Genomic DNA, 56,935 nt, shown 5'->3' with positions numbered 1-56,935 from the left:
TCCGTCATGATTGGATTCGTAAACGCTCTCGGTATCCTTATCTTCATGTCCCAACTGGAACACTTTCAAAATGAGTCGGCCATGATCTATGTGTTGGTCGGTCTGACGCTAGCTATCATTTATATCTTCCCCTTACTTACAAAAGTCGTCCCTTCGACATTGGTGGCCATTGTTGTTGTGTCAGTCATCGCCATTGCACTGAATATTGATGTACGGAATGTCGGCAATATGGGAGAACTAACAAGAACCCTCCCTATGTTCGCCATACCTGATCTTCCTTTCAATATAGAAACCCTTATGATTATCTTTCCCTATGCCCTGGCATTGACGATTGTCGGACTATTAGAGTCTCTCCTTACGGCATCGATTGTGGATGATATGACAGATACCGATAGTGATAAAAACAAAGAAAGCAGAGGGCAAGGGATTGCGAATATCGCAACCGGCTTTTTTGGTGGAATGGCAGGATGCGCGATGATCGGCCAATCCGTAATTAACGTTAAATCAGGTGGATCGAAGAGACTCTCTTCCCTCGTTGCAGGGGTTGTTCTCATGTTTTTGATTATTGTACTAGGTGGAGTGGTCGTTCAAATTCCCATGGCCGCCTTAGCTGGTGTGATGATTATGGTGTCGATCGGCACGTTCAACTGGCATTCCGTATGGAACATACACAAAGTACCATTCACCGATGCAGCGATCATGATTGTTACTGTACTAACCGTCGTCATCAGCCATAACCTGGCGTACGGCGTATTGACCGGTGTTCTTTTAAGCATGATCGTCTTTGCTGTCAAAATATCGAGAGTCCGTGTACTCGGACAGTATATGGATGAAGGCACAAGGAAGATCTATTTCATCCAGGGGCAGCTTTTCTTCGCCTCCGTAACTGAATTTTTGGAGGGGATCAATTTTTCAGACGACCTGGAGGAAGTCATCATCGACTTAACAGAATCGCATTTATGGGACGATTCAGCAATCGGAGCTCTCGATCACATTGAAGCCAAATTCAAATCCAAAGGAACAAAGGTCAGATTTATCGGTTTAAATGGCGAGAGCAGCCGCCTCTTGGAAAGACTGGGCGGCATTACGAAAGAATCTGGGCATTAAAGATCTAAGGAGTGTGAGTGAACGTCATGTTTAAAAAAGTTCTATTAGCCACCGATGGCTCCGAGCATTCTTCCCGCGCCATCGATCAAGCATTAAAAATGGCGGGCCCATATAAGGATCAACTGACTCTTGACTTGATTTATGTTGTCGATGGCAGTTCATCTAAAGAAGACGTACTGAATTATGGAGATCCTCATACAGCGACAATGAAAAGAAAAGAAAAGTTCTTTGATACCCTTGCTTATATCGAAGAAAAAGGGGCAAAAACCGATGTCATCATCCTTCATGGTGAACCGGCAAAAGCAATTACAGCGTATGCCAATGAAAACGACTATGACTGTGTCGTCATGGGAAGCCGTGGGCGCAATCCATTCCAAAAATTCATCTTAGGCAGTGTCAGCCATAAAATAGTTAAGTATGTGCAAGTACCGGTCCTGGTCGTGAAATAAAAAGGGTACATACCACTTATGTTATACTGGTTTGAAGTAAGAAAAATCAGACAAAGCGGTGAATTGGATATGTTAGAAGATACGGGTGAACGGGTCATACCGAAACAAATGGACCCGATGAACAACAGCCTCCTCGAGCACATCGCAAGGTATGTGTTTTCCACCCCTTATGTAAACGGACGGGTACTGGATCTCGCGTGTGGCACCGGTTATGGAAGTCTTAAAATAGCGAAAGACACGAAAGAGAAGATTGATGAAATCATAGGCATGGATATTTGTGAGGAAACATTGCAGTACGCGGTTCACAACTACTATCATCCTTTGCTCACTTTCAAACAAGGAGATGCGATGGATGCTTCCCTGCCTCAGGAGATCGGAACGTTTGATACGATCCTCAGTTTTGAAACGATCGAGCATGTGAAAGATGACCGATTATTCGTGAAGCGTATGTTTGATCTATTGAATCCAGGCGGCACCCTTGTCCTCTCCACTCCTTTTGGTGAAGGAAGGGATTATGAATGCGGGCAGCCTTTCCATTATTTTCAATTGACACCTGAGGAATTTGAGGGTCTGTTCGAGGGCTTTTCTGAAAAAGAAATCTTTTATCAGCGCGGCGTCACGATTGAGCCACCGAGAGAAGGCGTCTATTATCCTTTGGGTGTCGCTGTATGTAAAAAGTAGGGACTCTTTTGAGCGTCCCTACTTTTTTTATGATGTTCCTATTCTTGTGCCATAAACGCTGGCAACGGATCATGCAATCCTTCCCAGCTCCTATCCATTTCTTCGTCGGTCAACAAGCAGCGATCCAGCGTTTGGATGATATCCTTACGGTCCATATCGATTCCAATGAATACGAGCTCTGTTTGACGATCCCCGTAGCGCGCATCCCATGTTTCCTGCAGCTGTGGATCTTCTTGAAAAAGCTCCTGCCTCTCTTTTTCAGGGAAAGTGGCGATCCAATTTCCGGCTCCTTGAATCATCAGGGATGATCCAGCTTGTGATAGGAGACCGGCATCTTCGTTCCTTGAGGCGAGCCAGAAAAAGCCTTTCGACCGGATAATTCCTGGAGGCCAGTTTTCCAACCAGTGCATGAACCGCTCCGGATGGAAGGGTCTTCTTCTACGATAAACGAAGGACCCAATCCCATATTCCTCGGTTTCCGGGACGTGTTCATTGTTCAATTCTTTAATCCAACCTGCACCCTGGCTCGCATTTTCAAAATCAAATAACGACGTGTCCAACACCTCTTGCAGGGGGACCTGACTGAACGATGTTTCAATGATCTTCGCTTCCGGATTGAGTTGCTGAAGGACAGCCTTCAGTTCTTTTCGATCGATTTCCTCCACGAGGTCGGTTTTATTCAATACCAATACGTTGGCGAACTCAATCTGATCGATCAAAAGGTCAATGACTTCCCTTTCGTCGGTGCCGTCCGCTGCTTCCTCCCTGTCCAGCAGCGATTCTCCTGAAGCGTAATCGTCCCAGAAGCGATTCGCATCCACAACGGTCACCATCGTATCCAAGCGGCACGTTTCACTGAGATTGATGCCGAGCTCCTCATCGATATAGGTGAAGCTTTGGGCGACAGGGATCGGTTCAGAGATTCCCGTCGACTCGATGACGATATGGTCGATATCCATACGAGCTAGCTTCTCAACCTCTTTAATCAGGTCTTCCCTCAATGTACAGCAGATGCAACCGTTTTGGAGCTCCACAAGCTTTTCTTCCGTCCTTGCGAATCCTCCTTGTTTGACCATCGATGCATCAATGTTCACTTCACTCATATCATTCACAATCACCGCAATCCTGCGGTCTTCTTTATTATGAAGAAGATGATTCAGTAATGTGGTCTTTCCAGAACCTAAGTACCCACTCAACACGGTGACTGGTATTTTTCTATTCATATGTTCTCCTCCTAAATGGCAGCAATTCTTTCAGCTGCTCTCCTTGCTCCCGCGATATTCCGCGCCGAAGGACCGATCTCAAGTTCAGCAAGCGCTCCTGCGACATACAAACCAGGCCCCCACTCTAATTGGGCGTCCACAACAGGAAACCCACATGGAGCTGTTCGTAACGCACAAGAATCAATCACTGTGCTCAGCCACTCCATTCCTGGCACACCGTTTTCAGCACCTGTAGCGAGCAGCACCGTCTGCGCCTTGAGTCCTTCGTTTTCTTTTAAACGAAGATGGATATGATCCTTGTGATACAAAGCCGCTTCCACCTGATCGGTCATGATCGTTAACCTTCCCTGACGAACATGGCGGTTCAATTTCACAGAAAGCCCGCTCGTAATGGACCCCCGGTGACGCGCCGCTTTGATTATCTCGCGCCGTTTTTCGTAACACGTCACTTGATGAAAATCATTCATATACTTTGGACCCAGCCACCCTGGATCACTATCAAAATCTTTGATTCTGAACGGGTGTCTCTTCAGGAGTGTGACCTTTCCTTCCCACTCCTTTGCATACGTGTTAGCCAAATGAGCGGCAGAAATCCCTCCACCTACAATGACCAACGCTCCCCCTTTCTTAACTTCGGCAGTAGAAAACAGATGCCCCATGCGCTCATGTAACGGATCGGCCCATTCAGGAAAGTGAGGGCGATCATTGACCCCGATCGCGAGGATGACCTTTTCAGCAGCTATCGTTAATCGATCAGTCTTGATTTCCCATCCATCTACGCTCTTCTCCAAGCGTGTCACCGTCGCCGCTACCCAAAAGTCGTTCCATGCATACTGCTTGAAAAGACCTTCATGGTAGTCGTTAAACAAATCAAGCCTTGGGCGGTCATACCGGCCAATGAAGGGTTGAGCGTACGCCTCTTTCCTGCTGAATTTCCTGAGGCAGTGAGGATCAGGATCCAAGTGATGGACTGAAGTGGAACGCAGGTATTTCATTCCTACGCGTTTGGTGAGTGTCTTCCACCTGTGAAGCGGTTCCTCGTGCGGATCGATCACTCTCAAGCTCGTGGTGTCTGCTTTTTTTGAATGTAAAAGGTAGGAGGCAACCGTACAACCTTGGATTCCTCCACCAATGATGACCCATTTATACAACGAGCCACCTCCTCTTTCTTTTTATGTAAGAGACAGCGGAAGATCCGCCGAACCTCTTATGCTTGTCGGGGCTGAACAAGGCCTCTCCGCTTTTGTAGTTATCCGGTTCCGACACCCAGACGCTCGAGACATAAGCAACCTCACTCTGTGGCAAAGAACGCCACGACGTGATTTTGCTTATGCTTGTCGCGTCTACCAGGGTGTCTCCACACTAACCATTACCAACTAGCTTTTTTCACGCCTGGGATTTGGCCTTTGTGGGCGTATTCTCGGAAGGCGATGCGGGACATGTTGAATTTGCGCATGTATCCTCGTGGCCTTCCTGTGACTTCACAGCGTCCGGTCAGCCGTGTGGGTGAGGAATCTCTCGGTAATTTTCTTAATGCCTCGTAGGCGCCTTTTTCCTTCAACTCCTGGCGCAGGGCGGCATATTTCTGGACCATAGCCTGGCGTTTCTTTTCTTTGGCTACCTTTGACTTTTTAGCCATATCATCACACCTTTCAATATTAGTAATGATTACGATTTAAAAACAAGTAAAAAAATAGACGCTCTTTTTTTAAGAGCGAGACCTTAAAATACAAATAGTAACGATTACGAATTAAATCTTATAACAAGACGTTGATTTTGTAAAGGGAGAAGTTTTCATTTTTTATCCCACCCCCCTTGTCCAACGATCATTGTCCTGCGCCACCGGTTAACCTACCATTCTCTACGGAGCAGGGAATAGGTATAATGGTCGTAATAGTGTCCTTGATAGTAATGTTTATCCCTAAATATGCCTTCACAAGTGAAACCTAGTCGTTTTAACAAAGCGGATGATCGCTGATTCTCCACCGCCACATACGCATGGATACGGTTCAAATTCATCTGTTGAAAACCGCTGTTGATACAGGCTACCAAAGCCTCCTTCATCAAACCTTTGCCCCAGTAGTCAGGAAAGAGGTCATAGCCGATCTCGGCCATACGATTCTGACGGTCCCATAAATGGAACCCGCAAGTCCCAATAGGAACGCCTCCCAGATCTTTACTTTCCATCACCCAGCGATTGTATCCTTTTTCTTCGGGCTTAGAGAACCATTCGACTAGTGCTAGGGCCTGGTCATAATTCTCCAAGTCTTCTTCATCATATAAATACTCACAAACTTTGTTGTTACTGAAGTGTTTGAAAATGAAGTTCGTGTGCTTCTGGCTAATGTTCACCAGATGGAGACTTTCGGTTTCTATCGCTGGAAAATACAAGCCTTTCCCCTCCTCTCTAATTTCCAGTTTTTATAGTTAAGCTCTGTTTAAATCTAATCTCCATATTTGAAAGGTTTGGTAATTTCAAATGGCTAAAAATATGATACGGTTATCAAAGTCAATGATACGATTTGAATAATATCTCATGTTCAGCTAACTAAGAAATAAGAATAGATATTAAGTGAAAAATGTTTTGGAGGAAATGTAAATGAGAACGGATGCCATTATTTTTGTATCTTCCTGCTTTGTAATCTTTGGAGTGATCACGTTATTCTCGCTTAAATATAGTAAAAATAAAGATTATGTGGATAAGAAAAGTGTTTTAATCATTCCGAACATAACCTTTGCCGTAGCTATTGGTATTGTGATAAGCATTATGGCGAAGGGTTCATTTTTGGAGTCATTGGTCGTAATAGCAGTATTAGTAGTTATCTCTTTAGGACATTCCTTATCACTTATTAGATGGAGAAAAGCCTTTCTGTCTTACAGTGAAAAGAAATGAGAGAAAACAGGATATTCAGGGTCCTATATTGCGATATAAGGGCTTCTATTTAATGATTTCACATTCTCTATAACTAATAAAATATGATAAACACAAGATGAATAAAGGATTAAAAAGGGATTTTCCATCCCGGCTCTACTCCCTAACTTTCTCTTCACGATTCAAAGGTCCCATCCTTCTACCACCCCGCCATAATAAATGAAGGATGCCTGCCGTAATCGCTCCATAACCGATAAAATAAAAGACGATGAAAAATAAAAAGGAGCCATAATCCTCTAATTGCATGAGGGGATTCGAGACAATGTAGCTTTCGTTTCCAATGGCCATGAGATAAAGAGGAACAAAAATCAACCAGAACCGCTTCCAAAAATAACGCTTGAATTCGCTCTTCATGTCACATCCCTCCATCATTAATACGTTCGCTTTGTCCCTGTGCGTTCACTTGACTCGTCCTCTGACAATTGTTCATTCAATACTTCGACTTCCTGCCTCAGCATCTGAAGTTCCTGTTGGATGCCTTCAAGCTCGTAGGAATAATCCTGCTGTTGGATCGAAGGACCACTACTCCCATTTGATGCAGCACAACCGGCGAATAGGATACAGATGCCTAGGAAATAAATGGGTCCGCGCAGCTTTTCCATCTCCATGCTAATCATCCTCTCCCGCTATGATGGATTGTATATACGATGCATCCCTTTTTGAAATCGTGAAAAAGACAGCATCCTGCCATGTGCCGTTCCGTTCCTCTGCCAGGACAGCCCCATTGTCTGTGAACCATATCCTGTGATCTGTCAATCCGATCGATCTTTGCGGGCTCATCAGTTTAAGGGAGGCATCCGGTTCATTTATGTTCACCGACACGCCTTCCGCCGGTTGTTTATGCAGGAGAATGCCAAGCAGGGAATCCAGCTTTGCCGGGTGGTCGACATCTGTGAGAACCGCTCCGTCGGGTGGTTGACTTTCTCCGCCCTCTTCCTGAATCATGATTTGATAAGAAGGTTCATCCGAGGTGATGACACCGACGATATACCCTCCACCGAAAACGAGCCCAATGCCTAGAACCCAAAAAAGAAACTTCCACATATGTAAAAATCACCTTTCTTTGTGCTTTTGCCTCCAAATGAGAGCAAGGATAAGAATGAGCAAACCTGCCAGTGCGCTCAGCAGATGATCGACAAGGTATTCGCCACTTTGCAGGTAGCGAAGAAAGAAAACGCCTCCAAAAATCAGCATCATCGTCGTTGCGAACATAAGAAGGAAGCGGTTGATTTCCATCAGCGTTCTTCCTTCAGGAACTCTTCTCTCAAGCGGGAAAACATGAGCGCATCATGGTTTTGATCTTCCTGGAAGAGGTACCCTCTCAAAACACCCTCCTCCTTGAATCCCAGCCTTTTCAGCAATCCTGAAGAAGCATCATTTTGAGGAAAAGTCACCGCACCGAGCCTATATAGTCCTAACTCACGAAACGCATAGTCAACGACAGCCGATACAGCTTCTGATGTGATCCCTTTCCTCCAGAAGGACGGGTCGAGTTCATAGCCCACTTCGGCCTTTCTGCTGAAGGGACTCCAATTATTCAGTCCGACGGTTCCGATGAATGCATCCGTCTCTTTCCAAATCATCCCCCAGCGAATGCTCTTTTCCACCGCAAAGTTATCTCTGAAAGAATGGACGATACTTTCCGCTTGATGGCGATTGGTCAGGGAAGGCATGCCATAATATTTGGTGACCTCATCCTGCGACATGATGCTATAGTAGCTGTCAATATATTCATCCGTGATTTCGACCAGCTTCAAGCGATCGGTTTCTAATTCTTGAAAATCCATATTCCCCACACCTCTTAATAAAGTCGTTTTCTGTAACTTTCATTTAAACGCTTGGTCACCGCTTCCTCATCCATGTCAGGGAGCTTCGCATGATCCGCCAGCATTTTTGCAGCGGATGGACGTTCTTCTTTTTCAAGCCATGTGCCGGGGTCCCATAAACCTGAACGTTTGAAGGCTTTGGCACAGTGGAGGAAGCACTCCTCGACTTCTACGGCAATTCCAAGAGTAGGAACTTTTCCCTTATGCGCCATTTTTTCAAGAAGATCCTCATCCGCTATGATGCATGCCCGGCCATTGACCCTCAGCGTCTCCTCCATTCCTGGTATGAAAAAGATCAACGCTGCATGAGGATTTGATAACAGATTCCTCATCGAATCCACACGCTTGTTTCCAGGTCGCTCAGGGATCATGAGGGTGCTCTCATTCAAGATATGAACGAAACCTTTTTCATCCCCGCGTGGAGACACATCGCAATTCCCATCTGCATCAGAAGTCGAGAGCGTCAAGAATGGCGATTGTTTGATGTACTGTTTACAGTTTGCATCCAAGTGATGGATCACCTTATTCTTCACGAGATCACTCGGTTCGCCGATGATTGCTCGAAGCTCCTCTTCATTTTTAATGACATGCTGGAACATCTTCCACTTCCTCTCCATCCCTTTGGAATCTATGAAAGTTTCGCTTACATGAAAAAACTCATTGCATGCCCTCTATTTTTTATGTAAATTAGACAAGTATGTTTTTTAGGAGGGATCATCTATGAATCAATCAACAACGACGCAACGGGTACAAATGACAACGGCAGACCCTTCCGCGATCGGACTTTTTGGACTCGCTATGGTTACACTGGTGGCTTCTTCAGCCAAGCTTGGGTGGACAGATGGGGTATCTTTCGTTCTTCCTTGGGCGATTTTCCTCGGAGGACTTGCCCAGCTGTTCGCAGCCATTCAGGATGCAAAGCATAACAACACATTCGGAACGACGGCGTTTGCCGCATTCGGACTCTTCTGGTTCGGTGTCGGAACGTCCTGGCTCATCGACTTCGGAGTGTTCGGAGAAGCAGCGGCACAAGCGGTCGATCCCCATCAACTGGGCATCGCTTACATCGGTTATCTGATTTTTTCCATATTCATGACGATCGGGGCTATGGAAACACACAAAGTGCTGTTCATCATTTTTGTTTTGATCGACTTCTTGTTCATCGGCCTTTCCTTGTCTACGCTTGGAATTGCCCCGCACGCGACGCATATGCTAGCAGCCGTAGCTGAACTGATGATTGCGATCATGAGCTTTTACGGTTCAGCCGCAAGTGTCTTGAATGTCCATTTCGGAAAAGTCACCCTGCCTGTCGGGAAACCGTTCGGCATTTTCAAATAAAAGTGGGCCGGGAATCTCTCCCGGCTTTTTTTAATTGCTCAATCGGTTGTACCCCTTCTTCAATTCCTTCGAAAACATGAAGAGGGTGCCGAGCACGATGAGCACCCAGCTGAAAATCATCGGAAACAGAAGACCTCCCTGAAGAACGGCACTCCAATATTTCCCCGGAGGATTGCTCCACTCCTCGATAAAGGACAAATAAACAACCGCCCCTACCGATGTGAAACCATAAAGGATCACGCCACTGATAAAAAATAAAATACCGGCCCAATATTTTTTCGCCATTCTACTTTTCTCCTAACTATGGATTGCTTCCTGCGCTCGGTGACGATCGACTTTCCTTACGTGAAATTTGAATTCTACGCTGTAATCATGATTGAAAACGGGTGAACCTACAGATGACGTGTTGCTGACGGTAGCGACACGGTGTGCCACGCCTTCTGCAGACAACTTCGATGCTACCTTATCATATTCAACTTGTATGAATGTTGTATAAATGAGTGTTTTTTTATTGGAAAACAAATAATCAATCACATGGATCAGACCATCCATTTGATTCCTCCTTGACTACTTTACCATAGATTTTTTCCAAGATTAACCTCTAAAAAAGCAATTTATGGTCGATGGCTGAATTTTCGAAAAAAGATTGACGGGATGTACACGCTCGAATATGATACAACTATAAATTCAAATGATAGAGTTCCAGACTTGGCGTTACCAGCAGTCTTGAGCGAAGGAGATAAGGAGGCTTTGACGATGTTAGCGAAGCTATTCAATTGGTTCGGCCCAGGCATGCCCAAGGTCGATTTGGTCCTATCGAAAACAGAATATGCTCCCGGAGAAAAAGTGACCGGATCTTTCCATTTGATCGGCGGATTGAACCAGCAGACCATTCAGCGCCTGGAATGTGACTTGATGAAGAAAAGTCCAGGAAACAAACCGAGCCTCTTACAACCGATCACAACCGTTCTGATGAACCGTGAACTTGAACCAAAGGAAGAAAGTGAATATCCGTTTCATTTCATTCTACCAGAGACGCTGGATTTGGATGATGCAGAGACGACCTATTTCCTTCAAACCAAACTGGTGCTGCACAATGATGCAAAAACATCAGACATGGATGAGATCCACATTGTGATCCGTTAAACATTCGAAAAAGCGGTACTCTAAAAGGAGTACCGCTTTTATTCAGTCACATTGTTTACATAATAAGATTATAGTTTATTATAGTGAGGTCCTATAATCTGCTGGCAGAAATAAAGATAGAGGCCTTCATCCATTCAGCCTCCTCGCCCCTTCATCCCTCCGGAGAAGTCAAATGGAATTCGGTAATTTCAGGTGGATTATTCAACCTTACCGGAATGATACTCAAGCCAATCCCACGATTCACGTACAGGCTGTTTTCCTCATTGCCATATTCCTCTTTCGTCCACCCATCTACACGGGCTTTCCCTTTTGCAATCAGATCTTTCCAAGACCAATGGGGTGTAAACGGAATCCGTATTTGACCGCCGTGCGTGTGTCCGGCCACCGCCGTTGATGCTGCTCCCTCTGGAATTTCATCAAATGATTCCGGATTATGCATCACGACAAAACGCGGATCTTCTTCTTCAATATCCGTAAACGCACGGGATATATCATCATTTTCAGGCCACCTGGCACCGATTCCAGTGAGATAAAGAGGTTCATCTGCGCTCTCGTTCTCTAATGCTACTGAGCGATTGTGCAGAATTTCCACATCGATTTCCTCCAGTTCCCTTCTCACCCGTTCAGCTGTCTCTTCGCTGGGGTCTACCTTGCGGCTGCTCATGTTGTAATCATGATTCCCAAGCACCGCATAGACAGGAATGCCTTCCTCTGTTAAAGGCTCTAAATAAGATTGGACTTTTTCCATTTCGCTCTGGTGGTCATTTACAGAATGGTAGACATAGTCTCCAAGTAGAAACACGGCATCCGGAGACCGATCGATGATCCGGTTTACGACATCTTCAATTTGTCCATCGTTGTCTAACCACATCCCTACTTGAAAATCACCGATCGCTATGATTTTTTTATCTTCCCAACCTTCCGGGAGATTAGGAATGACAGCTTCCTCTTCTTCTACATCCATCGTGTAGGGTTCCACCAATCCCCATGTGATTATAACTACAAGGACGGTTAATGCGACATATAAAATCATCCGTTTCTTTGATTTCACCATTCTCCCCTCTTTCTTCTGGTCCACTTCCCCCACACATTTTGTTCTAACTATTGTTCGTGCTTCCAACAGCTAAAAGCGCCAATGAATAAGAAAAGGGCCGGCACCTTTATGTATGCCACCCTTTCAAAAGGACCTATTGTTTGTATAGAGGGGATACCTTTTCTCAATCCTTTCTAAACGTCACAGTTTCCATTTCTTTTCACAGAATATTCTTCCGCCAAAGCTTTTTTAAAAGAACCATAAAAAGAGCCCTGAGTAGTCAGGGCTCTTCCGTAATGATTGATCAAAAACATCAATGACTAAAATTCCGCGCTCATCTCTTCCAAAGTCCAAGAGTAAATCGATTCCTCCAGACTTTTTCCATCAATCGTAATCGTAATCTCTTCGACTTTTTTGCCGCCCATCCCTTCATAAAACTGACAGGCCGGATTTTCAGACAATACTTTGACCATCAGCCTCTGGCATCCTTTCCCTTTCACATTATTCAGAATGAAAGACACCAAAGCTTTTCCTGCCCCGCGGCGATGAAAGCTTTGGAGTATGTATAAGGAACTCAGCTCCGCATCATAGTTCTCATAAGTAGAAGAATAGTCCCATGTAGCAAACCCGACAACTTCACGCTCATCTTCCACTAAGATGATTTTTAAAGATTGGATATTCTTTTTCCAAAGAGACTCTCTTTTTTCATAGGTGAGGCGATCCAGGTAAGTGTCTGGAACCAGACCTCGATAGGTCTCCAGCCAGGCATCCACGTGCACTCTTGCAATGGCCGGATCATCTTCCGGTTCAGCCTTTCGTATTTTCATGACCCACCTCCATATTTGTCTTAAAGCCTATCAAACATGCTGTCGCCGTCTTTACGGTCTACAAACGAAATTCTGCGCGACAGGGACTGAACCGCTTACTACATGTGGAGAAAAATGTCCCCCTACTCTTCGTCCTTTCTCTCATCAAAATCGTACCCTGATTTTCCCCAGTAAATTAAAAATATGGCGGGAGTCACGATCATCGCTATAGCTATAATCAGATTCAACACGTTCACAGAATCACTCCTTCCTATGTTTGAAAGACTTTTGAGCTTCACCTAACGATCCTAAAAAATAGTTTGTTTTCCTAAACAAACCTATTTTTTATCAGGTATTAATATTGTTCGTTGAGTCGGAACGCGATCAACTGTGACAATTTGCGGGTGCAAGGTGTAAGATTTTCCATCAATTTCAAAATTGTATCTTCCACGGAAAACCGCCTTTTTCCCTTGTTTATTCAATTCATTCTCTATAGCTTTCACATATTGATGATGATCTTTGTACCATTCATCCAAATGCATGACAATATTGCCTTTCTGATAACCGGAAGCTTTGTATGCAAAATATGCAATTAGTAAAAATGGAGTGAAAAGTAAGAGTGAAATAAGGATCTCCACCAGCACATCTCCTTCCCTTTATGGGTTTGAAAAACACCGAACTACTTATCACTAATTAAGATCTAACTGAATCCATGCGACCATTTATAAAATTCCTATTACTATACTAACGAATGAGAGTGGGGTTACGTTTCAGCAATTTTTAGAATCTTAACTTTTGAGATTTACTTCTCCTCTTTGAGGCGGTCTATCTGCCCTTTAGCGCGGTTCGGGACCTCTTTTGCGCGGTTCGAGCCCTCTTTGGCGCGACTCGACCCCTCTTTGGCGTGACTCCAACCCCCTTTGGCGCGACTCCAACCCCCTTTGGCGCGACTCCACCTCTCTTTGGCGCGTTTCCACCCCTCTTTAGCGCGACTCCACTCCTCTTTGGCGCGACTCCACTCCTCTTTGGCGCGACTCGACCCCTTTTGGCGCGACCTACCATTTCTTTGATCAATAGATAACCCACTCAACCACAACAAAAAAACGCCACCTTAGATCGGTGGCGTTTATCGCTTATGCGGCTACTTTTTGTTCTTGGGCTTTTTTAATTTTTGATATGGCATGGATGTTGATGAGCATACCGGCTGAGAACATCATCATAAGCAGCGATGTCCCTCCATAACTGACGAACGGTAGTGGAACACCAGTCAAAGGTAAAAGGCCAGTCAAACCACCAAGGTTGATGATTGCCTGGATGCCGATCAAACCGGACACACCGATGGCAAGCAGACGGCCGAACGTGTCGTGGCTCTCCATACTGACATAGAATCCACGCAGTACGATCAAACCAAGTAACAGCAACACGACACCGACACCAATCACGCCTAGCTCTTCTGCAATGACGGCCATGATGAAGTCGGTATGGGCTTCAGGTAAGTATCCGAGTTTTTGTACGCCAGCACCAAGGCCTGTCCCGAACAACCCTCCATTATGAATCGCGAGGTAAGAATTGATCAGCTGGTACCCGGCATCATCGGCGTATTCAAAGGGTTGATAAGCGCCGTCGAAACGGGAAAGCTGTTCTTCACTGAGACCGAAATTGTACATGAAGACCGCCCCTGCAAGAGCAATCCCGATCATGGAAAAGAGGTGAACCTTCTTTAGCCCGCTCGACATGATGATCAGTCCGGATACCGCGAGGGCAATCAAGGCTGTCCCTAAATCAGGCTGTTTCAAGATCATCGCGACCACAAGCATCATCAAAATGATTGGCGGCAATAAGGCTCGCGTGAAATCTTCAATATACCCACTCTTTTTCGTGAAGATGGTCGCCATGTAAATGATCAAGGACATCTTCGCCAATTCAGCGGGCTGGAATTTTCCAAGCCCTGGGATGGCCAGCCACGATTGGGCATTGTTGGACGTATGTCCGAATACAAAGACCGCGGCAAGAAGGATGACGGTCCCAAGTAAAATCAGCTTGAATAAGCGTCGATAGTTTTTGTAAGGAAAGATGATCCCAAAGAAAAGGGCGACCAAGCCGAGTCCCCATGACATCAACTGCCTGTTGAAAAAGTAATCAGGGGTTACTTCGTAAACCATGACACCACTGACCATACTGGCGCTGTACACCATCACCGTACCGAACGCGGACAAAGCCAATACAGCGAATAAGATGGTAAAATCAATGTTCTTCAATATTCTGCGTATCATGCGTAACCCTCTTTCGTTTGGTACTATTATGTAAATTATAAGGCTTCTTGTCTCGTAAAAAAAGCATTCCTTTCAAATTACTTCGAAAGTCTATATAATAACGATTAGATTTGTAGGAGGTTTGTGGAATGATTTATTTTTATGTCGGAATCGGTGGGATGATCGGCGCATCCCTTAGGTTTCTGATCGGTGAGTGGCTGAAGAACCCTGACCAGTGGTTCCCCTATTCCACGTTGACCGTCAATTTGACCGGGAGCTTCCTCCTCGCGTGGTTCACGATGGGGATCGTTGAGAAGTTTTCCCTTTCTTCTAATTGGAAAGCCGCTCTCGGAACAGGACTTGTCGGGTCGTATACGACATTCTCCACCTTGAGCATGGACGCCGTTTCGCTCTATGAACGGGGAGACATCATTCTGAGCCTCTTTTACATAGCCATCAGCATTTTCGGTGGTTTAGCCTTCTCTATGCTCGGATTCACCCTTGGGAAAAGGAGGGCTGCCTGATGCTTACTAAACTGTTGTTGGTTGGCGCGGGAGGATTCATTGGAGCGATTCTCCGCTACGGAATCAGTCAGTGGATCAACAAACGTACAGCTTCCGCTCTCCCAGTCGCTACCCTTTTTGTCAACATCCTTGGTTCTTTCGTCCTCGGTCTGATCACAGGACTCGATCTCTCTACACTCTGGGTGCTCTTTGCCGGCACAGGCATCCTCGGTGCTTTTACAACCTTTTCTACCTTCAAGTTGGAATCGGTCCAGCTTCACTTTAAAAGGAACTGGAAAACCTTCGTCGTATATACCGTCCTTAGCTACACCCTTGGAATTGCATTAGCCTGGAGCGGCTTCCAACTAGGAGGATTATTCTCGAATTAAAAACCATCAAAAAGGACTTCCATTCAGGGAAGCCTTTTTTTCTTACCTATTCAAAATCGTATGCTTTGATGATGCGCATCGTAAGCTTCTCATAACCTTGTTCGTTCAAATGGACTTCATCACTGAAATAACGGGAGGACTTCTCTTCATACAAATCGTTTGTTGGGATAAACGTGACATTGTCATAAGGCTCTATGAGCGACTGGCTCGTTGCGTTCCAGTCGTTGATGATTTCACCGATTTCTGGTTTATCCGGATAAGGGTTGTATAAACCGAGAAATAAAATCGGTGCCTCCGGATTTTTCTCACGGATCTGATCCAGGATCCTTTGAACGTTCTGCTCATAATCCTTTTTCCCCATGGCAATCTTATCTTCATATAATGGAGAAAGGTCCCCTCCATTACTTTTAATGATATCGTTTATTCCAATGAAAAATAGAATGTAATCCGCATGTTCAATCGACTTCATGACCGCTGCCTCATTCATCTGTCCGAGCATTCCATCACTTTGCTGGCCCGGAATGGCATAATTGTCGACGGTTACGGGATCGTCGTGATTCTTATCCAACCATTGCTCTAGATTCTCAACATATCCATGGCCACTTTCATCCCCGACCCCGTAGGTCAATGAATCACCGAGAGCGACGATTTGTTCTTCTTTTTGATGGGACATAGATGATTGAAACCCGAAAACTCCGAGACCGATGGCGGCCAAAATGAGCAGCGCGATCCACCATTTCCGTTGTATTTTCATAAGCTGCACCTCCGAATACGCCCCATCTTCCCTAAAGGAGGTGAAACAAAACATCAATCTGATGGTACTTCCATGGTATTTCCTTGTCATGATTATTTATAGGTCCAGTTGAGTGCTTTTGAGCTACACCCCCTCTATTCTTTAGTGAACCAAAAATAAGGGAAACCAACAGCAAATGTTAACATCAAAGAATTTCTATAAAAGTTCCACTTTTTTAGAGGGGACTGAGAGGGAAAGAAGGATAGGTCATACTCTTACTACTTACTTGTTCTTAATAGGAAGAATCTATTCTAAGTACAATAGATGGAGATGTATTGAGGTGAAATACTGATATGTTGCAGCGCTTGAGGGGATTGTTTTGGTAGTTTTCTTTCCTAAAGAATACAATGGGTTGAAAAAAAGACTCAATCATTAGATAGTTCAGAATCATTTTCTAATTAAATAGAACCAAAACAGTAGAGTCGATGAAAGGACTTAATTGCAGAAGGAAATGTTACTATATAGATTTAGTATTTATCTTAGACACTTATTGAATAAACCTTTGTTTCATGCGTCGGCAGTTCGAGGCACCTCATGAATCATAACTATTCTAGAATAATACTAACGTTATGATAACAATCAGATATCTGATATACTTGGACCTAGATAATTAGCTTTTATCAGTTGTCGTTCTTTTGTAACAGAATAAGCAACTTCATTAATACATAAGTGAAAGGGAGCTAAACATGGATTCGTTCTCTAGTTTTAGTCAACAAACGATTCGAAGATTTAAAAATTTCGATGAAGCTGCTGGAAGTATCTTGAAATTCATCGGTGAAACATTGAACATTAATACGCTATTTATCGCTAAAAATGATAAAAGCACGAATGAAATTGTCAAGGTGGTCAATAAAAAAGAAACTCTGGTGGAAGAGGGGGCTACGTCCCCTTTTGAAGATACTTATTGTAAGCTTAGCGTGGATTATGGAAAAAATGCCCTCATCATACCCGATATTACTCAGAATGAACAATCTAAGCCTTTAGCAGTTACTAAGAATTTAGGAAACGGAAGTTTTATAGGCGTACCCATATATTATGAAGATGGCAGAAATTACGGGACGATTTGCGGTTTGGATACGAAGACTTTTGACCTTTCAGAACGTCATATTAGACTGTTTGAAACAATGAGCTCATTACTATCTTACGTATTAGAATTAGATGAGGCTAATAAGCAAATAGAAGACTTGTCGGCTCCACTAGTTCCTATTACAGAAGGTGTAGCCATCCTGCCGATTATAGGAAATATTGATATGGACAGAGTTGAAAGAATCATCGAACAAACATTAGCAAAAAGCCAGGGATTATATTTAGATAATATTCTCATTGACTTATCTGGTATTACCAAAATGAATGATGAAGTAGTAACATATCTTATGCGGATTATCAATTTAATGGATTTAGTTGGTATTGAACCAATACTCACGGGAATTCGTCCTGAAATTGCCATGCAAGCCATTCGCTCCAGGATAGACGTAAAAAAATTTAAGGTGGAAAACAATCTTGAAAGTGCCCTTAGCAAGATAGGATTCGAACTTCATAGAAAAAGCTAAGTGAATAGATGTAAGAACATCTTTAAACACTTGTTTTCATTTAGAATAAATGGATGTTTTAAAGGTGTTTTTAGTATATAACCTTTGTATAACCCTAGAGGTAATGACTTAGCCATAGGTCCGTCTAAAATACTATTGATGAATCACTTCTTCTTCAACATTAAAAAGAGGGATGGTAAGTACTGATAAGCCCCCCATAGATGGGAGGGAGACTCTAAGTCTAAAAAGAATCTAATTACCGGGATACATACTTTTCTTTTCCACCTTTTTAGATTTCTTAAAATACATCCCTTTATTTCACGCGCCACACCCCTCATGGACTTTATTCATACAAGTCACGAATCTGATTTAAATCTTCGATAAATTGACTCGACTCTTCCTGACTCAACCGGACAAGCATCTGTTCATTCAACGTAAGGATCTGACCATCTTCTTCATCTTTATGATTCATCAAATAATCATAAATGGAATCCATTTGGTCTTTATTAAGAGTGGATTGAGTCGTAAAGTGCTTCACTTGATTTAATACGAATTCGTCGTTGATCCGATCAAACTCTCCCTGAATGATTTTCCCGTTAACATCCACGCTACCAACTCCTTTATGAAGATAGTTTATTCCAATCGGCAAAATAATATAAACGCTTTGTCAGAAAGGACACACCCCACCTGGAAAGGAACCTGAATGAGCGGCACTCCTGTAGATCCTTAAGATTGATGTAATGAAAATTTTTCTGAAGATTCCATTGATTCTCAAAGCATTTTCCTGTATTGTAAATCGCAAGCGAAACTAAAAATCAAGAATTTATTAATGTTCCATGTGATTTCTATTTAAGCCAGCGTTTTACGTAAGGTGTTCACCTGTTTTTCAAAAACTACATAATAATAGAACTTATCCAGAGAGGTGTAGGGACTGGCCCTTTGATACCTCAGCAACCAGCCAATGGCACGGTGCTAAATCCAGAAGGTATTCGTTATACCTTGAAGATAAGGAGACTCTTTATACGTAAAGGACCCCCTTATCCAGGGAGGTCCTTTTATTTTTGAAGAAAATGATTCTTGGCGCTGAACAGCGTTTAAATCTTTTCAGCCCATGCATGGCAGAAAGTCAGCGTGTCCCTGAAAAAGGACTCGCTTTCTAATAAAAGTCTCATACAAAATGGAAAGGTTGTGGAATGAAATGAAACGATCATTAGAACAGAGATTACAGGATGGACCCGTGATTTGCGGAGAAGGATACTTATTCGAGCTCGAGCGCCGCGGTTATTTACAGGCGGGATCCTTTGTACCGGAAGTAGCCCTTGATAACCCACAGGCACTGAAACAGACCTATCGCGACTTTATGCTCGCAGGCTCCGACGTCGTCTTGGCCTTTACCTATAATGGCCACCGTGAAAAAATGAGAATCATCGGCAAGGAGGATTTATTAGAAGCGCTTAACCGTCAGGCCATCCGCCTGGCCAAAGAAGTCGCTCAAGAGCACCCGCAGGAAGAAGCCCTCGTTGCCGGGAACATTTCCAACACGAACCTGTTCAATCCGGATGATCCTGAAGCTGTTGAAAAAACAAGGAGCATGTTTGCAGAGATGATCGGCTGGTGTAAGGAAGAAGGCGTAGATTTTGTGAACGGTGAAACCTTCTATTATTATGAAGAAGCTTTGATTGCCTTGGAAGAAATTCAAAAACAAGACCTCCCTGCTGTGATCACCTTTGGTCTGATGGGTGAAAATATTCTGCGGGACGGCTATGAAGTTGAAGAAGCCTGCCGCTTGTTACAAGAAAAAGGGGCCCTTGTCGTGGGGATGAACTGCTTCCGTGGACCAGCGACGATGCAGCCGTATGTAGAGAAAATCCGCAATACGGTCGACGGATATGTAGGTGCCCTGCCTATTCCTTACCGCACGACAGAAGAACACCCGACCTTCTTCAACCTGCCAGACGGAGGCTGTGCTTGTACCATCCCAACGGAAACCACGTTCCCAACATCCCTGGATCCGCTATACACCAACCGTTATGAGCTTGCCGAGTGGGCCAAAGAAGCGCAAGGTATCGGGGTGAACTACCTCGGACTCTGCTGTGGAGCTTCTCCGGCTATGCTTCGTGAAGTCGCAGAAACCGTCGGTCGTAAAACTGTGAACTCCAAGTATTCCCCGGATATGGAGAAACACTTCCTGTTCGGCAGTGACGATACGCTGCAGGATCATGTGACCTCTTATAAGACGAAAGCCTAAAACATAGCGCCTGTCCCAAACTACAGACAGGCGCATTTTTCTAAACAACCTTCTCTTCACCACCATTAAAATTTGATTCGACTAAAGGACCGGATCACATAGATCCACTCTATCTTCATTTGCCGTCCATTTTGAATAAATTTCTAATGACCACTGATCAGGAACTCTCTTATACCCATTGTCATTAATCCATTGGTGCAAATGAGTATAGACATGAAAAATCTCTGAAGCATGCCCGTTAAAGTTTAGAATGGCATACTTTTGCGCGGGTACAACTAAACGAACCATACCCTCAGGAATATCTTCAAATTCATGCACCTCGAAACACACCCAGTAACCATCGTCTCCTTCAGAAATCTCTCCAGCTTTAAAAGCCCCGATGAGTTTAACCGGCTCCAACAGTTGTTTGATTTCCGATTTACGTCGTTCCAGTGCCATAGAGGCTTCAGGGATCTCTTTCCCATAACCCTTCATATCATTACAAACGACACGAAAGCCAACTAACTTTTTATTCCCAAACTCTTTGACACCTTCTAGAGTGATCGCATTCATTTTTTTCATTCTTTAATCTCCTATGGGGATTTTTCGCTCTTACCTATCCCATTCTTAAAAGGATATTTTTTCCTCTTTTATTAGTTTTCTATCTACCAATCTATAAAGGTATAAACCATAAGAAACCGATCCCATACATTCAATCTGTTACAAAAAACACCTTCAGTCATCTAGAATCTGATTGACTGAAGGTGGTGAACCGATCATATTGCTACTTAGTGTAAATGGCGTTAGAGAACAGGCGGAATAAGTAATCCGTGTGATCGCGGAAGCCTGCTTCAAGTCCAATAAGCGTTACATCCTGGTCCTTCTCTTTAACGATGACCGGCTGTCCTTGGGCATCCGCGCGGTCTTTCCAGTGTCCAGCCATAAAGAAGTTGCTGCTGTCTTTAAAAGTGGCATGGACATCTGTTCCTTCCACATCCGTATACCAAACAGGGCGATAGACAAAACCATAATCGTTTTCTCCATAACCAGAAGTTAAGGCATCAGAATCATAATTCACTCGCACGATTCCATTACTACTATAGCCACCTTTATGAATGCTGACATCTGTTAGACCCAGCTGCTTCGCGGCATCGGAAGCGCCAGCTCCAACAGCAATATATTTTCCTCCATCCTCAACATAAGAATGGATGTTTTCTTTAAAGTCCTGATACTGGGTCTCATTCTCGAGTCCAAATGCAGCATTACCTTCCCGACTCCAATCCCCATAAGAAATCATTTCTGACGTGCCACTGTAGAAAAAGACATCGGTATCTCCTAATCCTTGTTCTGCCAGTTCTCTTGGTGTGATCTCTTGTACTTCAAATCCTAATCGCTCTAAAGCTAGAAGAGTCCCTGCATGGGATTGGGCTTTGTTCATACCGCCGTCTTTTAGAATCGTTACTTTCTGAGAAGTTAAGGGTTCACCATCAACAGTCGCGGTCGATTTGACGGTAATTCCAGACGCCTCTACAAGTTTTCTCAATTCAGGTGACTTGTCCGCATCCACGTAGAATTGCTCCCCATCCATCGTCACTTTAAAACCGTTCTCCACCAAAGTATTCACTAGATGAACCGCTTTTACAGAAGAGTTAGGAATCACATAAGGACCGTTTCCTGTTAACTCCCCATCCGCTCTTACTTTCTTCACGTCATTCGTCTTCACATCAAGGGAGCTGTCCGCTTCCACTTCTACGGCTTCAAAACCCCATAATTCTGGTAAATTCCAGGCAGAAATATCATACATCGATGGTGTGATGTCAGTAATATCCTCTCCATCCCACAGCATCGTGTTCGCAAGTCCAGCTTTCGCCTGGCTCATGTCCACGATATACGTTCCCGCCGGGTACGAAACACCGTCATATTTAAATGCTTTCTTCGACTCGGAGACATCAATATCATTGAACATCAGATGCTCAACGGCTTTTTCAGTGGCCGTCGGGTCTATTTCATCTACAGGTAAAATGTACGCCTGTGGGAAGAATCCTTCCGTATGGTACGGGTGATCAAATTGGATGCCCCGTTTGAATACTTCGATTTGGTCTTTGATCATTTGTTCTTTATTGTCATTGGAAAATTCAAGGGCTCCCATAACTGCATCATAATGCCATTGGACGCCATCCCAATCATTCGTCGGTGCTTCAAGGGTATAGCCATAAGCCCCGTGGTACATGGCATACATCGGTGTAAAAATCGGTGGATAATCATCCCAGCCGGCATCATCATCCCGCTGTGGAATATATGTACCTTTCATCGATTGATAGTCGACATTTGAAGTATTTGTATTTTCATAGTCTGCCCGGTTGTCTACAATGCTTCCTTCCATGGCTTCCGCCTGATCCAGCGCCCACTTCGAGAACAAATCATATTCGTAATTCGGATTGTGCGGCGGTGTACACGGCTCAATTAAACCAGGATGATTTTCCTCGCCATAATTTTTTACATACCCATGCAAATCAAGGAAGACCATAGGGTTCCACTCTTTAATCAACTCCACAATATGCTTGGTTTCTGCTTGAGACTGAGTGATGAAATCCCGGTTCAAATCAATGCCATTGCTGTTAAAACGTGTCGCATCGATCCGGCCATCAGGATTCGCCACTACATTAAAAATTAGAATATGATTTTCAAGCAGCTCCTTCGTTTCCTGATCATCAGCTGTCGCAAAACGCTCAATCAACTGCAGCGCAGCATCTGAACCTACAAACTCCGTGCCATGAATCGACGCATTGATCATTACCGGCACTTTAAAATCCGGATGTTTTTCAATGAAAGCCTGCGCTTTATCAGGGTTTTTGAACATCTTCTGTCGCAATGATTTTTGGTACCCATATTTTCCTTTGGCCGTTGGATCGGAGATGGTTACCGTATAAAGATCGTGGCCGCCGGAAGATTCCGCTGAAGTTTCCACTGTGATCCGGTTACTTTGTTTCGCGATTTCCTGTAGTTTGTCATTCACCTTCGAGTACTTCAAGAAATCATAGTTTTCACTGTTAAAAGGACTGCCATCCTCCTCCTGCAGTGTTTCATTCACGTTGACATTGTGCCATTTCGGTGCCTCCGCTGCGGCCGATAGTGGCGCAGCAAGCATCGTAATGGCTGCCATACCAGTCATGACTGTTTTTTTCATCATTGACCCCCTAGTTGAAAAGATATAATTACTAGTTTATACCATTAGTAACAGAAACTGTATGAATAGATTCTACTGTTTAAAGGGGGTGCTTTTGTACTACGTTAATCCGTTAAAGTTTTAGTCCATCCCCCTTTACCTTGCAATAGATAACAAAAAAAAACAAACCACGTTGAAATCGCTAGGTCTGTCCACAAGCTTTCATAGAAATTTTTACCTTATCAGAACCGTAGGGAGATTCTCTTTTCATCGACCGACTTCTCTCAAAGAAAAACCCTTTAAGGAAACCCCAGGATCAAACTTGCCCAAGTCGATCCTTCCCACCCCCTCTAAGAGGACTTTTTCGCACATGCATTTCCCAAACATGAGTCATCTCACATATGTTATCGTAATATTAACACTATTCAGAATTTATATTTAATTCTGGGTGGAAAATTAAAGGAGGAATTTGATGCGTAGACACATGTGGAAAGTTGCCGGGATTATGTTAGTGTTTGCTTTAGTCTTTTCATTCAATAACATAGCCCAAGCTTCCGTTGAAAAGGCGGCGGAGCAAAAGGCACAGGTAGAAGAATACTTAATTGGTTTCAAATCGAAAGTGAACCAAAAGGCTATTAATGGTGTGGGAGGAAAGGTACTTCATGAATATAAATATATGAATGTCGTACATGCCAAGCTGCCGGAACAAGCAGTAAAAGCCTTATCCAACAACCCTAATGTCGCTTATGTAGAGAAAGACCATACGGCACAGGCAACGAGTCAAACAACGCCCTATGGGATCTCCCAAATTAATGCAGATGATGTCCAAGCTCAAGGAACGACTGGGAATGGGGTAAAGGTAGCAATCCTTGACTCTGGGATTGATGGAGCACATGAAGACTTGAACGTAGCTGGCGGAGAGAGTTTTGTCAGCGGTGAACCGAACGCCTTAGTGGATGGGAATGGTCACGGTACCCACGTAGCTGGAACGGTTGCAGGTGTCAATAACACACTAGGTGTTCTTGGTGTAGCACCATCTACTGAGCTTTATGCCGTTAAAGTATTAAGCAGTTCAGGCAGCGGTTCTTACAGTGGGATTGCTCAAGGAATTGAGTGGGCAATCAGCAATGACATGGACATCATTAACATGAGTCTCGGAGGAAGCCGTGGTTCAGCCACTCTAGAACAAGCGGTAAACAATGCGGATGCTCAAGGCGTATTAGTCGTAGCTGCTGCTGGAAATGAAGGATCTAAAGGGAAGAAAAACACTATTGGTTATCCTGCGAAATACGCAGCAGCCATGGCTGTCGGTGCTGTAGACAGTGCCAATAATAGAGCCTCATTTTCAAGTGTCGGGGATGAACTTGAAGTCATGGCTCCTGGTGTTGATATTCTAAGTTCTGTACCAGGTAACGATTATGATCGCTATAATGGTACTTCCATGGCAAGCCCGCATGTTGCAGGGGCAGCTGCTCTAATCTTAGCGGATGATCCAACTTTGACGAATGATCAGATCCGTCAAACATTGATTGACACAGCTGTTTCTCTTGGTGACTCTTTCTATTATGGAAACGGAGTGATCGACGTTCAGGCTGCTGTTCAGTAAGGTTTAAAATTGAAAAAGCGTATGAAATCAGATTGTTTTCTTGATTTCATACGCTTTTCTTTTATTAGGTTGGTATTGTTATATTAAAGCCCTTTGGTAGAAAAACCGAATTCGAGTTATTTCCTCTTGATCTCTGGCAAGACACCCATCCATTCAGTAATAGAGTTTGTTCCCTTCTTCATCAAAGTACTGGAATTCAGTCTGCCCCATTAAATCAGCTTCTACTTCGTGAAATAAAAAAGCTCTTATATTTTCCCTATCGATCGTTATCATCTCAGCCTCATATTTATCAATGATTACTTTGTGTACTTGTTTCGGGGCCAGCCCAACGATGTAATCATCCTTCCCAGAAGCCATTCCAACATTACTAACCTCTTTATTTCCTACTCCGAGAATTTCGTCTAACTGCCAACCATACACATTCTTTTGTAACCTTGCTGCCGCTAAGTAATTCTTAGGAGTTTCTCCGACTTGCGAATAGTAAAATACATACGCAACCCCATCAAAGAACTTTTTATCAATGACTTCCAAGACATCATGTTTAGGATTTTTCACATTACTTAATGCATCTTCTGGGGTTACATGTGAATTACTCTTTTTAATATCTAAATAAATGAGAGGAACAACCACTATTACTAAACAAACGACGAACCCAAGTGTTATTTTTTTCACAGATCTTCTCCTTTTATAGGCTGTATGATTAATGATATAAAATCTCACCGCTTCTTAAAGAATCTTTTTCTGGTACAGTCAACAGCCATAAGCGATAGCCCTTTAAGAGCTATAGGCTTGTTTTCAGAAGAGACGTCTCTCAGATTTGACCACCTACTTCTAAGGTTTTCTCCATTGATCTTCTCGTATTTGAATATCGCAGTTTCTTGTTCACTGTTAATTGGATCAATTTCTTACCAACAAGATTTGCACTCCAATTATTCAATAGACATTTTCCTGTCTCTTTCTAAGACTTATGTATCAAAGAGGAAACAAATAGGCTGTTTATTGTTGTTACGTCATTAACTTTCTAATAAAAAATGCGACATAGACCAACCCATTTGCGATAAATAGTGATGCTAGCAAAAGCAAGGGGTTAAACGTTGTGGGGTGTTCTAAAGGAGTCGCAAGACCTGTTTCATATGGATAAGGAGGGGTGAAATACGTTTGATCCTGAATGACGAATTCAAAAGGAAACCCGAGCGTAACGTTCTCTAATTCCTGATCATTTGATACCGTTTCTGTGGAGAAGAAAGGAGAAATTAAAACGAATATATTTGCTGAAAAGTAGCATATAAACTTTAACATATTATACCTCCAACAAAGTATGTATCATGAGTTTTCTACACATGATCATTTAACCTTCCTGCATTTATTCTATAAGTTCAATCTTCCCTAATTCAGACTGGGCGGGATAAGATTCATTTGCTCCACCCTTGCCCTATACTCTTACTTTGTCTCCTTTTTTAAAATCTGAAAATGATTCAAAGAAACCATCGATATTGAAATTGATGTGAAAAATATGTGCCTCGTACCGCTTATCATCTACTCTAGAAAGTTCATTCCAACTCATAGTCACAGCTTGGTCCTTTGTAATTCCATGAACGACTAAAATCTCTTTATCTTTAACACTTACTATATAGCCTTCGATTGTTGGATTACTTGTATAATCTTGTTCTTCACTATTACAGCCTGCTGTGACAAAAAGAGAAAGGACAAAAAGGACTAATATTCTTTTCATTATTCACCCTCTATTCTCTAGTTCAGTTGCACACCAAGCGATAGCCTCCCGTTTCTGTAAAACATGAAATCGAGATTAACCGGGATACCGTTATCCATATCAATTATACTTTCACCATTTGTGTATCATAGGCAAACTCTATATTCAGTCCAGAACTTTTCCATTTATTTTCTAACTCTTTAAAGTCATCAAACCCTAATCCATTTGGTTCTTCGATGTGTGTTAAAATAACATGTTTGGCCTTAAGATCTTTGACGATCTCCATAGTTTGATTAAAGGTTGCTTCCTCTTGAAAAACAGGATGATCTTCAGGTAATATTCTTTCGCCACTTAGTGGGTGAAATTCAAATATACCTACTGGTAATATAGCGAGATCAACACCTATTACTTCTTTTGGTGGTGCCCAATTATTCAACTCATCCGCAGCAATAAGTACTTTTTTATGATCGCTTTCTATTAAGAAAGCATAGACATAATCCTCTGCCAACCGAAACGGAAAAACTTTTGTATCATTCAAGGTAAAACTTTCTCCATCTGTTAATCGATTGAGGTTAGCAAAGCCCTGGGATTCAAAAAAGTTTAAATGGTCACTACTCCCCAAAAATGTTTTGAAATCTATATCTACTTGTTCTGGTATATAAACATCTATTTTTTTATGTTGAGGAGGATAGTTAATCCAGTCCGCACTCAAAGATTCAATGATCCTTCTTCCCATCACATGGTCTGGGTGCCAGTGAGAGTATAGAATCCCTTTGACATCATCAATAGTAGAACGGTTGATTTGATTGTAAATGTCTTCCGGTGTATCGATCAATAAATCAGGCCCATGTACAAAGATACTTGGCCCCATTCTACTGTACGGTACCCCTTTATTTCTTGCTTCTGAACAAACGTTACAATGACAAAGTGGTCTTGGTATAGTGATCGCACCACCTGTTCCAAGAAATTCAATTTCCATCTTGAACACTCCCCCTTAAACATTTTCCAAAGTATAACATTTATGTAGTTTCAGTGGTCATCTTCCTTAAGCATATCTACACTCTAGTAAAAAAGCGATTGTTTACTACTTAAAATCAAGATCACCAGATTAATATTCCAGCAGGTAATTGATCATTTAGGACAGGCTAAATCGTCGCTTCTGCTGCTATGTTTAAGTGTAGTGTTGATACTACCTTCCTCATTATTGAACGTTTTTATTAACAGCTTAAAGGGAAGTTTGTGTATCATCGATAATCATAATATTCCCTACATATTGAGCCTTGTTCCTTTCATCTTCAAATGTAGCTTCTAAAATATAATTCCCTTCTTCAGTCGGGAACCGAAATTCTTTATACTCATTCAAATCGAGTTTGATTTTTTCTCCATTATTCCATAGAACAGCTGTGATGGTTGGGTCGGTCCAAAGATCTCCACCATTCTCTTTATTCTCTTTAAAATCTAAAGAAGCATCTTGCCCTGGAAAAACCTTGATTTCTCCTTGTGATTGTCCATATTCTTCAATATCATCTATCTTTTCTTCTACTTCTCCACTTGATGAATACCAGCTGATATTCGCTTCTGTTAATTGTACTGATTGACTCAACACGTGAGCATCTATATTTAAATGAGCAGTTGGAACTCCAACATCATAATCTTCGCCGATACATCCTGCCAGTACCGATAGAAAAAGCAATCCTGCAAACAATTTCTGAGTTTTGTTCATTACCATACATCACTCCTTTATGATTACTATCAAATCTATGAGTTTTACATTTTTTGTTCAACTACTGTTCAACGCACCCGTTTGTGGAATAAGACTTATTATTTAATAACCTTTATTTTGGTAGCATATTTAGCTTCTTCAATTTCCGTGACCCATATTTTCCCTTCTTGTCCGTCACTTAGATCTGTAGTTTCACTTATTTTTCCAACTATCATTGTATCATTGTCAAATCGAATTTCTGGTAAATCATATTCTGCTTCTGGATCTATCCTAAGTGGGAACAGTGTAAAGAAGTTTTTATCTATATTTAGCCCGCTTATTTTCCCGTGTAAATCAGGTTTGGTAAAGAAAAATATAGACAATATTAAAACAATGATTGCCAGAGAGATCGAAGCTATTTTTCTCATTTCACACCCCCACTCTATGCCTTTTCATTCTCATTATTTTTAAACTATACTGCTCCGTTCGTTGAATAAAGTAATAACCTTTATACGGTAAACTTAGAAGCCTAATCGTATCATATATTTCTATATTTGGAATTAAATTCCCTTTTAATTATCATATCGTTCATATCAACAACCAAGCTATTTCGTAACTGAGCCAAATTCTATAAGTAGTACAAAAAAACAGGCATAAACTATGCCTGTTTTTTTAAGGTTGTAGAAACATAGCTTCCAGCGGCGGTTGCCCACCAGCTAAGCCTAACGCTGCAGCTGTATAGACTTGATTCGGGCTTACAGTTACTCCAGGTACTTCTAATGCCGTTTGATTGGTTCCAGCCACGCGGACTTCCAAATCGACAGTTGTTGGCGGCAGTGTCAAATAACGGGTCGCCTTGCCAAAAGGAACGTTTCTAAAGAGAACGTCTCCTCCTTTGACGGCAATGTCAACAGCAGGTGCATTCGGGGATAAATGCCAGAAACGAACCTTGGCTTTACCATTAGACACTGCGTTATTATCCATAACTGCAATCAGTTGGAGGTTATTGAGTTTTCCAGCCGCAGCAACTGTGTACATGTTCCCTCCCTCAACGCCGACGTTCTGCGAAAGTACGGGCTGATTGGTGTTACCAGCTGGATAAATATCGACTTGATACTGGCCGCCTGGAACCTCTAAATAGTCGCTTTGCTGCTTATAAGAGACGTTTTCTAAGACCTTTTGACCATTCACATACACATCGACAGCTGGTGCATCTGGAGACGCGTGGAGAACTCTCACTTTAGCAGGTGAGCCGTTCATCCCCATCATTTGATCGTTCCGCTCACCCATCAACCACTGCTGCATACATTGCAGATGCATGTGGTAATAATGGACATGTTTTTGCGGATCCAGATACTTATAATAGTTGGCGAGCATATCATATTTTGCCGCCTGCCATGCCAACATATCCCGGTTTCCATGTTGGTACATCACACCCACCCCTTTCAAAGATTCCCCAACTTAAGCTTATTCACCTATGAGAGGAGAAGAACTAAAAACACATCTTCCCTAATGGGGGAGGGTGGGGGGTGAAAAAATTCTTTATTATGGGTGTTATTAAGGTTGATTGTCGATCTACCTACAAAAACCTTTATCCAATGGGAGTGCTGGAATTCCAAGACATAATTTCACTCTAATAACTTCACTCTTCCAAGTGGTGTAAAAACGCCGTTAGTTGAAGACTCGAAATCAAGATATCATAATACGGATACTTAAATGCTGTCCTTGATCGGTTAACTAGCAGATTGTTACTTCTCTTGTCTTGACTTCACCATTTCCATTTACAGTGTCGGTACCTGACTCACAATTACCTTTGTTTTCCCATTCAACTATGAATTTGTTAAATTTAGTAGTTACCGACGTTACTTCAACCTCTCCAAACTCAGAAGTATGATGTTCTACAACTATTGCTTTCGCTTCTTTTTCCGAAATACCTGATTCATTGGTACTACAAGAAATGAAGACGAACGAAAGCGGTAGGAATAATATGGAAAATGTTTTGTTCATTAAGTACCCCCCTTTTTTGAATGTTACATCTGCCATCCCATAGCCTCTCACGCTAAATAGTGCTGTAAAAAACGACTCCAATAAAAGACCGTTTTTTGAGTCACTCCTGCATCAAGTCAACTTCACGATTATTGTAATGACGGATTTAATACTTGTGGAACAATAAAACCTATCACTATAAAAGTGGTTATTAATGATAAATAAGGAGTAAAGATCATAAAAGACTCTACTCCTTGACTTTCTATTAATCGCAGTGCATATGCTTCCTCTTATTATGCAGCATTAACAGTGATATCACAGTTAATACAAATGCTAGACTTAACTGTGGTATTAATACATAGTTAAGCATAAACTCTGAAATTAATCCTGCAGCTTCTGGTTGTCTGGCAATTCCCTCAACCGCTAAAGATCCAGCCATTCCTATTCCAAGTCCAATCCCTCCAAAGCTAATAAGGGCCAACGCTGCTGCAAAACAACATTGTGAAAAACGTCCCAATCTAGTTCACCTCCAATATGCTTATACAATAAATATATTCAGTGGAATAGAATTGGTATAGTCAGTTGGACAGACCAAGAAGAAAACAGGCGTTTTCTAATTATATTGCTTCTTTAAGAGGAGTGATCATTAGATTTACACTTTTACCTTCAAGAATTCCCACTACCTCCTCACCCTCACTCACCTGCTTTGTTAGTCAAAAAGCAAACGTCTATAGTAAACAACTGCCCACTTTACAGGAAGACTCGAAATTAAAATGTTTTAGTACTAATCTCAAATTTAAAAACGTTAAAATTGTAATTCAAATTCCGTAACGATCAATAACTTCTCCGTTATCATTTAAGAGTTTTATCGGACCCCATGCATTCACTTGATAGAAGTAACGACCTGAGTCTGTACTTATTATTTCTATTTCTTTTTCCTGGTCGCTCACATCTGCTGTTACGGCAGAAATATTATCATTTTTTAAGTACCCGAATACAATAGGCATCTCTTTTACATTTCCTTCTTCTGTTTCATAGTGTAATACACTGTGTCTTGCACTAAATGAGTCGTCAGTGATGTTTGTCATATCAGAAACATTAAATTCCCAATCTTTATCATTCTGACCAGTGAGTACCGCGTATCCTACCTTTTGAAATCGGCCACTCTCCTCTACATCTTGGGCACTAAAAAGAAATACTGTTCCACCATCTGTTTCTTGTCTAGAGATGATATCATTTACTTTTATCTCATTGGACCAACCATGTTTTATTGCTTCTTCAGGTGATTTATTGATACACCCTGTAAGTATAAAAACTAGTATAATTAAAAGGGTATATTTAGTTATTTGTATTTTATTTTTCACCAGTTGTCACCTCTCCTCTTTAATGGTCAGACTAACGATCAGTTATTAGATTTAGCGCCCCTCTGGACATGAAGTATTTCATATACTCAAGGCATCGAATGATAGAGCCCGTTCCATTAAAATATAGGAATATCATCTTTTTCACTCTAGATTTCTGATGAATTCATTAAGTTCAGTTATCTTGTTGGTGTTGAATACGATTCCTGTTTGATCAGTAATGATATACGTAGGAAAACCATGGTATAGCCCTAATAGCTTCTCGGTATTTTTTATATCGCTGACAGTATGAGTGACTTGTATGATCCGAAAAGGAAAGTTCTTTGCTTCAGAACTAGGATAGGCATCCCAACCCCCGTCTTTGTTAGGTTCAGGATTATAGATATAAAGCCCATAACCGTTTTCTACTCTCATCTCTTGGACAATATCTTGTTTAGTATAGGGTTTTACTGTTACTGCCTTGGCTTCATACAAAGGTAGTTTATTTTTTCCTTTAATCAAAGTATCCTTTGTAACCAGTCTTTTCTCGTAATTCCCAAGTTCCACGGACACTTTTTGTCCACGCTTTAAATCGTTAAACGACTTCACTTCACCTTTTACTTCAGCACTTTTATCTGGCTTTAATTGAAAGGCTTCAATGGCGTTCTGTTGTTTGTTTTGATTTATCTCTTGACCTTTAAACTCATTTTCAACAAAAACAACAAACGTACCTTTCTCTTGGTTCACCTCATATATTACACCCTCTATAGAAACTTTATCGTTGTTGATACAACCGGATAAAAATATAGCTATAATCATGATTATTCCGACGGTCTTATACATCATACAAAGCCCCTTTACATTCCAAAAAATGTAGCATTGTTAGCGTATCATATGAGTGAAATGGTAACGACCAAAAAGACGCTTCTCTATAATAGAGAAACGCCCCCGTTTTTTTTAAAACTTGAATTTAAGAGTTTCCTTTGTTTAACACACCTGTTTCCTTAGTAAAGGCTTAGACAAATTGTAAATGCTGTTCTCCATGAAATACCTTTAATATAGTATCTCTAGCGGGCACATCTAACTTTTCATAAGAAAGTAAAAAGTCTTTATTATCATATGGTACTTCAATAAAAGAAACATCCATCTGTTCATTTGATCCGACATGCAATTTAACGTATGGCGCAACAGGTTTGTGATTACAACCTAATGAACTTGGATTAAGATAAAGTCTTCTGTTAGACCTAAAATGATGGACGATATGATGGTGACCAAAACTGATAACGTCTGCTTTGGAATTTTCATATGTTGCATCAAGATTTTCAGTTGTCGGATGGTGATCAATAGGTAAAAACTTATTTTGTACATCTAAATGATAATGAACAAACAAAAAGTTTTTCCCGTTGATCTTCTCAAATCGCATATCTGGCATGTTTAACAATTTAGGGATGAACTTCTTGTCTAATTTAGATGCAATCCATTTATGATGCTCTCTTTCCTCACCGACACTTCCTGGTTCTTTCCCATCAATTATGTTTAAAATGGCTTCATCATGATTTCCTTTAACAAAAGTTATATCATTACGTGAAAACAACAAGTCAAGAACCTCATTTGTTTCGTGACCAATACCTATTAAATCACCAAGACAATAAATATGTTCTATTTGCTTATCTTTATCAATGCTATCTAAAACAGCTTTTAATGCAGTGCTATTACCATGTATATCAGCGATAATCGCAATATTAGTAACTATTTCAATCACATCCATCCTTGAAAAAAAGTGTTTCATCTTATTCAGCTCTTATGCCTCGTTAGTGAAAAAGTGATTGTCCGAATTGAGCTCCCGAATGTAGAAGGATTGAAAGTAAGGTATGGACTACGATTTTCAACCTTCATCATCTGATGCTGTAGTCAATTTCGTCCCGACAGGATCGACAGAATGCATGGGGCCTTGGGAAAAGTGAACCGAGCACAACCGTGTAGAATCCTCCTCATAGAAATTCAGACTCCATTCGTGGTTTCCCACCCGGATGTGCGAGTCACTTTCAACATACAAGTCGAGATCTAGTAAATTTCCTATCATTTTTGGATTCTCTTGAAAAGACAACCCGATGTCCATGGCCATGATGTGTGTCCCCTGGTCATGAACAACATCCTTTCTTTTTTGCAATTCAATTCTGAATTTCCACGGAGTCGAAAGAAACGTTCGCCGTTCCCTTTCGTTGATATTCAGGTCCAGGCCCTTCGCCTTTTCGATAATCCGTTCGTACTCTGCTTCATTCACAAGCAGACCGATATGGTCAAACCTATCCCCTATTCCATGTCCGAAAGTAATATTCGTCTTTCCTTTCACCATTTCGATGATTCGGAACGCAATCCCTTTATCCCTGAACTCGTCCCATTCCAGCGGCGGATTGAACGTTTGCATCTCTCCTTCGTGCCTACCGACTCGCAATACCGTCTCGAAACCCTGCTGCTGATAGAACTCTTCCATCTGTTCCACACGTTCCGTCCACCAATGGTAGTGAAATAACTGCATCCAATTCCTCCTTATTGTTTCGATTGCGCTTCATAAGGATGAAAAACGCCGCTGATAGACTCTTCCGTATCTGCATCTATACTTCTGATGACACCGCCAGAGAATTCTTCATTCGTTAACCTCCTAGATTCATCACCCTCAATTACAAAGCCAAGATAAATACTTCGCTTGCTGCAGTTTGCTGGCTCCGCTTCAAGTAAGTCCTGTTCCTTATAGTCCACTCTCAAATTATGAATTCGTTCAGGAGTAGACGTCTTCGCCTTTAAATCCTCTTGTTTAGTTAGACTTCTTCCTATAACGGAAACCACATATCCTTGACGGTTCATCCACAATGAAACATCACTCAACATTCCTGTTCAAACGATGATCAGTGCATGTTTGCTGCTCATAGTTATCTTCCTTGCAATAAGAATACAGCAGAGTTGAACTAAACGAATCGGATATTGGTCGAAGAGCACCTACTTCTTTTGAAGGAGACTTTTATTTCTTGAGGCTCTATTAATAGTGATTATAGATGTTTCTACATATATTTGAATATTAAAGATTAGATTTAGATCAGACTTATTGAACTAACGCCCCCTTTAACGGAAGACTCGATATCAAGATATTCTAGTTCATTCTCCCATGACTACATACGATTGATCTCTAACTACTACAGTTTCAGGCACAAATCGGAGGAGGACATTGTTAGGGTCTTGATCCTTAAATCAAGAATCCCACATATTCTCATTAGAACCTAAATACTTCGTGAATAACCGCTTAGCTAAGTTAATATCGAATGGTTCTACAGTTGCTTTTCCTCTAAAACCTGCGTGGAGTACTTTTCCTGTTCGAGAGTCAAAATCCACTATACCGATAGCGCAATTGGGTTCTGTATTAATACGTAATGGAAAAGTATCTCCAGGTGTCCCTATAATCCAGAGATATCCATCTTCCTAAAGAAACCATACCGGTGAATCCCTCGGACCTTCGGTTGAAGACGTGGATAGATGTGCAAACAAAGGCTTCATTAAGAATTCATCCAAATCAAAGCTGCTTTTACCCTTTATAATTTTCATACTCTCTATCATAATTGCCCCCATTATCGTAAGACTCGGTTTCGAGATACCTCTTACTTTTCTTTTACTTTAACAGCCGTGGATGTTCATTAAACACATGCTTTATGTACCGAAATTACTGAAAAAAATCATTAAAACAATATACATCACTATGCACACAAAAAAGACCATAGCAATAGAAGAAATAATTAAAGCAATTATTTTCAAAAAACCTTTCTCGCTTTTCAGTGCAGTAATAAAAGAGCCCAGTAAAAGAGAACCCAATAATAACAGTGACAAAGGTCCAAGTACCAGATTTAATAGCCATACATAAACCAAAAATACAACTATTGAAGCGACTATTAATAATAAAGAGACTAAAGCTAAATTTTTTTCAACAAACACCACTCCTCGCTATCATTTATTATGAGGGTACAATAAACAACATTCTATTTTTCTTGTTCTATTCTGTTCTTCCGTTAGCACAATAAACGATGTCCACTATCACCTACCACCGTTTCTTTTAACTCTACTACATATACGATAAATGACTGCAATAGTTTCAGTACGTCTATTATCTCGAAACTGAGTCTCCCACTAACCTGCCCATAACATTAAGAAGGGGGCAATTCTTTTGTTAAAGAATTGCCCCGGATAGTTGAAGACTTGAATTCAAGATAAACTCAATAAAACCCTTTAATATATTTATTAGTAAATATCACGGTAAAGGGTAATCTATGAATTCTAGGATTAAATATACTATTCCAACTAAAATAAAATGCTTATACAATACGAGAATAATAAGCTACATCGGCAACTCTGCCGTGTAAATGCGATTCAGGCAACACCGCTACCAACGTAAATCCTAGTTTTTCAATTAACTTTTTTGATGGCATATTTTTATTATCTATAGTAGCAAATAGGCGTTTAAGGTTTAATGTGCTTTTACTATGCTCAATGATCGCGGAAACCGCTTCATACGCAAAACCGCCTCCCCAATGCTCCCTCATGAAGCGAAAACCAATTTCGCCAAGATAACCATCTGCTATTTCTGGAATCATTACATCACCGATGAACTCATCTGTATCTTTTAATGCGACCGTCCATTTTGTTTCAGTACGATTCCTAACCATTTTTAACATTGAGTATTCATCACGAGGGGGATTAATTCCAAGAAATTCTCTTACTTCATCATTGTTAAACATTTTAAGCATATTGGGAATGTCTTTTTCCGCTCTCGGACGTAAAACCAATCGTTCTGTTTGAATTTTCGGTGCTTCTTTTTTTGCCATGATTTATTCCAGCCTTTCGTACATTATATAAATAATCTATCAATGTGAACGGTATCGAACTTCATCGTTTGTATGTTATAAAGGGCGATTGCTCTATTGAACAATCGCCCCTGTTTGCTGAAACTTGAACTAGAGATATTTTTCTGCAAATGCACCCACCATTTATTTACTATTTGGTACTATTATTCATTACGAATAATAACCAATTAAGTTTAAAAGAGAGACTCCTATAGCAGTAACAACGATGCCAGTGCTAGTCGTAATAAGAACTGTCTTAAAATTCCTTGTCTCTACCCATACAGTAAAACCTAGAATGATAGTAAAAAGAATACCGAAAAAGAATGAAGCAAATGGATTAGTTGGAGTTATCCAATCAAACCAACTTATTAAATTCATTATCAAGTCCTCCATTCAGGATTTTGTTTAATATTATATACGAATAACTTGAAACAAGGTTACTACTTTCTTTTGGGCGGAGATTTTCACCTGATCATCTTGTTCAGGAAACGCCCCCGTTAGTTGAAGACTTGAAACCAAGATAATAATAAACTCCTTATAGGATCAATACTCACTTTCCAATATGGAATACACTTCTGTATCTCTAAACTCGCCTTTTATAAACTCATTTTTTCTTAAAGTGCCTTCATAATTCATGCCTAACTTCTTCATTACTTTTTGAGAACCCAAATTATCTGTATCGGACCTACCCTCAATTCTGTTAAGGGATAGTTCGTTAAAGCCGTAGCGAACAAGTTCCTGAAGTGCTTCAGTAGCAATTCCTTTTCCCCAATATTCTTCCGATAAAAAGTACCCCAACTCTACGCACTTATGCTTATTACTCCAATCAATAAAGGCTGCTACACCAATCACTTGACCTGTTTCATTCCATTCAATTGCCCATTCACCTGATTCACCTTTTCCGTAACCTGTAATTACCATATTTAAAACTCTTCGGTTGCATCTATTGACTCATTTACTTCCCATGTCATAGGCCGTGCTACATTAGGATTAGAACAGAAACTAAACACATCTTCTAAATCTGAAAAAGCCAGCTTTCTTAGCGTTAATCTATCAGTATTAAACTCAGGCATGTCTCTTAAATATGTTTCGACTTCCATACGACCACACTCCATACATCTTTTTAATTTTTCAAAAATAAATATTATGACATCATACCGCTATTTTACATAATTTTCAATACTTCAGTTCTCAAAAAAAAGAGGACGATTACTCTTATTGAATAATTGCCCCCGTTACTTGAAGACTCAGTTTCAGGATCTTTTCGTGCAGCTCCCAAACTAAATCCCCGCTTTAGTTGTGTATTTGTAATTAAATTTTATTACTTAAATGTCTCAGCTTCTGTTTCGGTTAACCACTTATCAATTGCTTTGACAGGAAAGTAGTACTTATATCCGAACTGTATGTATGGAATATTACTCTTAGTAACGTTTCCCTCTTTTTCAGGTAATACCATTTCTAATTGCTCGTCGTTTATGCTTAAATATCTTTGTAACTCTAAATAGCTCATCAATTGCTGTTTCTCTGGTGCTGTATTCACTGTAACTTGTTCAGTCCTATTTTTGAAAAAAATCCTCCTCTCAATTACTCTAAATGAGACTTCCAGGATACCAATTATTTCAAAACAGACTAAGCAACTCAACCCCTTTTCCACTAAAAAAAGCTTATCTCTATTGCAGATAAGCCCCCTTTTCTTGAAGACTCGAAATCGAGATAATCCTTTACAATTTTGTCATAGAAAAACCGCCATACGGCGGCTTTTTGCATGCACTTAATATAGGAGCTGGAATTAAACAGTAAAGTCAGACATTTCTTACTCTAGCTCGGAATACTGTTCTTGGATAGATCGAATCACCTTCTTCGAATACTCTAAGTCCTCGAAGAACTTTCTCACCTTATCCGGCGAACGGTCAACGTTGTCTTTTTCCCAATTATATGTGTCAGAATGAAACTCAGCCAAATTAGTCCTTTTCAAGACGGGTAACCTTCGATTCAAAATATCATCAAAGGTCAAATTAAAGGAAAATTTCGGGTCACAATTTTTACCATACAGTGAGACCAATGAACCTTCCGTTTTCTCCACCATTCCGATTTGAGCGTTCAGCTGATATGGAGAGCATCCCGTCGGACTAGTTTTAAACTCCAGGGTCATATAATCCTCTATATCCCTTCTGAATCCATCAATATCACTAAAAGGACCCTTAATGCCCCTAGCCAATTTATCTAAACACCAGGCCCCCTCAATGTAAGCCTTCACACTGCGGATTTTCTTTGGAGTTTCCAGTACATCCATATGGATTCCGTTTGAATCGCAGAAATTCTTCAACTTATTGAATTGAACATCATTTTCACTCGCGGGCAACTCAATCAAAATACAACTCATACCATACCGCTTCCTTTCATAAGGTTAATTAAACCCGTGCATAGAAAGGTAAACGATATGCTGATGACAGCCGTCACTGTCAAAAAAAGGGTGGATAATCCTAAAGGAGCACCTACAAAGGTGTTCCTTTCCTATGATGGCCTTTAAGTTCAATTCCTATTCATTTTTTCGAGGTCGTGTATCAATACCGGCTCCCTGATTTACAAAAAAACAAAGGCATCATATGGTGTTTAAACCAGACGCCTTTTTGTCATATTATTTCTTTTTTCGTTCCCTCAAGATTTCTTCTTTAATTTCTGGGTAATCCTTCCCCTCTGAAGCTTTAAGGCCTGCGTTTGACCATTCTGTTGTACTCATCTTATCTAATCCCAGGGAATCTCGCCATCCCTCAGCTATCTTCCTCTCTGTGTCATCCTTTAACTTACTGATGTCTTTATCCGGCACACGAATCTCCTCCTCATATTGTTTTGCCACTACCCTTTTTATCTCCACAGTCACACAAAATTAAACATCTTCGGTTAGCCGAATAAGCGCAGAATTCTTAATCCTCCAGACCCAGCCTGTACTCCAGCAGGATAGTCAAAACAAAAAACCGCCAGAATGGCGGTCTTTGAATTTATTCTTCAACTAAGTTATCGGATATTGTTGCACTAGGTAGCTAGACCATTAACAATTGATGAACACCCATCTGAAATTTGCTTAAATAATGTAATGTCATGCTGTTCGAGTAACAAACAGTGCTAAACATAAATAGCAGCTAGGCTTGTTTTATTATGAATAGCTAAGAAAATCATCAAGCACATGTAATTTTAGCTGTTCTTGCGTTTCATAGGGATTTAGATATTTCTTCATATCCAAAAACACATTCTCTATATTCGCTAAGTCGGAATCTGTATAAATAAGAGCATATACTCCAAATTCTCTAAAATAATCTTTAAGTTTTCTCATTTCCTTTTCGAAATTCCCTAAAGCTATTGCGTTAATGTCTTTTTGCAACTTACCTTTAGTACCTGATAAATAACCGTGTGTTGACCAAGGAGATAACTCAAAACCGTACTTATTTAATGTATTGGGGTCAATTATAGTGAAATCAAGTCTATATTGGTGTTTCCTTGCTAAACCGCCATATCTAAACTCGGGAATTAACAGAGGGATTTCTTCTGGCTGATCTGAATTTCGAACAAATTCACAATAATTATTAGCAATCTCAAGTTCATATTGTGAGCCCGATCCCCGAACTAAAATATTCTTAAAAAACTTTAAATATTGATCCGTATCAGAGAATTCTATTTTTTCATTTTCAAATGGTACCACAATCCCTGTCTCTAATACATGACCTATAGTCCAATATTTCTTTTTAAAATGTCTTATTTCGCTTACATCATTCTCCCAGTTACCATTAGAGAATCTTGGAGTAACAAGAATTCCATAATTCGCATTTTCTTGGCCTATCCACATTGTTGCTTCCTCAACTTTAGGGCGTTTTTTCGATAAAGCAGTGTAATTCCTCATGTAAGTTCTTTCTAAGAAAGTAAAGGCATAGTCCCTAACAATGGGATATTCTTGTATGTATTGTAAAAGTTCGTAAATATTACTACTTTCCTTATATTGCAAATTATCTAGATATTGAATCAAACCCTTCATCCATAAAGCTACAAAGTGATCTGGTGACAATATAACCTCGTTATTAATATCCATAAAATCTGCGTTTTTGCCACCAATTTTTGCATTCAAGGACTTATGCCCGTATCCCGTAATTTCCATAACTTCAGGAAGTATGTGATTTAATTTTCTAGTTTTTGAAGCTAAATCCTTTTGAAAAGCAGACCACGCCATAATTTACCCCCTACAAAATAATTGTTATTTTCATAAAAATTAAAAATAATTCCAAAGATATGTAAAAATGATTAGGATATAATGGTCCTCTGATCTCCCCATTAGCTTAACAAGAGATAGTCCATTTGTAGGTATCGCCACCTTTTCTTGAAGATATAAATTATTTTACTCTCTCTGAAAAATACAAGTAGTCAATTAAAGTCAGAGTATAGCGAAATACGTTTTATTAAAAATATTAACTAGAGATTCTTGCACTTGCTCAAGTTCTATAATTGTTGGGTCGTTCTAAGGTATTTAGATTTAATTTTCTTATCGTTCCACTCAAACGTTTCTTTGAACTCGATTTTATAACTCTCACGTCTATTCAGTATATCTCCTTCAATCTGTGAAAAAAATTCTTTTAGAAACTCTTCTGAAACTCCTTCATGAAGACTCAAAAGCACCCTTCTCCCTAATTTTATTTTCCCTGATGTATTAAACAATTTACTTCTCATACCTCAAATTTTATGTAGGAACCCTACTCTTCCATAATTCAACAAAAGAGAGAATAAATCCTTTGTTATAGCATTGGTCCTAGTCCAATATCTCGAAACTGAGTCTTCAACTAACCTGCCCTTTAGTGTAAGACTCAGTTTCAAGATAATATAAAAAACCAGTAACAGTTCCTGCTATCTGGAAGGGAACATTACTGGTCTGGGAAGTTCATGCCATGCGGACCGCTTTAACCCATTAAGAACGAAATTGCTTCGCATGCTCTTTAGCAAACTTGATGATTTTATTGTAAGTTTTCTGTTCAAAATCCTTCTTGGATGGAATGTGTAACGTAGCATTGTCTTCATCGATAATTTTAATGCGTTCGCCGCCCCTGACATAAAGGGTAACGTATAAAAATGGTTCTCTCATCCCTAGTTCTACCCGTAATTCTTTCGGAAACTCTGCCGTTATGATGACACGATCCTCCACTTGCTTTAAACTCAACTGACTATGAAACTTCAGGTTATCAATCCCATTTATTTGCAACTATACGCACTCCCCGTTTTTCATTATACATACCTAATCATACGTTTTTTTAAACTCATTATCTGTCGTTTGTTGCTTTATTCACAAAGCTTTAACAAACCGTCCAGCTTACACCTAGGATAACCGTTTTCATTCTTTCGTTCCTAAACTCCATGTAAAAATTTCTATGGATATGTGAAGTATCGAGCATCACACCTGGTACAAGGAGTTTGTCTGTTAGTACCAGGTACAGGAATAAACTTCTTCGTCCCTGGTTACAAAAAACAAAAAGACCGGACAAAAGTCCAGTCTTTATCTAACCTACGCCTGTTCTCTGATCACAACTCCGCGCCTCATCATTTCATCAATATACACATCGCCGGGCACGATCGTTTCCGGTGGGCATACCCCGCGTTTCGTGATCGTCCCTCCCCCGATCAATTGAGCGACGACCGAGATCGTGTTGGCTGTTGCACGGGCCATTGCTGTGACGTTCGTCGCCCTGTCTTTATAAGTGACCATTTCGTATTCACAAGCTTTACGCACGCCGTCTTTCTCTCCGCCTACAATGACACGGAGCAATACAGCATCGTCTTTATCCTTCAGTTCAAGGAGGGGATCGATGCTCTTCAGCAGCACTTCCCTCGTCTTGATTTCCGTTCCTCGTATATTGACGACTTGATCAGCACCGGTCAGATTGAGGTCGACGAGCAGCTTCATTTTCTCTGCATGACCGGGATAGCGGATCGTCTTGTACTCGAGACTGTCGATGTGCGGGTACGATTTTAAGAGCGTCGACGTCCCGCCAGATGTATGGAAAGCTTCGAGTGGACCGAAGCGTTCAAAATAGATGTTTTCAATTTCCGTCAACGACTCGACTTCCCGCAGTTTTCCATCTCTGATAATCGTCGATGGATCGGAGTAATGATCTAGCAACCCTTCCATGGAAAACACGTGGTTGTACTCAAGCGGCGGGTCCGGTCTTACCGGAATGCCACCTACGAACAGTCGGATCGATTCTAGTTTATCAAGCTTCCCTGCGCCGTATCCTGATAAAATGTTGATCATACCAGGTGCGACACCGAGATCCGGGATGACCGTCACCCCTGCCGCTTTCGCCTGTTCATCGAGCTCCAGCACTTTATCGGTAATGTGACCAATGTGACCGCCCAAATCGACGGAATGACACCCGACTTGGATCGCTGTTTTCGCGACGATTTCATTGAAGGAGTAGAAAAGGGCATTGATGACGACATCATAATCTTTGATGAACTCAGCAAGTTCGGTCTGGTTTCCGGCATCCACTTTGAATCCTTGTATTTTCGAAGAGTTCAATGAATCAGAGACTAGCTGCGCACGGTCGATGTCGATATCGGCGAGTCCGACTTTCTCAACTCCCGAACTGTGGACGAGATCGCGCGCCGCTTCTTTTCCCATTAATCCAGACCCTAGAACAGCTACTTTCATAATCCGCACTCCTTTTTCTCTATAAAATTACTCGACATCGATTTGGGCACGTTGTAATTTCCCACTGAAATCGACGTACACCGCTTTCCATTCGGTGAACACATCGAGGGCAGCCACTCCAGAATCTCTGTGGCCGTTTCCGGTCCCCTTCGTCCCGCCGAATGGCAGGTGGATTTCAGCCCCTGTCGTCCCTGCATTCACATAAACGATGCCTGTATCTAAATCCCGCTGAGCGGCGAATACTTGGTTCACATTTTGTGTGAAAATCGAGCTCGATAAGCCGAATTCCACTCCGTTGTTGATTTCAACCGCTTCTTCAAAACTTTTCACAGGAATCAAGGAAACGACGGGCCCGAAGATCTCTTCCTGGGCAATGCGCATATCCGGTTTCACGTCCGTGAATAACGTCGGAGCGAAGTAGTTCCCTTTTTTGTGGTCACCGTTTTCCATGATATAGCCGCCGGTCAAAAGTTTCGCTCCCTCTTCCTTCCCGACGCTGATATAGCTTTTCACTTTTTCAAGACCCGCACGATTGATGATCGGTCCGACTTTGATCGATTCATCCAGTCCATTTCCGATGGAAAGTTTAGCGATCTCTCTCTGCAGGCGTTCTTCCAGTTCATCTTTGACCTTTTCGTGGACCATCACACGGCTACAGGCTGTGCAGCGCTGACCGCTTGTCCCATAGGCACTCCACAGAATCCCTTCGACGGCAAGGGACAAGTCGGCATCATCCATGACGATGACGCCGTTCTTCCCGCCCATTTCAAGGGAAACTTTCTTCAGCCGCTGGCCGCATTTCGCTGCGATGCCGCGACCGACTTCATTGGATCCTGTAAAAGAAATGACCCGGATGTCGTCCTGCTCGATCATCGCTTCGCCTACCGTGGAACCGGATCCGAACACAACGTTGATGACGCCTTTTGGCAACCCGGCTTCTTCAAAAATTTTCGCCAGTTCATAGGCCATGATCGGGGTTTCGGTCGCAGGCTTCCAAACGACCGCGTTTCCGGCAACGATCGCCGGGAAGGACTTCCATGTCGCAATGGCGATTGGAAAGTTCCATGGCGTGATGATGCCTACAACGCCGACAGGGGCCCGAACGCTCATTGCGAATTTATCCTTCAACTCTGAAGGTGTCGTCTGCCCGAACAATCGGCGTCCTTCCCCGGCCATGTAGAAAGCCATGTCGATCCCTTCCTGAACTTCTCCCCGTGCTTCTTCAATGACTTTTCCGTTTTCCATCGTCAACAGCTGGGAGAGCCGCTCTTTTCTTTCTTTCATGATCAAACCGACGCGGTACAATACTTCGGCTCTCTGCGGGGCCGGTACGAGGGCCCAGCTTTTCTGTGCTTTTTTTGCAGCACTTGTCGCCTTTTCTACATCAGAAGCTGCCGATAACGGGACGTTCACCAGCGTTTCCGATGTCGCCGGATTGATGACGGCTGTCGCCTTGCTGGAAGACGGCTCCACCCATTTTCCATCTATAAAATTCTTTAACTGCTCCTCATGAATCAATGTCACTTTGATTCTCCCCCTTTTTTCTTAATTGGCTGATCGTTTTTGATAAGGATATTTGTTCAGGATCGGTTTCCACTTCAATCACCACAGGCTTTTCCAGGACCAGCGCCTGATCCAGGGCTTGTCTGAACTCTTCCGCCGTTTTCACAAGAAAACCGGCAGCGCCTACATTTTCCGCCACTTTTGAAAAAGCGACCTCCCCTAAATCCGTACCGATGACTTCGCCGGGAAAATGGATTTCCTGATGCATGCGGATCGTTCCGTACATCCGATTATTGAAAACGATGCTGATGACCGGAATGTCATACCGGACCGCCGTCTCAAGCTCCTGAATCGTCATCATGAAGCCACCATCGCCCGAAAGAGAAATGACCTTCTTTCCAGGTTTCGCAAGTTTCGCCCCCAGGGCTGCCGGCATGCCGTACCCCATGGCGCCCGACGTGGGTCCTATATATCGATGTTTCTTAAATTGAAAATACGTGTGCAGCCAGCCGGCGAAGTTCCCCGCATCGTTCGTGAGGATGCTGTCTTCCGGCAGGTTCTCTTGAAGAAGAGAAACCACTTCCCCGTTCAAGTTTTTGCGACCATCGGTAACGAGCGTCGCTTCATATGCTTTCCGCCGCGCGCTTGTCCACGAAATTAAATCCCTTCCGTAGGCTGCATCAGCTAAAGCCTCAAGCATTTCGCCCGCATCAGCTACAATGCCTATATCAGGAGGGTAGACGTTGCCAAGGACTCGGTCATCAATGTCACAGTGGATCAAGGTCTGCCCTTTTAAAAGCGAATAGTCCTGCGTCGTCACTTCCGAGAGTCTTGTCCCGACAGCGAGCACCGTATCCGCCTGAGAGATCGTTTCTAGAATATTCGAATGGGTGCCGAGTCCCAGATGGCCACAATAGTGGATGTCGTCGTTCGGAAAAACATCATGACGTCGGAATGCACTCACAATCGGCGCTCCCCATTTATAAGCGAGCCGTTTCAAAGCCAGTTCTGCACCCGCAAGCTTCACTCCCCCACCCGCTAAAATCAGCGGCCGTTCCGCTAGACGGAGGCGGTCGACCACCTCAATGACCTCTCGATCCGAAGGCTTTGGTGCCGGCCTTTTTACCACAGATCCGAACGACATGAGCGCTTCTTTTTTTAAAACATCTTCAGGTAAAGAAAGGACGACAGGTCCAGGCCTTCCCGACATGGCGATCCGTAGCGCCCGTTGGATGAGTTCCGGCGTCCGGGGCGGTTCGCGGATTTCAGCCACCCATTTAGCGATGGGCCGGAAGAAGGCTTCAAGGTCGACTTCCTGAAAGCCTTCGCGTCCACTGAAGTTGGTGTGCACCTGCCCTAGGAGGACGACCATTGGTGTAGAGTCCTGGTAGGCGGTATGAACACCAATGGCAAGGTTGCTTGCACCAACGCCTCTTGTCGCCATCACAACACCTGGAGTTCCACTCGCTTTTGCGTACCCTTCCGCCATGAAAGCGGCCCCGCCTTCGTGCCTGGCCGAGATGAGATTCATGTCAGGTTCTTTCAAAATCGCATCCATCACGGGAAGATAACTCTCCCCAGGTACGCAAAACACTTTAGAAATGCCTTGCCTCTTTAGACAGGAGACGATGGCTTCCGCGCTCGTCATCTGGCGATCGTCCATAGACGTCACCCTCCTTTCATCGCTTTTTTCATTCGAATCGAAGCCTCATGCAGACGCTCAATCGGAACAGACAGGCTCATCCGGAAATAGCCCTCCCCTTTTTGACCGAACGCTGTTCCAGGCGTAAGGATGATCCCCGCTTCGTCGAGCATTTTTTCAGAGAAGCCTTGCGACGTATATCCGTCAGGCACACGCGCCCATAGAAAAAAGGTCCCCTTCGGTTTTTCTGCCTGTATATTCATTCCGCTGAAAGCATTCATCATCAGATCGAGCCGCTGCTCGTACGTCCGGTTGTTCGCTCGGACCGAAGAAAAATCACTGCGTAAGGCTGTCACCCCCGCCAGTTGGATCGGTAAAAACTGACTCGTATCCATATTGCTTTTGTACACACTGAGAGAGCGGATCAGTTCCTTATTGCCGACGACATAACCAAGCCGCCAGCCGGACATGTTGAACGTTTTTGAAAGCGATCCGAATTCGACGGCTGCTTCTTTCGCTCCCGGCACCTGCAAGAGGCTGGGAGCTTTATAGTCTCCGAACGTTACGAGATCATAGGCAGCATCATGAATGAGGGAGAGTTTATGTTCTTTGGCAAAACGGACCGCTTCCTCAAAGGTATCCAATTCGACGGTTCCACCTGTCGGGTTATTCGGATAGTTCAGCAGCATCATCTTCGATCTGGAAATATCCCTTGGCGAGATTTGATTGAACAGCGGTGCATAGCTGTTTTCTTCATCAAGCGGAAACCGAATCGTGCTTCCATGGGCAAGATGGATCGCCGATTGATAAACCGGATAGCCCGGATCCGGAGCTAGAACTCCGTCTCCCGGGTCGAGGACAGCGCTGATCAGATGAGCGATGCCCTCTTTCGATCCAATCAGTGTCAGTACTTCCGTTTCCGGATCCAATTCCACGTCATAATGAGATCTATAGAAATCCGCAACGGCTTCCCTGAACTCCCGGCAGCCGCCATACGGGGAATATTTATGATTCTTCGGTTTACGTATTTCTTCTGCTAAACGGTCGATGATGAATGGTGGGGTCGGTAAATCCGGGGCCCCGATGCCGAGGTCGATGACATCAACCCCTTGAGCGGTCAACGCGACTTTCTTTTTATGAAAGATGGAGAAAAGGTAAGGTGGCAGGCTTCGCACCTGCTTCGAGCTTTGGATCATAGAAAGACCCCCTTCAAACATTCTGGTTGTCCCATCGCTCTATCCTATTAATCCATCCCTCATTCTATGAAACAAAGTTTCCAGGTCATCTTTTCCAAATCGCTGCATATAGTGTGATATAGCCCGTCAAGGACAACTCCCCTATCTGAATTGATCCGTGTTTCCCAAGCCAGTTGGATTCATACGTCGTATGGGTTCTTCTGGCTTTTTCTAATGTGAAAGGGTGTGATGCAAGGTGACCGCCGCATTGGAAGGCATCCGCGTCCTCGATTTGACCCGGGTTCTCGCCGGCCCTTATTGTTCAATGATCCTTGGAGATCTTGGAGCTGAGGTCATTAAAGTGGAAGCTCCCGGAGGTAGTGACGAAACCCGTACGTGGGGACCTCCCTTTAAAGAAGGGGTGAGTGCCTATTATCTTTGTGCCAACCGGAATAAAAAAAGTTTGACGCTCGATCTGAAGTCTACTGATGGAAAAGAAGTGTTGGAGAGACTCGTCAAAGAAAGTGATGTCATCATCAACAACTTCAAGACGGGAACAATGGACCGTCTCGGAATCGGGTATGACCATTTAAAAGAGCTCAACCCACAAATCGTGTTCTGCTCGATTACAGGTTTTGGAGAGACAGGCCCTTACAAGCACCTTCCCGGCTATGACTTCATCATCCAGGCAATGAGCGGTTTGATGAGCATTACGGGGGACGACCATTCGGGTCCGCAGAAGCTGGGTGTGGCGATTACCGACATTCTCACAGGCCTGTATGCCTGCATCGGAATCCAAACGGCACTGTTAGAGCGTGAACGATCCGGAGAAGGTCAGAAAATCGATCTATCCTTATATGATTCTGCCGTCAGTTCCCTCATCAACATCGGGAGCAACTTTTTAATGACCGGAAAAGTACCGGATCGGCTCGGAAATCATCACGCTAACATCGTGCCGTACCAGACGTTCCGATCCCGTGACGGTGAAATGGTCATCGCTGTCGGAAATGACCGTCAATTCGCTCAATTATGCGCAATCCTCGGACAACCTTGGCTTGCTGCGGACGCTCGCTTTTCTCGGAATGCAGGCAGGGTGGAAAATAGAGAGGAGCTCTCGAGGATTTTACAGGAACGGTTTTTAAAGGAAGATACGGCTTTTTGGAAAAGTCGGTGCCAGGAAAAACACATCCCCTTCGGCCCGATTCAATCGCTCGAAGAGGTTTGTAAAGATGAACAGCTGAAAGCCCGTGAGATGTTCCTCACCTGCGAGCATCCAAAAGCAGGTGATGTAGAAATGATCGGCAGTCCACTGAAGCTATCCCGAACGCCGGTGGATTACAAGCAGCATCCACCGGAAGCGGGTGAACATACAGAAGAAATTCTTACAAGACTCGGGTATGACAAAAATACGATCCATCAATGGAAGAAGGATCACAAGGTGTAAGGAGTGAACGAAATGAACTTCGATTTTAGTGATGAGCAAGTGATGTTAAGAAAAGCGGTCCGGAGTTTCGTCGACCATGAAATCATGCCCTATATCGGGGAATGGGATGCGAAAGGACATTTTGATCAGCAGACGTTGAAGAAGCTTGCAGAGCTCGGACTGATGGGGGTATGCATTCCTGAAACTTATGGTGGAAGCGGGATGGATTACAATTCGCTCGCGATTGTCTGTGAAGAACTCGAACGCGGAGACACGGCCTTCCGTACAGCTGTCAGCGTCCACACCGGCCTGAACAGCATGACACTCCTACAGTGGGCGACAGAGTCACAGAAGCAGAAATACTTAGTTCCGCAAGCGAAAGGCGAAAAAATTGGAGCTTTCGGGTTAACGGAACCTGCGGCGGGCTCTGATGTGGCCGCATTGCAGACGACCGCGACTCTCGACGGAGACCATTATGTACTGAACGGCCAGAAAACATGGATCTCCCTCTGTGATGTGGCTGATCACTTTTTAGTGTTTGCTTATACAGATAAGAGCAAGAAACATCACGGCATCTCCTGTTTTATTGTAGAGAGAACCTATGAAGGCTTTTCCTCTAAAGCGACCAAAGGAAAGCTTGGGATTCGCGCGGGCAATACGGGAGAATTGTTTTTTGACGGGATGAAGGTACCGAAGGAAAACCTGCTCGGCAACGAAGGGGATGGCTTCAAAATCGCGATGTCTGCCCTGGATAGCGGACGGTTCACCGTAGCTGCAGGCGCATGCGGACAGATTATGGCTTGTCTTGAAGCGAGCGTGGACTATTGTCATGAGAGAGAGACATTTGGAAAAGAGATCGGAAAGCACCAGCTCGTCCAGCAGATGATTGCAAAAATGGAAGCAGGCTTACAGATGAGCCGCCTCCTCGTCTACCGGGCTGGTGCGTTGAAAAACAAAGGGATGAGGAATACAAGAGAAACCTCGCTCGCGAAATGGCAGGCATGTGATTTTGCCAACCAGGCGGCAGACGATGCCGTGCAGATTCACGGGGCCTATGGGTATTCCAATGAATATCCTGTGGAGAGGTATTTACGGAATTCCAAAGCGCCTGTGATCTATGAAGGGACGAGGGAGATCCACACGATTATGCAGGCGGAATATGTACTTGGTTACCGGAAAGACAAACCGCTCAGTCAGATGCTTCCGGCTTGGGAAGGATAAACATAGAAGACTTCTGAAAGAACAAACGTGCGTAGATCACCTACGCACGTTTGTTTTCTATCTCCTCCTAATCTCCTCAAACAAATGAAAAAGCCAGCCACTTGGGTGCTGACTTCATGAAGATTCGATTTCCTCACGAAAACTGTTCATCTTACTTTTATAGTCCAGGAGCTGTATATGAACCTCTTCAGCATCCCCATTTGAGATGGCTGATTCTAACTGCTCATTGAACTCGATATAAAGATCACGGAAACGTGGGTGGTATTCCTTATGATCTTTGAATAGTTGAGTACTAATCATAAAGGACTGTTTGGTTAACAAGGAACTCGCTAAAGAAACAGCTTCTTTTTCTTTAGGACTGAGTTCACCCTCTCCTAAATTGTGAACACGACTCTGAACTTCATCCACAGAGTCGCGATAAACTCTTAAGTTGTAGATGACATCTTGCTTCGCTTTACTTTTGTAAAAAGAGTAAGAAGAGAACAGTGTCGCACTAATGATCAATAGGGTAATGATTATATAGATCGCATGTTTAGCCTTCAAGTAAGAGAACCTCCATTCTTAAAACCTTATATAGGTTCTCATATCTTCAGCATGACTGTAAACAATTCTTCGTAACCGTTTCCTGAAGAGCCACGCCCATCCATCCTTCATTATTCAACAGTTAAAGAAGAAGCATGGTCCTCTCCTTCATAGAGTAGACCCTTACGAAGGAGCTGCGTCTCGATCTCATTTGTGAATGGAATCCCCTTCCCAATCATAAACTTCCAGTCTTGTTCGTTGAGAAACTCCTCCCTTTCCCGACGTTTTCTTAATTCTATTAAGTCTTCCATGGAACGTTTCTCTGTGTCTGGGGAGCTCTTAGCTAGTTGGTTCCGGTAATGCCTGATAAAATCTTTCTCTGTACACCCATTGACCTTCATGAAATGTTTCTTCAAGTTCCTCATCACATAATCACTGGTCTTCTTTCCGTTTCCTCGATGTCCAACATGGTGAATATGTTTTAAATCGTGGCAGGACCTGCACAAAGACTGAATCTCCTTTAGAATCAAAAAGAACTTGTCTTCATCATAGTCCCAGACTTCATGGGCATGAAGTTTCTTTTCATCCTGCCTGCCACATATTTGGCATTGATGATTGTTTTCCTTAAGGACATCATCACGCACACGATTCCATAACGTGCGGGAGATTGAATCCCTGACCGTTTTATACTGTGCGTAAGAGGGCTTTCGAATCTCTATGGTTAACTTCAAATCAGACATGGCAACCTAGCAACCTCCCTCTCCTTCTTGATGGTTCACCCCGTCTTCTTTTATACAGAACCATTCATTTCCATTCCAATATAACACTTCGAATCTGGTCCACCAAGTGGATGGAACGTGTAGCCATCCATTCTACCCGTAAGCATCCTGGCGACTCAATCCGCTTCCCATCTATCATAAAGAATAAGTGATAGAAACCAACCACCGACTATTGGCATATACAAAAGGAAATTTATGTTAAAATAGAAAAGGAAGCAGGATTGTAAAACACATGACCTTGTAAATTGATGAGGACTTACAAAGGGAGAGGGGAACGAATGAGTGAAATATACGCTTGATTTTGTACTGGCTGTCTCTTTAAATGGCTTTTCCTATTATGAGGCCAGCTTGATTCTTAGCAACGGACTGCCTTATTGGCAGGCATTCATCATTGGTTTTACAGTGGTTTCCCTCGGAGCGCTAACAGAAGCCGTCGGAAGTCCCATGTGGTTGATCGTCCTTGTGCCCTTCCCGGTAGGCATGTTTTTACTTTACTCTTTTCTTAACGTTGCCGTTCCTCTATGGTTTCTGACCTATATCATTACGCTCACCATCTACACGGTTATCCATATCCTGATGAGCTATTTTTTCCATTTCCATTCTTTAATCCCAGCTTGGAAACTTTCCTGAACGTAGGATTCCCCTGAACACAGACGGATGTTTTTTATCACACGGAAAGAAGCACACGGGACTGCTTCCGTGTGCTTCTTTCCAATGGATAAGATTGACCTTCTTCCGTTCACTGCTCGATTTAGTCACACAGAACCTTCTACAATCTTCAAACTTAGCTTTATAGGAAGCAGAAATCCTACGTATGCGCGCATTTTATGTATCCTTCTGCATAAACGTTTAAGAAGGAGGCGATGCGTGTGGGAGATTTGATTCCTTTTCCTAAGAAAGAACCTGCAGAAGTCATCGTTCTGACGCCGGAAGAACGAGAGGAATTCGCTCACCTGACCTATGAACTGATGAAAGAAGACAGGCTCATCCCTTTTCTTAGAATCAAACGTCGTCTAAAGAAATTGATCAAAAAAGGCCTTGCACGTGCGAACAGTGAAGAGTTCAAAAAATGAAGGGTCTCCTTCCAACCCTACCCTTTCCAAATGAACGAACTATCATCCTGCATCTCTATGCTCGGGTGCTGCTTCAGCTCTTCTACGAGACGGAACAAGGCTTCATCTTTTTGTTTGGCTTCAATCATGCAATCGATTTGCTCCGTAGAGCCATTCGTTTTCGTTACAAATTCCAGGAACATGTCAAGATCGACAAAATCGGCATGACTTTTAAAATCTTTTTCGCTCTTAGGGCTTGAAATATGCATTTTCACAGGAAGTGGTGAATGACGCCACGTATCCACTACTCGAGCCCAATGATCCTCCCATTTTTCCCCATCATGGTTTGCATAATGATGGTGGATATCAAAGACGAGTGGGATATTCAATTTTTCACAGACGTAAAGACCATCCGCTAACGTGTAGGACGTATCATCATTTTCAATCATGACGGTCTTTTGAATGCCGGTTGGGACAAGTGCCCAATTTTCGATGAACCGCTCCAGCGATTTTTCTTTATCCTTATACCTGCCTCCAAGATGAAAAACACAACGGTGGGTAGGATCGACGCCCATATGATGGAGAAGCAGATAATGATACTTCAGCACGCCCATCGAAGTTTTGAAAATTCCCTGATCCGGAGAATTGATGACCACAAAGTGATCGGGATGAAAATCAATCCTCATGTTGTTCTCCTTCGCAAAATCACCTAATTCTGCAAGCTCTCCCTTGATCGGATTTAAATAATCCCACCCTTGCAATTGTTCATGCGTGGCAAGTGGCACAAGTCGTGAACTCAGTCTGAAGAAATGGATGTCATGAGCTTTATTATGTTTCAGTAATCGGAGACAATTGTGAAGGTTTGATTTCGCGATCCGTTCCAGCTTCCGTTTGGCTGCCTCTACATCTCGAATTTCAGAAAAACGTTTATAGGTCATCGTTTGAGATGGGGAAGCGTTCTGTAAATGGACACTCATGGCTACATAACCGAGCCGGTACAAGGTCATATTTTCACCTGCTCCCTGTTTTCCCATAGTTTAGCCAAGAGCGCCTTTCCTTATGTAGGTATGGAGTCCCTTTACAGGTAGGGACAGGTTTGATCTGCATTGTTTTCTTTTTAATTCTCCCCCACAACCTTCGTCCTGGAGGTTTTTCACCGGATGCTTACGTTTTACGCATCTTTCAAAAGGATAAGGAAATACATAACCCCATCACGAATAAAGGTAAAAAGACAAACAGCATGATCCACAGTTTCACATTCCGCTCATCAGAAAAGAAGCTTTTTCTTGTAAAATAAACGTAGGAAATCAAACCTAATATTCCTATGACAAGAAATAAAACAGACATTCATAAACCCTCTTTCTTCATCAGTCGAATGATCAGGTTTTACGTACGTCCTCGTTACTCAAAATAATTAGAAACCGCGTATGACTCCTAGTCCAAATAAGGAGAGATCCATGCAGGATTTGAAGAAATCCAATGGACTATGTTCGTTTTATTTGATTTCCTGCACATCGACTAATTTCGCCTGTACAATAAACCTTTCCGGGGCACTTCCAATGAAATCGAAAGGATAACATGTCGTAAGTGTAAGTGTAGGATCCTCATGATCGACAATAACAGATCGATCGTCTTCTTCCGTCACCCACGTTTTCTCTACTTCATACTTGTATCGTTTTCCTTCATATTCATAAAACAGCGGTGCTCCTTTTTCAATTTCCCCAAGCTGTGTAAAAACGGTCTCCCGGTGACCGCTCAGAACGGTATGACGCTTTTCATCAGGTGTTGTGGTCCATTGACTGATAAACATGCCCACCCCTTGATGGAGTGATTCTTCATCGGTACCCCAATAGGTAGAGTAGCCTTTATTTAAAAATGGAATGACCAAACGGCCCACTTTCTCACCATCGTCAAACTTTTGGATTTCATTCGAATATCTCGGTGGTTTCGTTTTCTCCACATGTTTCACCACCACGGGATTCGGTTTGTTTGCCTGATCATGGGATCCCCATTCGTTTATTTCCGCTTCTGTCACTTTTTCAACCGCCTGGGTGGAGTCCCACCATTGAAATGTGAAGTAAGCCGTGCACGAAAACCCAATAACGACAAGCAGAAACAGAACTTTGTTAAGCATAATGGCCTCCCCGTAAAATGAAGGATGAAAGAGCCAGGCCGAAGCCCAGCTCTTCTTTTATTGCACAGATCTCTTTCTGATGAATAGGACACTACCAGCAAGCAGCACCATTGTCGCGCCAAGGAAAGCATACATCACGTTCGGGCTTGCTGTATCCGGAAGTTCGCCTCCGACAGCATCTTCAATTGACTGAGCGTTATCCAGCACTTCTTGAGGGATTTGGATTTCTCCGACACCGTTGAAGTTATCCAGTGTCATTTCCGTCTCTTGAGTGACAGGCATCGTCGGTCCTTCTTCTGTTTCTATTTCCATTTCCAGATGAACGTAGCTGGACGTCAAGTAATGGTTCTCTTTGTCAATCGTCATTTTATAAGTCACATCTTTGATTGTGATTTTATCAAGGAGTTCTTCACCCAATTCCTTTAAACCACTCTCACCTTCACCTGAACCCATTCCCTGCTGAAGCATTTTCATCGACATCTTCAGGAGCTTTTCCCCGTCTCCCTCATATTGAAGGACATAGGAACCGTCATTTTCTTCCACACTCATATCCCCGGCCAGAGGAGTCGCCTGTGCCATTTGACCTTCAGCAAGCATCGATTGCATCACTTCCTGGCTAGAATCTTCAGATAGCTTTACCCATCCTTGCCCTGAAAGTTCACTGTAATAGCCTTCTTCTGTAAAGTAAGACTCTGTCGTCTCTCCAGCCAATTCTGTCTTCAAATAGAAGGCGAACGGATCCATGGTGACATCCGCCATGGTTTTTGTTTCCATTCCCTCTCCTTCATTCATCATCGGCATTTCCATCATCGATACTTGTTCCATCGAATAACTATCCAGGTTCATCATCGCTTCATTCGATTTCTTCAACAGTTCCTCTGCCGACAGATCCGCAGCGAATACTTGAAGAGGAAACAGGAACAACACCAGAGCACTCAATAACAGCAGGTTACACTTTTTCAGCATCCAAACACTCCCGAATATTATTCGGTAAAAAAAGAGGCTTTTCTATGTAGCGACAAAAGCTGACTTTTACATCCCACTATTTTCCACCTAACCCTCTATATCCTTCAGCCCGCAAAAATAAACACATTTTTCCAAATTTCTTGATAGAAGATCTGATGCTTCTCTTCCCCTCCTGAAAGATTCACATAAAAAAAGCAGACAAGAATGCTGGCGATGTCTGCTCTCTTTCTTTATAGATTTCTCTTTCATAGCCATTTTGGCTATGAGAGGGTGTAAGTGCCAAAGTAACAAGTTCGTTTAATAAACATTGCTATACCTATTTCATTGTTTCAATAAATAAAGTTCCGTCCGTATTGACCTGGGCAACGAGGACGTCTTTCCGGTTAGACACGCCATGGGACTGCAACCGATCTTCCAACCAGGCTTCACTGTATCCACTTGCATTCAACTGATCAGGAAGTACTTTCCCCTGCACCATGACAACATGGGAAAACGTCACCGGATGAGGGTCAAGCTTCAGATCAAGGGGTGTGATAGGGGAAAACTGCGCTTTTCTTAAAACGCTTACGGATCCGTCCGTTTCCAAAATGGCAGTCTGCACATCACTAAATTGGAACACTCCGGCTTTCCTTAATTCAGCAATAAGTTCATCGACGTTGAAACGCACTTTTTTCATGTTTTTTATAATGATTCTCCCATTGTCCATCAACACAGTGGGTTGGCTATTCACAAGTTTCCTGATCGCCAGACTTTTAAGTGTGAGATAGTCGATGAGAAGGACAAGGGCAGCGAAGGTAAGCAGTCCAAGTGCGCCTCTCGCAAGCGTCACATTATCAGAGAGAAAAGTTGTTGCTGTCATGGAGCCAAGGGTGATGCCGGCGATAAAGTCAAAAAGCGTCATTTGTGAAATTAACTTTTTGCTTAGGATTCTTGCTAAAACGTATAGGGTTATAAAAACGGTGACTCCTGTTCCGATGAACTCCAACCACTCATTCATAAGCGTATTCCTCCTCTCTTTTATTATTTCTTTTCCTGTCCCATTTATGTTCATATGCTTTGGGATCATAAAAAAACAGCAACCCTTGTAAGGTTGCTGTTTCTGTCCGTCAGCCTTCTTTTGGTTCAGGCAGGTATTTTGTAAAGAAAGCACCGGTCATAAAGCAGATTCCGAGAATGAACCAGGTGATGATACCTCCAAACTC

Annotated in this window: 67 protein-coding genes and 1 riboswitch (2 of these 68 only partly in view); of the genes, 15 read left to right on the top strand and 52 right to left on the bottom strand. The window is 42.6% G+C overall.

Annotated elements, in window-relative coordinates; genetic code table 11:
- From HFA01_RS03095 to HFA01_RS03085, 3 genes are all read left to right on the top strand, one after another.
- Positions 1–1,107, top strand: the 3' portion of a protein-coding gene (locus HFA01_RS03095) for a SulP family inorganic anion transporter (protein WP_146813105.1). The gene continues 354 nt to the left of window position 1, outside the view; 1,107 of the gene's 1,461 nt are visible here — the last part of the coding sequence; the start codon falls outside the window, past its left edge; the stop codon is at positions 1,105–1,107.
- Positions 1,108–1,133: 26 nt separating this feature from the next.
- Positions 1,134–1,556, top strand: coding sequence for a universal stress protein (locus HFA01_RS03090; RefSeq protein WP_146813104.1), 423 nt, complete (start codon positions 1,134–1,136; stop codon positions 1,554–1,556).
- Positions 1,557–1,625: 69 nt separating this feature from the next.
- Positions 1,626–2,237, top strand: coding sequence for a class I SAM-dependent methyltransferase (locus tag HFA01_RS03085; protein WP_146813209.1), 612 nt, complete (start codon positions 1,626–1,628; stop codon positions 2,235–2,237).
- Positions 2,238–2,275: 38 nt separating this feature from the next.
- Here the strand turns inward: HFA01_RS03085 and HFA01_RS03080 are convergent, their stop codons facing one another.
- The 4 genes from HFA01_RS03080 to HFA01_RS03065 form a co-directional block, all read right to left on the bottom strand.
- The gene (locus HFA01_RS03080) at positions 2,276–3,460 is read right to left on the bottom strand and encodes a GTP-binding protein (RefSeq protein ID WP_146813103.1); all 1,185 of its coding nucleotides are present in this window, start codon (positions 3,458–3,460) and stop codon (positions 2,276–2,278) included.
- 11 nt (positions 3,461–3,471) lie between these two features.
- Positions 3,472–4,611 (bottom strand): FAD/NAD(P)-binding protein, encoded by a 1,140-nt coding sequence (locus HFA01_RS03075; RefSeq protein ID WP_146813102.1) that lies wholly within the window; start codon positions 4,609–4,611, stop codon positions 3,472–3,474.
- Between the two features lie 218 nt (positions 4,612–4,829).
- Entirely contained in the window at positions 4,830–5,099 is a 270-nt protein-coding gene (rpsN, locus tag HFA01_RS03070; RefSeq protein WP_146813101.1) for a 30S ribosomal protein S14, read from the bottom strand.
- Between the two features lie 212 nt (positions 5,100–5,311).
- A complete protein-coding gene (locus tag HFA01_RS03065) occupies positions 5,312–5,851 on the bottom strand; it encodes a GNAT family N-acetyltransferase (RefSeq protein ID WP_246139260.1) in 540 nt (179 codons plus the stop codon).
- Between the two features lie 208 nt (positions 5,852–6,059).
- On the opposite strand from HFA01_RS03065, the gene HFA01_RS03060 reads away from it, so the two are divergent.
- Positions 6,060–6,353 (top strand): hypothetical protein, encoded by a 294-nt coding sequence (locus HFA01_RS03060; protein WP_146813099.1) that lies wholly within the window; start codon positions 6,060–6,062, stop codon positions 6,351–6,353.
- 135 nt (positions 6,354–6,488) lie between these two features.
- Here HFA01_RS03060 and HFA01_RS03055 read toward each other — a convergent pair whose 3' ends face one another.
- The 6 genes from HFA01_RS03055 to HFA01_RS03030 are packed head-to-tail and all read right to left on the bottom strand — an operon-like array spanning position 6,489 to position 8,817.
- Complete coding sequence (locus tag HFA01_RS03055; RefSeq protein ID WP_146813098.1) at positions 6,489–6,746, bottom strand: hypothetical protein; 258 nt, start codon at positions 6,744–6,746, stop codon at positions 6,489–6,491.
- Positions 6,747–6,763: 17 nt separating this feature from the next.
- Complete coding sequence (locus HFA01_RS03050) at positions 6,764–7,000, bottom strand: hypothetical protein (protein WP_146813097.1); 237 nt, start codon at positions 6,998–7,000, stop codon at positions 6,764–6,766.
- 1 nt (position 7,001) lies between these two features.
- Positions 7,002–7,436 (bottom strand): hypothetical protein, encoded by a 435-nt coding sequence (locus tag HFA01_RS03045; protein ID WP_146813096.1) that lies wholly within the window; start codon positions 7,434–7,436, stop codon positions 7,002–7,004.
- A gap of 9 nt (positions 7,437–7,445) precedes the next feature.
- Positions 7,446–7,628: a hypothetical protein gene (locus HFA01_RS03040; RefSeq protein ID WP_146813095.1), complete on the bottom strand. Its 183-nt coding sequence runs from the start codon at positions 7,626–7,628 to the stop codon at positions 7,446–7,448.
- Positions 7,628–8,179, bottom strand: coding sequence for a GNAT family N-acetyltransferase (locus HFA01_RS03035; RefSeq protein ID WP_146813094.1), 552 nt, complete (start codon positions 8,177–8,179; stop codon positions 7,628–7,630). The genes HFA01_RS03040 and HFA01_RS03035 overlap by 1 nt, the downstream gene beginning before the upstream one ends.
- 14 nt (positions 8,180–8,193) lie before the next feature.
- The gene (locus HFA01_RS03030; protein ID WP_246139259.1) at positions 8,194–8,817 is read right to left on the bottom strand and encodes a pyridoxamine 5'-phosphate oxidase family protein; all 624 of its coding nucleotides are present in this window, start codon (positions 8,815–8,817) and stop codon (positions 8,194–8,196) included.
- 121 nt (positions 8,818–8,938) lie between these two features.
- Here HFA01_RS03030 and HFA01_RS03025 point away from each other — a divergent pair, with 121 nt between their 5' ends.
- Entirely contained in the window at positions 8,939–9,556 is a 618-nt protein-coding gene (locus HFA01_RS03025; RefSeq protein ID WP_146813092.1) for an acetate uptake transporter, read from the top strand.
- A gap of 30 nt (positions 9,557–9,586) precedes the next feature.
- Here the strand turns inward: HFA01_RS03025 and HFA01_RS03020 are convergent, their stop codons facing one another.
- Both HFA01_RS03020 and HFA01_RS03015 read right to left on the bottom strand, forming a co-directional pair.
- Complete coding sequence (locus tag HFA01_RS03020; protein WP_146813091.1) at positions 9,587–9,841, bottom strand: hypothetical protein; 255 nt, start codon at positions 9,839–9,841, stop codon at positions 9,587–9,589.
- Positions 9,842–9,853: 12 nt separating this feature from the next.
- On the bottom strand, positions 9,854–10,108 hold the full coding sequence (locus HFA01_RS03015; RefSeq protein WP_146813090.1) for a hypothetical protein: 255 nt from the start codon (positions 10,106–10,108) through the stop codon (positions 9,854–9,856).
- Positions 10,109–10,312: 204 nt separating this feature from the next.
- Here HFA01_RS03015 and HFA01_RS03010 point away from each other — a divergent pair, with 204 nt between their 5' ends.
- Positions 10,313–10,702: a sporulation protein gene (locus tag HFA01_RS03010; protein WP_167506141.1), complete on the top strand. Its 390-nt coding sequence runs from the start codon at positions 10,313–10,315 to the stop codon at positions 10,700–10,702.
- 151 nt (positions 10,703–10,853) lie between these two features.
- On the opposite strand, the gene HFA01_RS03005 is transcribed toward HFA01_RS03010, so the two are convergent.
- The 4 genes from HFA01_RS03005 to HFA01_RS02990 form a co-directional block, all read right to left on the bottom strand.
- Positions 10,854–11,756 (bottom strand): metallophosphoesterase, encoded by a 903-nt coding sequence (locus HFA01_RS03005; RefSeq protein ID WP_246139258.1) that lies wholly within the window; start codon positions 11,754–11,756, stop codon positions 10,854–10,856.
- A 299-nt stretch (positions 11,757–12,055) separates the two neighbouring features.
- Positions 12,056–12,562, bottom strand: coding sequence for a GNAT family N-acetyltransferase (locus HFA01_RS03000; protein ID WP_146813088.1), 507 nt, complete (start codon positions 12,560–12,562; stop codon positions 12,056–12,058).
- 317 nt (positions 12,563–12,879) lie between these two features.
- Positions 12,880–13,179, bottom strand: coding sequence for a hypothetical protein (locus HFA01_RS02995; protein ID WP_146813087.1), 300 nt, complete (start codon positions 13,177–13,179; stop codon positions 12,880–12,882).
- Between the two features lie 495 nt (positions 13,180–13,674).
- Complete coding sequence (locus tag HFA01_RS02990) at positions 13,675–14,814, bottom strand: FtsW/RodA/SpoVE family cell cycle protein (protein WP_146813086.1); 1,140 nt, start codon at positions 14,812–14,814, stop codon at positions 13,675–13,677.
- Between the two features lie 128 nt (positions 14,815–14,942).
- Here HFA01_RS02990 and crcB (HFA01_RS02985) point away from each other — a divergent pair, with 128 nt between their 5' ends.
- Both crcB (HFA01_RS02985) and crcB (HFA01_RS02980) read left to right on the top strand, forming a co-directional pair.
- Positions 14,943–15,317 carry a fluoride efflux transporter CrcB gene (crcB, locus tag HFA01_RS02985; protein WP_146813085.1) on the top strand — a complete coding sequence of 125 codons (375 nt, stop codon included), beginning with the start codon at positions 14,943–14,945 and terminating at the stop codon, positions 15,315–15,317.
- Positions 15,317–15,685: a fluoride efflux transporter CrcB gene (gene crcB, locus HFA01_RS02980; protein WP_146813084.1), complete on the top strand. Its 369-nt coding sequence runs from the start codon at positions 15,317–15,319 to the stop codon at positions 15,683–15,685. The genes crcB (HFA01_RS02985) and crcB (HFA01_RS02980) overlap by 1 nt, the downstream gene beginning before the upstream one ends.
- A 46-nt stretch (positions 15,686–15,731) precedes the next feature.
- Here the strand turns inward: crcB (HFA01_RS02980) and HFA01_RS02975 are convergent, their stop codons facing one another.
- Positions 15,732–16,439, bottom strand: a complete 708-nt coding sequence (locus tag HFA01_RS02975) for a GDSL-type esterase/lipase family protein (protein WP_167506140.1) — start codon at positions 16,437–16,439, stop codon at positions 15,732–15,734.
- 725 nt (positions 16,440–17,164) lie between these two features.
- Between HFA01_RS02975 and HFA01_RS02970 the strand changes: the two genes are divergently transcribed.
- Positions 17,165–18,028, top strand: coding sequence for an STAS domain-containing protein (locus HFA01_RS02970; RefSeq protein ID WP_146813082.1), 864 nt, complete (start codon positions 17,165–17,167; stop codon positions 18,026–18,028).
- A 322-nt stretch (positions 18,029–18,350) separates the two neighbouring features.
- Here HFA01_RS02970 and HFA01_RS02965 read toward each other — a convergent pair whose 3' ends face one another.
- Entirely contained in the window at positions 18,351–18,614 is a 264-nt protein-coding gene (locus HFA01_RS02965; RefSeq protein WP_146813081.1) for a hypothetical protein, read from the bottom strand.
- A gap of 300 nt (positions 18,615–18,914) precedes the next feature.
- Positions 18,915–19,019, top strand: a riboswitch (SAM riboswitch).
- Positions 19,020–19,205: 186 nt separating this feature from the next.
- Here HFA01_RS02965 and HFA01_RS02960 point away from each other — a divergent pair.
- Positions 19,206–20,255 (top strand): homocysteine S-methyltransferase family protein, encoded by a 1,050-nt coding sequence (locus HFA01_RS02960; protein ID WP_146813080.1) that lies wholly within the window; start codon positions 19,206–19,208, stop codon positions 20,253–20,255.
- 81 nt (positions 20,256–20,336) lie between these two features.
- Here HFA01_RS02960 and HFA01_RS02955 read toward each other — a convergent pair whose 3' ends face one another.
- Entirely contained in the window at positions 20,337–20,816 is a 480-nt protein-coding gene (locus HFA01_RS02955) for a GyrI-like domain-containing protein (protein WP_246139257.1), read from the bottom strand.
- A 202-nt stretch (positions 20,817–21,018) separates the two neighbouring features.
- The gene (locus HFA01_RS02950) at positions 21,019–23,421 is read right to left on the bottom strand and encodes a M14 family zinc carboxypeptidase (RefSeq protein ID WP_246139256.1); all 2,403 of its coding nucleotides are present in this window, start codon (positions 23,419–23,421) and stop codon (positions 21,019–21,021) included.
- A gap of 448 nt (positions 23,422–23,869) precedes the next feature.
- Between HFA01_RS02950 and HFA01_RS02945 the strand changes: the two genes are divergently transcribed.
- Positions 23,870–25,006, top strand: a complete 1,137-nt coding sequence (locus HFA01_RS02945) for a S8 family peptidase (RefSeq protein ID WP_371860303.1) — start codon at positions 23,870–23,872, stop codon at positions 25,004–25,006.
- Between the two features lie 153 nt (positions 25,007–25,159).
- Here the strand turns inward: HFA01_RS02945 and HFA01_RS02940 are convergent, their stop codons facing one another.
- From HFA01_RS02940 to HFA01_RS02820, 25 genes are all read right to left on the bottom strand, one after another.
- Positions 25,160–25,678, bottom strand: a complete 519-nt coding sequence (locus HFA01_RS02940) for a hypothetical protein (protein WP_146813077.1) — start codon at positions 25,676–25,678, stop codon at positions 25,160–25,162.
- A gap of 333 nt (positions 25,679–26,011) precedes the next feature.
- Positions 26,012–26,305, bottom strand: a complete 294-nt coding sequence (locus HFA01_RS02935; protein WP_146813076.1) for a hypothetical protein — start codon at positions 26,303–26,305, stop codon at positions 26,012–26,014.
- 133 nt (positions 26,306–26,438) lie between these two features.
- Positions 26,439–26,738, bottom strand: a complete 300-nt coding sequence (locus HFA01_RS02930) for a DUF3221 domain-containing protein (RefSeq protein ID WP_146813075.1) — start codon at positions 26,736–26,738, stop codon at positions 26,439–26,441.
- A gap of 103 nt (positions 26,739–26,841) precedes the next feature.
- Positions 26,842–27,696, bottom strand: coding sequence for an MBL fold metallo-hydrolase (locus HFA01_RS02925; RefSeq protein ID WP_146813074.1), 855 nt, complete (start codon positions 27,694–27,696; stop codon positions 26,842–26,844).
- A gap of 246 nt (positions 27,697–27,942) precedes the next feature.
- Positions 27,943–28,446, bottom strand: coding sequence for a hypothetical protein (locus tag HFA01_RS02920; RefSeq protein ID WP_246139255.1), 504 nt, complete (start codon positions 28,444–28,446; stop codon positions 27,943–27,945).
- 92 nt (positions 28,447–28,538) lie between these two features.
- Positions 28,539–28,847 carry a hypothetical protein gene (locus tag HFA01_RS02915; RefSeq protein WP_146813073.1) on the bottom strand — a complete coding sequence of 103 codons (309 nt, stop codon included), beginning with the start codon at positions 28,845–28,847 and terminating at the stop codon, positions 28,539–28,541.
- Between the two features lie 244 nt (positions 28,848–29,091).
- Positions 29,092–29,850 (bottom strand): DUF4397 domain-containing protein, encoded by a 759-nt coding sequence (locus HFA01_RS02910; protein ID WP_146813072.1) that lies wholly within the window; start codon positions 29,848–29,850, stop codon positions 29,092–29,094.
- Positions 29,851–30,156: 306 nt separating this feature from the next.
- The gene (locus HFA01_RS02905) at positions 30,157–30,462 is read right to left on the bottom strand and encodes a hypothetical protein (protein ID WP_146813071.1); all 306 of its coding nucleotides are present in this window, start codon (positions 30,460–30,462) and stop codon (positions 30,157–30,159) included.
- Between the two features lie 208 nt (positions 30,463–30,670).
- On the bottom strand, positions 30,671–30,922 hold the full coding sequence (locus HFA01_RS02900; protein WP_146813070.1) for an ATP F0F1 synthase subunit C: 252 nt from the start codon (positions 30,920–30,922) through the stop codon (positions 30,671–30,673).
- Positions 30,923–31,223: 301 nt separating this feature from the next.
- Positions 31,224–31,769, bottom strand: a complete 546-nt coding sequence (locus HFA01_RS02895; RefSeq protein ID WP_146813069.1) for a hypothetical protein — start codon at positions 31,767–31,769, stop codon at positions 31,224–31,226.
- A gap of 141 nt (positions 31,770–31,910) precedes the next feature.
- Positions 31,911–32,591 carry a hypothetical protein gene (locus tag HFA01_RS02890; protein ID WP_146813068.1) on the bottom strand — a complete coding sequence of 227 codons (681 nt, stop codon included), beginning with the start codon at positions 32,589–32,591 and terminating at the stop codon, positions 31,911–31,913.
- Between the two features lie 169 nt (positions 32,592–32,760).
- A complete protein-coding gene (locus HFA01_RS02885) occupies positions 32,761–33,534 on the bottom strand; it encodes a metallophosphoesterase family protein (RefSeq protein ID WP_246139254.1) in 774 nt (257 codons plus the stop codon).
- Between the two features lie 96 nt (positions 33,535–33,630).
- A complete protein-coding gene (locus tag HFA01_RS02880; RefSeq protein WP_146813067.1) occupies positions 33,631–34,284 on the bottom strand; it encodes a hypothetical protein in 654 nt (217 codons plus the stop codon).
- 11 nt (positions 34,285–34,295) lie between these two features.
- Positions 34,296–34,610 carry a Rossmann-fold NAD(P)-binding domain-containing protein gene (locus HFA01_RS02875; protein WP_146813066.1) on the bottom strand — a complete coding sequence of 105 codons (315 nt, stop codon included), beginning with the start codon at positions 34,608–34,610 and terminating at the stop codon, positions 34,296–34,298.
- 1,493 nt (positions 34,611–36,103) lie between these two features.
- Entirely contained in the window at positions 36,104–36,613 is a 510-nt protein-coding gene (locus tag HFA01_RS02865; protein WP_146813065.1) for a GNAT family N-acetyltransferase, read from the bottom strand.
- 561 nt (positions 36,614–37,174) lie between these two features.
- Positions 37,175–37,552 (bottom strand): GNAT family N-acetyltransferase, encoded by a 378-nt coding sequence (locus HFA01_RS02860; RefSeq protein WP_246139253.1) that lies wholly within the window; start codon positions 37,550–37,552, stop codon positions 37,175–37,177.
- A gap of 2 nt (positions 37,553–37,554) precedes the next feature.
- Positions 37,555–37,731 carry a GNAT family N-acetyltransferase gene (locus HFA01_RS19050; RefSeq protein WP_246139252.1) on the bottom strand — a complete coding sequence of 59 codons (177 nt, stop codon included), beginning with the start codon at positions 37,729–37,731 and terminating at the stop codon, positions 37,555–37,557.
- Between the two features lie 713 nt (positions 37,732–38,444).
- Positions 38,445–39,014 carry a hypothetical protein gene (locus HFA01_RS02855; RefSeq protein WP_146813064.1) on the bottom strand — a complete coding sequence of 190 codons (570 nt, stop codon included), beginning with the start codon at positions 39,012–39,014 and terminating at the stop codon, positions 38,445–38,447.
- A gap of 255 nt (positions 39,015–39,269) precedes the next feature.
- Positions 39,270–39,512, bottom strand: coding sequence for a hypothetical protein (locus HFA01_RS02850; RefSeq protein WP_146813063.1), 243 nt, complete (start codon positions 39,510–39,512; stop codon positions 39,270–39,272).
- A gap of 273 nt (positions 39,513–39,785) precedes the next feature.
- Positions 39,786–40,850: a hypothetical protein gene (locus HFA01_RS02845; protein WP_146813062.1), complete on the bottom strand. Its 1,065-nt coding sequence runs from the start codon at positions 40,848–40,850 to the stop codon at positions 39,786–39,788.
- A gap of 729 nt (positions 40,851–41,579) precedes the next feature.
- A complete protein-coding gene (locus HFA01_RS02840) occupies positions 41,580–41,870 on the bottom strand; it encodes a hypothetical protein (protein WP_246139251.1) in 291 nt (96 codons plus the stop codon).
- 300 nt (positions 41,871–42,170) lie between these two features.
- Positions 42,171–43,316, bottom strand: coding sequence for a saccharopine dehydrogenase family protein (locus tag HFA01_RS02835; RefSeq protein ID WP_146813061.1), 1,146 nt, complete (start codon positions 43,314–43,316; stop codon positions 42,171–42,173).
- Positions 43,317–43,343: 27 nt separating this feature from the next.
- Positions 43,344–44,840, bottom strand: a complete 1,497-nt coding sequence (locus HFA01_RS02830; protein WP_146813060.1) for an aldehyde dehydrogenase family protein — start codon at positions 44,838–44,840, stop codon at positions 43,344–43,346.
- A complete protein-coding gene (locus HFA01_RS02825) occupies positions 44,824–46,482 on the bottom strand; it encodes a thiamine pyrophosphate-dependent enzyme (RefSeq protein WP_146813059.1) in 1,659 nt (552 codons plus the stop codon). Before HFA01_RS02825 ends, HFA01_RS02830 begins: the two co-directional genes overlap by 17 nt.
- A 5-nt stretch (positions 46,483–46,487) precedes the next feature.
- Positions 46,488–47,657: an aminotransferase class I/II-fold pyridoxal phosphate-dependent enzyme gene (locus HFA01_RS02820; RefSeq protein ID WP_146813058.1), complete on the bottom strand. Its 1,170-nt coding sequence runs from the start codon at positions 47,655–47,657 to the stop codon at positions 46,488–46,490.
- A gap of 235 nt (positions 47,658–47,892) precedes the next feature.
- On the opposite strand from HFA01_RS02820, the gene HFA01_RS02815 reads away from it, so the two are divergent.
- Together HFA01_RS02815 and HFA01_RS02810 are read left to right on the top strand one after the other, a co-directional pair.
- Positions 47,893–49,080 carry a CaiB/BaiF CoA transferase family protein gene (locus HFA01_RS02815; RefSeq protein WP_146813057.1) on the top strand — a complete coding sequence of 396 codons (1,188 nt, stop codon included), beginning with the start codon at positions 47,893–47,895 and terminating at the stop codon, positions 49,078–49,080.
- Between the two features lie 12 nt (positions 49,081–49,092).
- Positions 49,093–50,280: an acyl-CoA dehydrogenase family protein gene (locus tag HFA01_RS02810; protein WP_146813056.1), complete on the top strand. Its 1,188-nt coding sequence runs from the start codon at positions 49,093–49,095 to the stop codon at positions 50,278–50,280.
- 114 nt (positions 50,281–50,394) lie between these two features.
- Here HFA01_RS02810 and HFA01_RS02805 read toward each other — a convergent pair whose 3' ends face one another.
- Together HFA01_RS02805 and HFA01_RS02800 are read right to left on the bottom strand one after the other, a co-directional pair.
- Complete coding sequence (locus HFA01_RS02805; protein WP_146813055.1) at positions 50,395–50,823, bottom strand: hypothetical protein; 429 nt, start codon at positions 50,821–50,823, stop codon at positions 50,395–50,397.
- Positions 50,824–50,933: 110 nt separating this feature from the next.
- Positions 50,934–51,542, bottom strand: coding sequence for an HNH endonuclease (locus tag HFA01_RS02800; RefSeq protein ID WP_146813054.1), 609 nt, complete (start codon positions 51,540–51,542; stop codon positions 50,934–50,936).
- Positions 51,543–51,863: 321 nt separating this feature from the next.
- On the opposite strand from HFA01_RS02800, the gene HFA01_RS02795 reads away from it, so the two are divergent.
- Both HFA01_RS02795 and HFA01_RS02790 read left to right on the top strand, forming a co-directional pair.
- Positions 51,864–52,211 (top strand): hypothetical protein, encoded by a 348-nt coding sequence (locus HFA01_RS02795; protein WP_146813053.1) that lies wholly within the window; start codon positions 51,864–51,866, stop codon positions 52,209–52,211.
- Between the two features lie 239 nt (positions 52,212–52,450).
- Complete coding sequence (locus HFA01_RS02790) at positions 52,451–52,654, top strand: hypothetical protein (protein ID WP_146813052.1); 204 nt, start codon at positions 52,451–52,453, stop codon at positions 52,652–52,654.
- Between the two features lie 17 nt (positions 52,655–52,671).
- Here the strand turns inward: HFA01_RS02790 and uvsE are convergent, their stop codons facing one another.
- The 5 genes from uvsE to HFA01_RS02765 all read right to left on the bottom strand — a co-directional run.
- Complete coding sequence (gene uvsE / locus HFA01_RS02785; protein WP_146813051.1) at positions 52,672–53,640, bottom strand: UV DNA damage repair endonuclease UvsE; 969 nt, start codon at positions 53,638–53,640, stop codon at positions 52,672–52,674.
- Between the two features lie 488 nt (positions 53,641–54,128).
- A complete protein-coding gene (gene srtD / locus HFA01_RS02780) occupies positions 54,129–54,767 on the bottom strand; it encodes a class D sortase, LPxTATN-specific (RefSeq protein ID WP_146813050.1) in 639 nt (212 codons plus the stop codon).
- A gap of 57 nt (positions 54,768–54,824) precedes the next feature.
- Complete coding sequence (locus HFA01_RS02775; RefSeq protein ID WP_146813049.1) at positions 54,825–55,733, bottom strand: DUF6612 family protein; 909 nt, start codon at positions 55,731–55,733, stop codon at positions 54,825–54,827.
- Between the two features lie 316 nt (positions 55,734–56,049).
- The gene (locus HFA01_RS02770) at positions 56,050–56,730 is read right to left on the bottom strand and encodes a DUF421 domain-containing protein (RefSeq protein ID WP_167506139.1); all 681 of its coding nucleotides are present in this window, start codon (positions 56,728–56,730) and stop codon (positions 56,050–56,052) included.
- A 109-nt stretch (positions 56,731–56,839) separates the two neighbouring features.
- Positions 56,840–56,935: the 3' portion of a hypothetical protein gene (locus HFA01_RS02765; RefSeq protein ID WP_146813047.1), read on the bottom strand. Its footprint extends 168 nt past the window's final position; only the last 96 of its 264 coding nucleotides appear in the window; its start codon lies off the right edge, out of view; its stop codon occupies positions 56,840–56,842.

The sequence above is a fragment of the Halobacillus faecis genome, assembly GCF_007991335.1.
GTDB lineage: Bacteria > Bacillota > Bacilli > Bacillales > Halobacillaceae > Halobacillus > Halobacillus faecis.
This window is presented reverse-complemented; position numbering and strand designations above follow the sequence as displayed.

Bases quoted from the DNA above. Each gene is read 5' to 3' on its own strand.
- HFA01_RS03035 (WP_146813094.1), bottom strand. From the start codon at position 8,179: ATGGATTTTCAAGAATTAGAAACCGATCGCTTGAAGCTGGTCGAAATC.
- HFA01_RS02820 (WP_146813058.1), bottom strand. From the start codon at position 47,657: ATGATCCAAAGCTCGAAGCAGGTGCGAAGCCTGCCACCTTACCTTTTC.
- rpsN (WP_146813101.1), bottom strand. From the start codon at position 5,099: ATGGCTAAAAAGTCAAAGGTAGCCAAAGAAAAGAAACGCCAGGCTATG.
- HFA01_RS03005 (WP_246139258.1), bottom strand. From the start codon at position 11,756: ATGGTGAAATCAAAGAAACGGATGATTTTATATGTCGCATTAACCGTC.
- HFA01_RS02930 (WP_146813075.1), bottom strand. From the start codon at position 26,738: ATGAAAAGAATATTAGTCCTTTTTGTCCTTTCTCTTTTTGTCACAGCA.
- HFA01_RS03015 (WP_146813090.1), bottom strand. From the start codon at position 10,108: ATGGATGGTCTGATCCATGTGATTGATTATTTGTTTTCCAATAAAAAA.
- HFA01_RS02835 (WP_146813061.1), bottom strand. From the start codon at position 43,316: ATGAAAGTAGCTGTTCTAGGGTCTGGATTAATGGGAAAAGAAGCGGCG.
- HFA01_RS02910 (WP_146813072.1), bottom strand. From the start codon at position 29,850: ATGTACCAACATGGAAACCGGGATATGTTGGCATGGCAGGCGGCAAAA.
- HFA01_RS19050 (WP_246139252.1), bottom strand. From the start codon at position 37,731: ATGGAAGTCGAAACATATTTAAGAGACATGCCTGAGTTTAATACTGAT.
- HFA01_RS02810 (WP_146813056.1), top strand. From the start codon at position 49,093: ATGAACTTCGATTTTAGTGATGAGCAAGTGATGTTAAGAAAAGCGGTC.
- HFA01_RS03030 (WP_246139259.1), bottom strand. From the start codon at position 8,817: ATGTTCCAGCATGTCATTAAAAATGAAGAGGAGCTTCGAGCAATCATC.
- HFA01_RS02875 (WP_146813066.1), bottom strand. From the start codon at position 34,610: ATGAACCGTCAAGGATATGTGGTTTCCGTTATAGGAAGAAGTCTAACT.
- HFA01_RS02880 (WP_146813067.1), bottom strand. From the start codon at position 34,284: ATGCAGTTATTTCACTACCATTGGTGGACGGAACGTGTGGAACAGATG.
- uvsE (WP_146813051.1), bottom strand. From the start codon at position 53,640: ATGACCTTGTACCGGCTCGGTTATGTAGCCATGAGTGTCCATTTACAG.
- HFA01_RS02885 (WP_246139254.1), bottom strand. From the start codon at position 33,534: ATGAAACACTTTTTTTCAAGGATGGATGTGATTGAAATAGTTACTAAT.
- HFA01_RS02970 (WP_146813082.1), top strand. From the start codon at position 17,165: ATGGATTCGTTCTCTAGTTTTAGTCAACAAACGATTCGAAGATTTAAA.
- HFA01_RS02775 (WP_146813049.1), bottom strand. From the start codon at position 55,733: ATGCTGAAAAAGTGTAACCTGCTGTTATTGAGTGCTCTGGTGTTGTTC.
- HFA01_RS02975 (WP_167506140.1), bottom strand. From the start codon at position 16,439: ATGAAAATACAACGGAAATGGTGGATCGCGCTGCTCATTTTGGCCGCC.
- HFA01_RS02825 (WP_146813059.1), bottom strand. From the start codon at position 46,482: ATGGACGATCGCCAGATGACGAGCGCGGAAGCCATCGTCTCCTGTCTA.
- HFA01_RS02925 (WP_146813074.1), bottom strand. From the start codon at position 27,696: ATGGAAATTGAATTTCTTGGAACAGGTGGTGCGATCACTATACCAAGA.
- HFA01_RS03000 (WP_146813088.1), bottom strand. From the start codon at position 12,562: ATGAAAATACGAAAGGCTGAACCGGAAGATGATCCGGCCATTGCAAGA.
- HFA01_RS03045 (WP_146813096.1), bottom strand. From the start codon at position 7,436: ATGTGGAAGTTTCTTTTTTGGGTTCTAGGCATTGGGCTCGTTTTCGGT.
- HFA01_RS03085 (WP_146813209.1), top strand. From the start codon at position 1,626: ATGTTAGAAGATACGGGTGAACGGGTCATACCGAAACAAATGGACCCG.
- HFA01_RS02860 (WP_246139253.1), bottom strand. From the start codon at position 37,552: ATGGTAATTACAGGTTACGGAAAAGGTGAATCAGGTGAATGGGCAATT.
- srtD (WP_146813050.1), bottom strand. From the start codon at position 54,767: ATGCTTAACAAAGTTCTGTTTCTGCTTGTCGTTATTGGGTTTTCGTGC.
- HFA01_RS02905 (WP_146813071.1), bottom strand. From the start codon at position 30,462: ATGGCAGATGTAACATTCAAAAAAGGGGGGTACTTAATGAACAAAACA.
- HFA01_RS02865 (WP_146813065.1), bottom strand. From the start codon at position 36,613: ATGGCAAAAAAAGAAGCACCGAAAATTCAAACAGAACGATTGGTTTTA.
- HFA01_RS02960 (WP_146813080.1), top strand. From the start codon at position 19,206: ATGAAACGATCATTAGAACAGAGATTACAGGATGGACCCGTGATTTGC.
- HFA01_RS02890 (WP_146813068.1), bottom strand. From the start codon at position 32,591: ATGATGTATAAGACCGTCGGAATAATCATGATTATAGCTATATTTTTA.
- crcB (WP_146813084.1), top strand. From the start codon at position 15,317: ATGCTTACTAAACTGTTGTTGGTTGGCGCGGGAGGATTCATTGGAGCG.
- HFA01_RS02915 (WP_146813073.1), bottom strand. From the start codon at position 28,847: ATGAGAAAAATAGCTTCGATCTCTCTGGCAATCATTGTTTTAATATTG.
- HFA01_RS02800 (WP_146813054.1), bottom strand. From the start codon at position 51,542: ATGTCTGATTTGAAGTTAACCATAGAGATTCGAAAGCCCTCTTACGCA.
- HFA01_RS03055 (WP_146813098.1), bottom strand. From the start codon at position 6,746: ATGAAGAGCGAATTCAAGCGTTATTTTTGGAAGCGGTTCTGGTTGATT.
- HFA01_RS03025 (WP_146813092.1), top strand. From the start codon at position 8,939: ATGAATCAATCAACAACGACGCAACGGGTACAAATGACAACGGCAGAC.
- HFA01_RS03050 (WP_146813097.1), bottom strand. From the start codon at position 7,000: ATGGAGATGGAAAAGCTGCGCGGACCCATTTATTTCCTAGGCATCTGT.
- HFA01_RS02920 (WP_246139255.1), bottom strand. From the start codon at position 28,446: ATGGTAATGAACAAAACTCAGAAATTGTTTGCAGGATTGCTTTTTCTA.
- HFA01_RS02990 (WP_146813086.1), bottom strand. From the start codon at position 14,814: ATGATACGCAGAATATTGAAGAACATTGATTTTACCATCTTATTCGCT.
- HFA01_RS03040 (WP_146813095.1), bottom strand. From the start codon at position 7,628: ATGGAAATCAACCGCTTCCTTCTTATGTTCGCAACGACGATGATGCTG.
- crcB (WP_146813085.1), top strand. From the start codon at position 14,943: ATGATTTATTTTTATGTCGGAATCGGTGGGATGATCGGCGCATCCCTT.
- HFA01_RS02935 (WP_146813076.1), bottom strand. From the start codon at position 26,305: ATGTTAAAGTTTATATGCTACTTTTCAGCAAATATATTCGTTTTAATT.
- HFA01_RS03090 (WP_146813104.1), top strand. From the start codon at position 1,134: ATGTTTAAAAAAGTTCTATTAGCCACCGATGGCTCCGAGCATTCTTCC.
- HFA01_RS03060 (WP_146813099.1), top strand. From the start codon at position 6,060: ATGAGAACGGATGCCATTATTTTTGTATCTTCCTGCTTTGTAATCTTT.
- HFA01_RS02770 (WP_167506139.1), bottom strand. From the start codon at position 56,730: ATGAATGAGTGGTTGGAGTTCATCGGAACAGGAGTCACCGTTTTTATA.
- HFA01_RS03080 (WP_146813103.1), bottom strand. From the start codon at position 3,460: ATGAATAGAAAAATACCAGTCACCGTGTTGAGTGGGTACTTAGGTTCT.
- HFA01_RS02845 (WP_146813062.1), bottom strand. From the start codon at position 40,850: ATGGCGTGGTCTGCTTTTCAAAAGGATTTAGCTTCAAAAACTAGAAAA.
- HFA01_RS03020 (WP_146813091.1), bottom strand. From the start codon at position 9,841: ATGGCGAAAAAATATTGGGCCGGTATTTTATTTTTTATCAGTGGCGTG.
- HFA01_RS02950 (WP_246139256.1), bottom strand. From the start codon at position 23,421: ATGAAAAAAACAGTCATGACTGGTATGGCAGCCATTACGATGCTTGCT.
- HFA01_RS02855 (WP_146813064.1), bottom strand. From the start codon at position 39,014: ATGAGTTGTATTTTGATTGAGTTGCCCGCGAGTGAAAATGATGTTCAA.
- HFA01_RS03010 (WP_167506141.1), top strand. From the start codon at position 10,313: ATGTTAGCGAAGCTATTCAATTGGTTCGGCCCAGGCATGCCCAAGGTC.
- HFA01_RS02955 (WP_246139257.1), bottom strand. From the start codon at position 20,816: ATGAAAAAAATGAATGCGATCACTCTAGAAGGTGTCAAAGAGTTTGGG.